Origin of the sequence: Comamonas piscis, assembly GCF_014109725.1 — a bacterium.
Classification (GTDB): Bacteria; Pseudomonadota; Gammaproteobacteria; order Burkholderiales; family Burkholderiaceae_C; genus Comamonas; species Comamonas piscis.
In genome coordinates, this window is sequence record NZ_CP058554.1 from 847,527 (window position 1) to 905,197 (window position 57,671).

The window sequence follows — 57,671 nt, forward strand, 5'->3', positions numbered from 1 at the left end:
GTTTCTCCGGCGTCTGGTCGGGCATGAAGACGATCCAGGAGATTGTGGAATCGTCTGCTAGCGTCTCGGTGGACCCGGACCGGGTGAACATCATCACCCCCGATGATTTTGTGATGCCGCCCGGCGGCCTGCACATCCGCTGGCCCGATGCGCCGCTGGAGCAGGAAGCGCGGCTGATGGACTACAAGTGGTATGCGGCGCTGGCCTATATCCGCGCCAACAAGCTCAACTACAACGTCATCTCTACCCCCAACGACCGCTTTGGCATCATCGCCAGCGGCAAGGCTTTCAACGACACGCGCCAGGCGCTGATCGACCTGGGTCTGGATGACGACACCTGCCGCCAGCTGGGCATCCGGCTGCACAAGGTCAACGTGGTATGGCCGCTGGAGGCCTCCATCACGCGCGACTTTGCGATGGGCCTGCAGGAGATCCTGGTGGTCGAGGAAAAGCGCCAGATGATCGAGTACCAGCTCAAGGAAGAGCTGTACAACTGGCGCTCGGATGTACGCCCCCATGTGCTGGGCAAGTTTGACGAGACCGATGGCGACCACTCGGGTGGCGAATGGTCCGTGCCCAACCCCAGCGAGCATTGGCTGCTGCGTCCCAAGGCCGATCTGACCCCGGCGCTGATTGCCCAGGCGCTGGCCAAGCGCCTCAAAAAGCTGGGCGTGCCCGACGACATCGTGCGCCGCATGGATGCGCGCCTGCAGGTGATTGCTGCGCGTGAGCAGGGGCTGAAGGACAGCGCGCAAGAGTCGGTCGACCGCCTGCCCTGGTTTTGCAGCGGCTGCCCGCACAACACCAGCACCCGCGTGCCTGAAGGCAGCCGCGCGGTGGCCGGCATTGGCTGCCACTACATGGTCAACTGGATGCCGGACCGCAACACCAGCACCTTCACGCAAATGGGCGGCGAAGGGGTGACCTGGGTCGGGCAGGCTCCGTTCACCACCGACCAGCATATATTCTCCAATCTGGGCGACGGTACCTACTTCCACAGTGGTCTGCTGGCCATCCGCCAAAGCATTGCCTCGGGCGTGAACATCACCTACAAGGTGCTCTACAACGATGCGGTGGCGATGACCGGCGGCCAGCGCGTGGGCGAGCGCCCCGAAGGCCATTCGGTGCTGCAGATCATGACCAGCCTGATCTCCGAAGGGGTCAAGAAGCTGGTCATCGTGACCGACGAACCCGAGAAGTACCAAGGCGTGCAGCTGGGCGCTGGTGTGACCGTGCACCACCGCGATGAGCTGGACCGCATCCAGCGCGAGTTCCGCGAGCTCAAGGGCACCACGGCCATCATCTACGACCAGACCTGCGCTACCGAAAAGCGCCGCCGCCGCAAACGCGGCACCCTGGCCACCCCCGCCAAGACCGTCATCATCAACGAGGCGGTGTGTGAGGGCTGTGGCGATTGCTCGGTGCAGTCCAACTGCCTGTCGGTCGAACCGGTAGAGACCGATTTTGGCCGCAAGCGCAAGATCAACCAAAGCACCTGCAACAAGGATTTCTCCTGCGTCAAAGGCTTCTGCCCGAGCTTTGTCACCATTGAAGGCGGCCAGCTTAGAAAGGCTAAGAAAGAGAAAAAAGGCGACATGGCCAAGCTGCCGGCCTTGCCTGATCCGGTGCTGCCGGTGGCCACCCAGGCCTGGGGCATTGTGGTGGCAGGCGTCGGCGGTACCGGCGTGATCACCATCGGCTCCTTGCTGGGCATGGCTGCGCACTTGGAAGGCAAGGGCGTGGTCACGCAGGATGCGGCGGGTCTGGCGCAAAAGGGCGGCTCGACCTGGAGCCATATCCAGATCGCCAATTCGCCCAGCGCCATCTACACCACCAAGGTGGACACGGCCAAGGCCGACCTGATCATCGGTTGCGACCCGATTGTGGCGGCCAACAAGACCACTTTGTCTGCCATGCAGCAGGGCCGCACCTTTGTGGCGCTCAACACCCATGGCGCGCCGACGGCGGCCTTTGTGCACAACCCGAACTGGCAGTTCCCCGAGGCCGGTTGCGAATCGGCGATTCTGGCCGCAGTGGGCCAAGAGGGCGTGGGCATGTTCGATGCCGAGCACATTGCCACCCAGGCGCTGGGCGACAGCATCTACACCAACCCGCTGATCCTGGGCTTTGCCTGGCAAAAGGGCCGGGTGCCGCTGTCCCATGCCGCGCTGATGCGGGCGATGGAGCTGAATGGCGTGCAGGTGGACAACAACAAGGCCGCCTTTGAATGGGGCCGCCAGTGCGCCGCCAACCTGCCCCAGGTACAGGCCATGTTTGCGGCCCAGCAAGTGATCCAACTGGTGAAAAAGCCATCGTTGCCCGAGCTGCTGGCCAAGCGCGTGGCCTTCCTGACCGACTACCAGGACAGCGCCTATGCGGCTGACTACCAGGCCTTTGTGGACAAGGTGCATGCGGCCGAGGCCAAGTTGGGCAGCAGCACCCGCCTGTCGCAAGCGGTGGCGCGCTACCTGTTCAAACTGATGGCCTACAAGGACGAGTACGAGGTGGCGCGTCTGCACACCACGGCCGAGTTCAGCGAGAAGATTGCCGGCATGTTCGAGGGCGACTACAAGATCGTGCACCACCTGGCGCCGCCCACCACGGCCAAACGCAACGACAAGGGCGAGTTGGTCAAGAAGGCTTATGGCGGCTGGATGCGCAAGGCCTTTGGCGTGATGACGGGGCTCAAGGGCCTGCGCGGCGGTGCATTCGATATCTTTGGCCGCACCGAAGAGCGCCGCACCGAGCGCGCGCTGATCGTTGAATACCGCGCTTGCATCGATGAGCTGCTACAGGGCCTGAGCACCGAGCGCCTGGCGCTGGCCGTCGAGATCGCAAGCATTCCCGAGGACATCCGGGGTTACGGCCATGTCAAGGAGCGCCACCTGGCTGCAGCCCGCAGCAAGTGGCAGCAGCTGATGGCACGCTGGCGTGCCCCTGCGAATACGACTGTGGGCGCTGCGCCAGTGGTAGCGCAGCCAGAACCGGCGCGGGTCTAAAGTCCCCGGCATCGGCCTGCAAAGACGATCGATAAAGCCGCCTGGTCACCATGCCAGGCGGCTTTTTTTGTCAGCCAGCGCGGCCTGGTTGCATGACAAATTTGTCACATCTGAAGCGTCAAAGCCCGCTGTCGGCGCATTTTGGTACGCAAATACCACCTAAACGTCTGCTGGGGCCATAGTGGCTTCTACCAATGGTCTGGCATGAAAGCTGCTTAATTCCATGAAAACAACCGGAAAAACCAGAGGCATCCAAGGTATTGCATGGGTGTTCGCAGAGGGGCACGCATACAATGCTTCTCTTTGGGCCTTGGTTTTGGTAAACCCGGCAAGGCCTGCATCCACGTTGGGAGCTTCATTTGTTTATCTCTTCTGCTTTTGCCCAGACCGCACCGGCTGCTGCTGCCTCCGGCGGCATGACCTCCACCCTGACCAGCATGCTGCCTTTGGTGCTGATGTTTGTGGTGCTGTATTTCCTCATGATCCGCCCTCAGATGAAGCGCCAAAAGGAAGCCCGTGCGATGATCGACGCGCTGGCCAAGGGCGACGAAGTGGCGACCAATGGTGGCCTGGTGGGTCGCGTGGTCGGTCTGGATGAGCAGTTCCTGCAAGTGGAACTGGCCCAAGGCGTGGTCGTGCAAATGCAGCGTGGTGCTGTGGTGCAAGTCCTGCCCAAGGGCACCCTGAAGTAATCCATCGTAGACATTGCAATTGGCGCAGCATGGCTGCGCCTTCTATTTTGCGTAAGGTAAGAGCGCGATCATGAACCGTTATCCGGTCTGGAAGTACGCGATCATTGTGATCGCGCTTCTGGTAGGGGTTGTATACACCCTGCCCAACTTTTATGGTGAGGCGCCTGCTGTCCAGGTTGCCTCGGTCAAGGCAACTGTCACCGTGGATGCTGCATTGCAGCAGCGCGTAGAGACTGCGCTGGCCGATGCCGATGTCCAACCGCTGAGCATCGCGCTCGAAAACGGCTCGATTCGTGCCCGTTTTGACAAGGAAGACGAACAGCTCAAGGCCAAAGGCGTGATTGAGCGTGTGCTGATTCCTGACAGCAGCGATCCCTCCTATGTGGTGGCGCTGAACCTGATCTCCCGCTCGCCCGCCTGGCTCACCGCCCTGCATGCCAAGCCCATGTACCTGGGTCTGGACTTGCGCGGTGGCGTGCACTTCACCCTGCAGGTGGACATGCAGGCCGCGCTGACCAAGCGCACCGAAGCGCTGACCAGCGATGTGCGCCTGGCGTTGCGCGACAAGAAGATTCGCCATGGCGGTGTGAACCGCGAAGGCCAGTCGCTGGAAGTGCGCCTGCAAGACGAGGCCACCGCCACGACGGTGCGCAACCTGATTGTCGACACCATGCCGGACCTGCAGGCCAATGTGGTCAGCACCGGCGGCGCCTATGTGGTGCGTGCCAACATCAAGCCTGAATCGCTGCGCAGCGTCCAGGAGCAAGCGCTCAAGCAGAACATCACCACCTTGCACAACCGTATCAATGAGCTGGGCGTAGCCGAGCCCGTGATCCAGCAGCAAGGTGCCGACCGCATTGTGGTGCAGCTGCCCGGTGTGCAGGATCCTGCGCAGGCCAAGGACATCCTGGGCCGCACGGCGACTCTGGAAGTGCGCATGGTCGATGAAAGCTCGGACGCGCGCGCTGCCGAGATCGGCTCCGGCCCAGTCCCTTTTGGCTCTGAAAAGTACAGCGACCCGCATGGCCAGTCCATCGTCGTGAAAAAGCAGGTCATCCTGACTGGTGAGAACCTGAACGATGCCCAGCCCGGCTTTGACAGCCAGACCCATGAAGCCACCGTGAACCTGACCTTGGATGGCAAGGGCGCGAACATCTTCAAGGACGTGACGCGCGAGAACATCGGCAAGCGCATGGCCATCCTGCTGTTTGAAAAGGGCAAGGGCCAGGTCGTGACAGCTCCGGTGATCCGCTCCGAAATCGGTGGCGGCCGGGTGCAGATCTCCGGCAGCATGAGCACCAAGGAAGCCAGCGATACCTCGCTGCTGCTGCGTGCCGGCTCGCTGGCCGCACCCATGGAAATCATCGAGGAATACACCATCGGCCCAAGCATGGGTAAAGAGAACGTCGAGGCCGGTATCAAGAGTATCGTCGGCGGCTTTATCGCGATTGCCGTGTTCATGTGCATCTACTACATGATCTTTGGCGTGGTCTCGACCATTGCGCTGGGCGTGAACGTCTTGCTGCTGCTGGCCATTCTGTCGATGCTGCAGGCCACGCTCACCTTGCCGGGCATTGCCGCCATGGCGCTGGCCATCGGGGTGGCGATTGACTCCAACGTGCTGATCAATGAACGGGTGCGTGAGGAATTGCGCGCCGGTGCGTCGCCGCAGGCGGCTATCCATGCCGGTTATGAACATGCCTGGCACACCATTCTGGACTCCAACGTCACCACCTTGATCGTCGGCCTGGCCTTGCTGGCCTTTGGCTCCGGCCCGGTGCGCGGCTTTGCCGTGGTGCATTGCATCGGTATTCTGACGAGCATGTTCTCGGCCGTGTTCTTCTCGCGTGGCTTGGTCAACCTCTGGTATGGCCGCCGCAAGAAGCTCAAGAGCGTGTCGATCGGTCAGGTCTGGAAGCCCGAGGGCGAAGACGTTCGCTCCGTGGCATCTGCTAAACGTTAAGGAGGAAGACCATGGAATTCTTCCGTATCAAAAAAGACATCCCTTTCATGAAATACGCGTTGGTGCTCAACGCGATTTCGGTCCTCACTTTCGTGCTGGCGGTGTTCTTCCTGACCACGCGTGGCTTGCACCTGTCGGTGGAATTCACTGGCGGTACCGTCATGCAGGTGGCGTATGAGCAGCCAGCGGACGTGGGCAAGATCCGTGAGCAGGTGGCATCGCTGGGCTACCAGGACATCCTCGTGCAGAACGTCGGCAGTGCCGACCGCGTGATGATCCGTCTGCCCATTGAAAAAGGCGTGACGACCGCCCAGCAAGGGGAGAAGGTGCTGGGCGCGCTCAAGGCCGCCGACCCAGGCGTGACCCTGCTGCGCAGCGAGTTCGTTGGGCCCTCGGTGGGCGAGGAACTGGTGCATGGCGGGCTGATGGCGCTGGGCGCCGTGGTGCTGGGCATCGTGCTCTACCTTGCCATCCGCTTTGAGTGGAAGTTCGGTGTGGCAGCGGCGGTCGCGAACTTGCACGATGTGGTGATCATTCTGGGCTTCTTCGCCTTCTTCCAGTGGGAGTTCTCGCTGGCGGTTCTGGCCGGGGTGCTGGCGGTGCTTGGCTACTCGGTCAATGAATCGGTGGTGATCTTTGACCGGATCCGCGAGGCTTTCCGCAAGTTCCGCAAGCTCGACACGCCTGAAGTGATCGACCATGCCATCACCTCGACAATGAGCCGTACCATCATCACCCACGCCTCTACCGAAGCGATGGTGCTGTCGATGTTTCTTTTTGGCGGTGCCAGCTTGCATTACTTTGCGTTGGCGCTGACCATTGGTATTCTTTTTGGTATCTACTCCTCGGTGTTCGTGGCTGCGGCCATTGCCATGTGGTTGGGTGTCAAGCGGGAAGACCTGGTCAAAGTGAGCCAGAAGGACCTGGACCCCAATGACCCCAACGCCGGGGCTTCGGTGTAAGTCAGACCAATAAAGGGACGGGATTTCTGTGGCTGTTGCACCCTCGCACCATCGCACCTGGCAAAAAAAGCTCGCCCGTGAAGCGCGGCTGAGATTTGTCGGGGGCCTGTGTGTGGGGTTGCCTGGAGTGGCCGCACGCTTGCGCGCCGAGCTGCTCCAGATCATGGCGCGGCCCAGTACCGATCCCGCCCGCTCGCACGTAGCCCTGTCGGCCGCGATTGCCGAGTTTGACAGCCGGCAGCAAGCCTGGCTGGACAGTGCCAACAAACTGCTGCGCCAAAGCCTGCTGGCTGGCGAGCCAGCTCCCGAGCCGGTCGCAGCACCTCCCACCATCACCAGCTTTGAGCTGGTCAGCAACGAGGCCATCGAAGGCCGCATCATTGCATCACGCCTGGCAGCCCTGCTGCTGGAGCTGGTGGCGATGGAGCTGGACAGCGTGCGCCGCGTGACCCAGTTTCTGGAAGACCAGGAGCTCGGCCCGGCCGATGCGCTGCGCCCCGAGACCTGGTGCCTGCGCCTGATCGAGGCCTGGGAAGCCGCCGGCCTGAGTCGCAAGACCCTGGACCTGCTCTGGACGCCAATGCTCGAAGCCTTGGCGCCCATGGGCATCAGCGGCTACACGGCGGTGCGGCGCTTTTATGACGAACAAGGCGCAGCCACCGAAGACGAGCTGCGCAGCTACCGGATCAAGCGCAGCGAAAGCGAGCGCCATGCGCCGGCCGCCGCCGCTGCCGTGGCTGCCCTCCAGCAGATGGGCGGCATGGCTGCAGCGCAAGGCGCAGCAGGCGCAGCCTCGGGTGCCGCCAGCATGCCTTCCGGCCTGATGCCTGCAGGGGGTGTTGGCGCCCCCGGTTTGGTGGCCATGGGCGCAGCCCGCCAGAAGAACCAGGGTGTGCTGGCGCAGCTGCGGGGCTTTTTGCAGAACGTGGCGGGTGGCCGCTCCAATGGCGGGCCCACCTCGGTGCGCGCATCCTTGGGTGAAGCGGGTGGCTATGTGATCTCACCGGCGCTGCAGCATGCGCTGGTGTCGCCGCCCACGGCCATCCAATCGGCCTGGTTCCACACCGCGCCGGCCGATGACGATTTTGACCCCCGCCAGGTGGTGGCGCCGGTGGCACTGGCCGTGCGCCAGCAGTCCTCGGCGCTCAAGAGCGTGGCCTCGTCCGACGAGGAAAAAGCGATCATCGAGATCATCGCCTTGATGTTCCAGAGCATTCTGAACGAAGACCGCATCCCGGCCGGCATCCGTATCTGGTTTGCGCGCCTGCAGGTGCCGGTGCTGCGCGTGGCGCTGGCCGAGCCGGCCTTCTTCAACGACACCGAACACCCGGCGCGCCAGCTGATTGACCGTATGGGCGCCTGTGTGCTGGGTTTTGAGTCGGCGGCCTTGAATGGCACGACCCTGGAGTCCGAGGTCAAGCGCGTGGTGCAGGTGATCGAGCAGTACCCGGACACCGGCAGCCGTGTGTTCCAGCTCGTGCTCAAGGAGTTCCAGAAATTCCTCGAAAAGCACCTGACGGGCCAGACCCCCACCGCGCGCGAGCTGGTGAGCCTGGCCCAGCAGATCGAGCAAAAGGAAACGCTGGCCATCCAGTACACCATCCAGCTGCGCGACATGCTGCTGGAAATGCCGGTGGACAGCGATGTGCGCGAGTTTCTGTTCAAGCAATGGTCCGATGTGCTGGCCATGTCGGCGATCCGCTTCGGGGCCGAGCACGAGAACACGCAGAAATTCAAGAAGGCCGCGCTGGACCTGGTCTGGTCGGCCTCAGCCAAGCCCAGCAAGGAAGAGCGCGCCCGGGTGATCCGCCAGTTGCCACTGCTGCAAACTGTGCTGCGCCAGGGGCTCACCTTGTCCAACATGGTCGGTGAGCGGCAGGACGAGATGATCAAGAGCCTGATGGACATCGTGGCCGAGGCCTTTTTGGCCAAGACCAATGAAATCCCGCAGGAGCACATCATCGCGCTGGCCGAGCGCCTGGCCCATCTGGAGGATGCCCTCGACGACGTGGTGACCGAGGAGTACCCGCTCAGCGCCGAAAGCATCGAGCTGATGCTGGGCATCGACACCAGCCATATCCAGGTGATCGCCGACGATGGCGCGCTGGTGCAGCCGGAGGTGATGGAGTGGGCGAAGAACCTGTCCTTGGGCAACTGGTTCATGCTGGACCACAACGCCAGCCCGCTGCAGGTGCAGTATGTCTGGCACAGCCAGCACAAGCAGCTGCATTTGTTTGCGGCGCTGAGTGGTTCCTGCTTCCTGTTCCAGATGCGGCGCATGGGCCATTACCTGCAAGCCGGCCTGCTGCTGCCGCGCGATGCCGAAGGCATCACCGCCCGCGCAGCGCGCGATGCACTGGCCAAGATTGAGGCCAACCCCGAGCGGCTTCTGCAGTAGTCGTTGTTAGCTGGCTGCCAAGCGCTGAAACAAGCCGCCGGGCAGGCGCGCTACCTGGCCTTTTAACTCCAGCTCCAGCAGCTGAATCTGCAGGCTGGCGATATCGATGCCAGTGCGGTTGCACAGCGTATCCAGATCGACGGGATCAAAGCCCAGCGCCTGCAGCAGGCCTGGCTCTTCGGGTGCCGCAGAACTAGGCGCTGTTTCCGTTGCCGGCATTGCTGGCGCTGCGGTTGTTGCAGCCACCAGCGCTGGCAGCTCTTCCAAAATATCCTCCACCGATTCGACCAGCTTGGCGCCTTGGCGGATCAGCGCATGGCAGCCCTTGCTCTGTGGTGCATGGATCGAGCCAGGAATGGCAAATACTTCCCGCCCCTGTTCGCTGGCCATGCGTGCGGTCACCAAGGAGCCGGATGCCGTGGCGGCCTCGACCACCAAGGTGCCGCTGGCCAGGCCGGAAATCAGTCGGTTGCGTTTGGGGAAGTTCTGCGCCAACGGGGGTGTGCCCAGGTGGTATTCGCTGACGATCCAGCCCTGCTCGGCAATGGCGGTGGTCAGCGCGTGGTTGGCCCGGGGGTAGACCCGGTCAATCCCGGTGCCGATCACGGCAATCGTGGGGGGCTGCGCGGCCGCAGTGCCGGCCTCCAACGCCCCAGCATGGGCAGCGGCATCAATGCCCAACGCCAGGCCGGATACAACGGTCACGCCCTGGCGCACCAGCGCCTGGGCAAAAGCCCGGGCATTTTGCGCGCCCTGGGGTGTGGGGTTGCGGCTGCCGACCATCGCCAGCGCTTTGCGCGGCCAGGCCAGCCCTTGCGCGCCAAACCAGCGCGCGTTGCCGGTGATGTACAGCAGCACCGGCGGGTCAGCGGTTTCGAGCAAGGCGGCTGGGTAGTCGGCATCGCCCAGGGTGAGCACATGCCGTTTGAGCGGCGCGGGCGCGGTGCTCAGCCAGGTCCAGGTGGCTGTTTGCAGGCCCTGCAGGGTCTCGCTGGGGTGCAGCAGCGCATGGGCTTGCGCTGTGGTGATGCAACTTTCTAGCTGGGTGGCAGATTGCGCCAGCACGTCGCCGGGCAAACCAAAGCGCGCCAGCAACCGCCGGATGGCCGTGTTGCCCAGGCCGGGCGTGGCGGTCAGGCGCAGCCAGTCATGCAGCTCTTGTTCGGTCATGGGCAAGAGCTGCTTCTCCGGTCACTGGGTTATTGGCGGTAGTCCGGAGAGATGAGGGCATCACCTACCTTCACGCCTTCCTTGGCCTCCAGGATCAGCGCATAGGACACCTTGTTGAAGGTGCGGAACACCATGGCCAGGCCATTGGCTTCGTTGGGCAGCTTGATGACGGTCTGGTCGCTGTCGGTCTTGTCCTTGATGCGCGCGCCGCGTGTCATCAGGCGGAAGACATGGCCAAGCTCAACGCCGTCGGCCTGGCCCCGGTTGATGGCGATCACATTGTTGCGCGATGCATAGACCACGCTGTTGCTGCCGTAGATGGACACCACGCTGCCTTGCAGGTGCTCATCCGGTGCATGCGGCACATAGCTGGTGACGTTGATGCGCGGCATGGGCAGCAGCTTGTCGCCAGCGCGTATTTCTTCCTTGACGGAGGTGATGTCGAGCGAAGCAGGCACCGGATCGGTATGCGCATTGCCCTTGGCATCGAGGGTGGTCTCCTGGCGCTCGCTGGCGACCAGTTGCACCTTGCCCAGGTACTGGGCTTCGTAGCCCAGGATCGCATTCGTCTCTGGGTCGACCATCGGCAAAGCATTGCGGAACACGCGGTAGTACTGGCGCTCCTGGCCCATCTCCAGCGATTGGTCGGTAGAGCGGCCATAGACGCGGTCGCCCAGCGACAGCAGCGCGCGCTCCTGCGCAGCACCCACCAGGCGCGGGGCCTTGTCGCTCTCGCCTTCGGCCAGCACTTCGGGCTCGACCAGGAAGGCCTCAATCAAACGCTGGTTGACGGCGGGCAGGGCGGTGCCGGACAGGCTTTCGCTGCGAACGCGCGGCGAGATGCGGATGACTTCGTCCTCACCGGAGCGCGAGGTGACCAGGCGCGCCATGCCATTGCGGCGCTCCAGGTACAGGGTCTGCCCGGGGTAGATCAGGTGGGGGTTGGCGATGGTCTGCAGGTTCATGCCCCAGAGCGCGGGCCAGCGCCAGGGCTGCTGCAGATAGATACGGGAGATGTCCCAGAGCGTGTCGCCGCGCTTGACGACATAGGTATCGGGTGCGTTGGCGGCCAGGTCGGCCTCGGGGATGCCCTGCGCGGCCACTTGCTGGGCGGTGCTGCGCTGCTGCGCGGTGACCGGCAACTGCGCGGCCGGGGTAGCGGCCCAGGCACTCATGCCGGCGCAGGCCATGCAGGCGGCTGCAATGGCGCTGCTGCGCAGATGGTGGAACAGGGGCGTGGTGGATGCTCGCATGGCCGGGTGACTCCCTCTCAGTCGCTCGCAGGCCACAGTGGGCCTACTGTCAGTGTTTGTAATTGCCTCTGATTCTCGGGCCAAGCCCTTGATCGATCAATGATTATTGCAAGCCATCTGGGCATTGATGGGCAAAAGTGGCGAAAATAACGACATTCACCCGCGAAAACTATGTCTATCCTCCCGATTCTCTGCTACCCCGATCCCCGTCTGCACAAGGTCGCCAAGCCCGTGGCTGTGGTCGATGACCGCATCCGTACCTTGGTCCAGGACATGCTGGCCACCATGTACGACGCCAGCGGTATCGGCCTGGCAGCCACGCAGATCGATGTGCATGAGCGCGTGGTGGTCATCGACGTTTCTGAAGAGCGTAATGAACCGATGACCATCATCAACCCGGAAATCCTCTGGGCCAGCGATGAAAAGCAGGTCGGCGACGAAGGCTGCCTGTCCGTGCCCGGCATTTATGACGGGGTCGAGCGTTCGGTGGCGGTCAAGATCAAGGCCCTCGACGAGAACGGCAACAGCCGCGAGATCGATGCCGAAGGCCTGCTGGCCATCTGCATTCAGCATGAGATGGACCACCTGCTGGGCAAGGTATTTGTCGAGTACCTGTCGCCGCTCAAGCGCAACCGCATCAAGTCCAAGCTGGTCAAGCAGCAAAAGCGCGAACTGGCCGACGCCAAGGAATAACATGCACACCACGCGATCTTCACGGGGCTGGCTGCCGGGCCGCGCGTGGAGCGCGCTGGTGCTTCTCATGCTGAGCGCGGCCTTGGCGGGCTGCGCCTATCCCACCCAGTTCAAACCCGGCACCCCGCAGCAGGAGGTGCTGAGCAAGCTGGGCCCTGCCAACACCGTCAAGCAACTCGACGGCGGAGGTGAGCGCTGGCTTTACTCCACCCAGCCGATGGGGCGCGAGGCCTACCAGCTGCGCTTTGGCGCTGATGGCCAGTTGCAGACGACCACCCAGGTACTGACGGCCGAGAACTTTGGCGCCATCCCGCTGGGCCAGTTCAGCACCCAGCAGCTGATGCAGGATTTTGGCCCGCCGATGGAAATCACTTCGGTCTGGAGCTTCAAGGGACAGGTCTGGACCTACCGATTCTGGGACAATGGCATCAAGCGATTCGCGCATGTACACGTCGATCCGCAGGGTGTAGTGCAAAAGCTGATGTTCATCGACGAGCCTTTGCCCGAGCCCCGCCAGCGCGATTGACTGCCGGCCTGCGTTGCCTGATGGCAGCGGGCCTCTTACTCCCAAAAAAAGACATGAAAGTAGTTTTCGCCGGCACGCCGGAATTTGCCCGTGTGGCCCTGGAGCAGTTGCTGGCCGCCGGTCACGAGGTGCCGCTGGTGCTCACCCAGCCGGACCGGCCCGCCGGCCGTGGCATGAAGCTGCAGGCCTCCCCCGTCAAGCAGTGCGCGCTGGCGCACGGCATTGCCGTCAGCCAGCCGCGCAGCCTGCGCCTGGATGGCAAGTACCCCGAAGAAGCCGCCGCTGCGCGCGATGCTTTGCTGGCGGCCCAGCCCGATGTGATGGTTGTCGCCGCGTATGGGTTGATCCTTCCGCAATGGGTGCTGGATTTGCCCGCCAAGGGCTGCCTCAACATCCATGCCAGCCTGCTGCCGCGCTGGCGTGGGGCCGCACCTATCCACCGTTCGATCGAGGCGGGCGATGCACAAACGGGCGTCACCATCATGCAGATGGATGCCGGCCTCGATACCGGTGACATGTGCCTGGTCGAAGCATTGGCCATTGCAGCCGACGACACTACCGCCAGTCTGCACGACAAGCTGGCCGACCTGGGCGGCCGCATGCTGGTGCAGGCGCTGGCCATGAGTGCCGATGGCCGCTTGCAGCGCGCGCCGCAGCCGGCAGAGGGTATCACCTATGCGCACAAAATCGAAAAGGCCGAAAGCGCCATCGACTGGGCGCTCAGTGCCGAGCAGATTGACCGCCGCGTCCGTGCCTTCAACCCCTTCCCCGCGGCTTCTACCATGGTGGGCGATGAGGTGGTCAAGGTCTGGACGGCACAGCCTGAGCGGCAATCTCCCGCCGATGCTGCCCCCGGCCAGATTCTGGCGGCCGATGGCCAAGGCATTGTGGTGGCCTGCGGCGAGGGTGCCTTGCGCATCACCGAGCTGCAGCGGCCCGGCGGCAAGCGCTTGCCAGCGGCAGATTTTCTGCGCGGCCATGCGCTGCAACCCGGCCAGATTTTGGGTGACGACAGGCAGTCCGTGGCGGCTCCATGAGCCTGCACCACCGGCGCCGCGCCATTGACCATCCCAGTTTCCGTGCCGGCGTGGTCGACATGTCGGGCACGGCCGTGGGCATTGCGGCCTGGGCCCTGGTCACAGGGGTGGCCATGGTCAAGGCGGGCATCTCCGCGCCGATGGCCATCTTCATGTCGCTGGTGGTCTATGCCGGCAGCGCGCAATTGGCGGTGCTGCCGCTGATGGCCATGGGCTCGCCGATGTGGGTGGTCTGGTTCACGGCGGCCTGCGTCAATCTGCGCTTTGTCATTCTGTCTAGCATGTGGCGCAGCTATTTTGCGCACCTGCCGCTGTGGCACCGGCTGTGCATTGGTTACTTCAGCGGCGATGTGATCTTTGTCGCCTTCATGCGCCGCTACACCGCGCCGGTGGCCAAGCCCCAGCAGGTGTACTACTTCTGGGGCGCCTCGTCGCTCAACTTCATCACCTGGCAGGGCTTCTCGATTGCCGGCATCTTGCTGGCCAACGTGGTGCCCCTGGAATGGGGCCTGGGCTTTGCCGGCGTGCTGGCGCTCTTGGGCGTGCTGTATTCGATGCTGATCGACCGCGCTACCAAGGTCGCCGCGCTGGTGGCCGCCACCGCAGCCATTGCGGCCTACGGCATTCCGCTCAAGCTCAATATCCTGGTGGCCATTGCCTGCGCCGTCACCATTGGCCTTCTGGTCGAGGCGGTGGATCAGCGCGGCCGCAAGCCCAAGATTGTGGTCGTGGCCAAGAACAAACCCCTGCCTTCGCCTGGGCCCGAGCAGCCCGACGATGGCACCACGGCCGTGCCCGTGCGTGAGGAGCATGTGCGATGAGCCCGGATGATTGGGATCTGCTCTACCAGCTGACAGCCATCGTGGGCCTGACCATCATCACCGTGGTCACCCGTGCGTTTTTCATGATTCCGAAGAACGAGCTGCCCCTGCCCGACTGGCTCAAGCGCGGGCTCAAATATGCGCCACTGGCTGCGCTGATGGCCGTGATTGCGCCCGAGCTGCTGATGGTCAAGGGCGAGCTGACGGACACCTTGCTCGATGCCCGTATCCCGGCGGTGATCTGCGCCACCATCTATTACTTCAAAAAGCGCGGCATTCTGGGCACGATTGTGGTCGGCATGGCGGTCTATCTGCCCTTGCATATCGGCCTGGGCTGGTAACCACGCACAGAGACGCGGGCGCGACTGGCAGCTAGGGATGCTCTGCAAAACCCTCGCCAAGCGGGATGGACGCGGATCGGGATGAGCCGCAAGGCGTCTTTTGCAGTCAATAGCCGTAGCTATTGACAAGGAAGACAACGCAGCGGATCGCCCGAGACCGCGTTCAGACCACGGCAGGGAGTTTTGCAGAGGGTCCCTAGGGAGCTGCCGGGCAGGCCTCTACAATGGCGGCCATGCTCGGCCGCTTGTACGGCCTGTGCCCCAGTTTCTAGACTCTTTGGTAGCCATTCCCATGAACATCCTTCGTTTCTCCGACCTGTGTGCCCAAGGCAAGGTGCAAGGCCAACGCGTTTTCATCCGCTCTGATTTGAATGTGCCGCTCAACGACGCGGGCGAGATCACTGAAGACACGCGCGTGCGCGCCTCCGTCCCTGCGATCGAGATGGCCCTGAAGGCGGGCGCCGCCGTGATGGTGACCAGCCACCTGGGCCGCCCGACTGAAGGCGCGTTCCAGCCCGAGGACTCGCTGGCCCCGGTGGCACAGCGCCTGGCCGAGTTGCTGGGCCGCGAGGTCCCACTGGTGGCGGACTGGGTCGATGGCGTCGATGTCGCGCCCGGCCAGGTCGTGATGTTGGAGAACTGCCGCAGCAATGTCGGCGAAAAGAAGAACCTGCCTGCGCTGGCGCAAAAGCTGGCGCAGCTCTGCGACATCTATGTGAACGACGCCTTTGGCACCGCCCACCGCGCCGAAGGCACGACCTACGGCATCGCCGAGTACGCCAAGATTGCCTGTGCCGGCCCGCTGCTGTCGGCTGAGATCGATGCCATCACCAAGGCGCTGGCCGCACCGGCGCGCCCGCTGGTGGCTATTGTGGCGGGCTCCAAGGTCTCCACCAAGCTGACCATCCTGCAGGCCCTCTCCAGCAAGGTGGACCAGCTGATCGTCGGCGGAGGCATTGCCAACACCTTCATGCTGGCCGCGGGCCTGAACATCGGCAAGTCTTTGGCCGAGGCCGACCTGGTGGGCGATGCCAAGGCGGTGATCGATGCCATGGCTGCACGCGGCGCCCATGTGCCGATTCCCACCGACGTGGTGGTTGCCAAGACCTTTGCGGCCGATGCCCTGGCCACCATCAAGCCTGCGACCGAGGTGGCTGATGACGACCTGATCCTGGACATTGGCCCCGAGACCGCAGCGCGTCTGGCCGAGCAACTCAAAAAGGCCGGCACCATTGTCTGGAACGGCCCCGTGGGCGTGTTCGAGTTCGATGCCTTTGCAAACGGCACCAAAACCCTGGCGGAGGCCATTGCCCAGTCGCCGGCCTTCAGCATTGCTGGTGGTGGCGATACCCTGGCGGCCATTGCCAAGTACGGCATTGAAGACAAGATTGGTTATATCTCTACCGGCGGCGGTGCCTTTTTGGAAGTATTGGAAGGCAAGACCTTGCCAGCTTTCGAGATTCTGCAAAAGCGCGCCGCAGGCTGAGGTTTTATGGCCGGCAAGCGGCCGTTCCAAAGTGTGAGCAAAAACAACAAAATGCAGGACTGTGCTCGCACTTTGGATCGTTTCTCTTGTCTTGGCCCCACCACATCTACAACAATGGATGCAAGCCTGGGCGGGTGTTGGCCCGTCGGCTATCTAATTCCGAGGAGGGAAACATGGCTTTGACAAAGACCATCGGAGCTGCGGCGCTGGCAAGCGCCGTACTCGCGTTGACGGGTTGCGCGGTAGAGGCGCCCGTCCCATACGGCGCCAACTATGCGCAACCAACCCAGATGAAGGTGCGCGCTGCGGGCCACTGGGACCTGATGGCCAGCGAAGTGGTGGCCGATACCTTGGCTACGCTGCAGCGCAATGGTCTGAACGCCAAGACGCCTTTGTATGTGGCGCTGCCACCGAACGCCAGCGCGTTTGACAGCGTGTTCCATGACCTGGTCGTCACCAAGCTGGTGCAGCAAGGCGCATCGGTCTACACCACCCCCGGCCAGCAGCTCGAAGTGAGCTACGACGCCAAGGTGGTGCACCACAACCTGCAGCAAGCAGGCAACTGGGCCTACGAAGGTGACAACGGCCAAGTCGTCGCAAGCGTGGGTCCCACCATCGGCAGCGACTACCAGGCCGCCACCATTGCGGGCGCCCCGGCTTACTCCGAAGTGCTGCTGACCACCACGGTGCAGCGCCAGGGCCAGTACGTTGCGCGCAAGTCCAATGTCTACTATGTTGACAACGCCACCGTCGGCCAGTTCGCCAAGAACGAAGCCTACCGCGCCGTCAACATGAAGGTGGTGAACAAATGATGCTGCGTCTGACCTCTCTCGCAGCCCTGGCCTCGGTGGCTGCGCTGGCGGGTTGCGCCAGCTGGATGGAGCCTGCGCAGCCGGTAAGCACCGTTCGCACTGAGCCCACTTACCAGTCAGCCGACGCCAGCATCTTTCTGGCCAACAGCCAGGATGCCATCAACAAGCTGACCGCCTCGGTGGCGCCACAGTCCTCGGGCACCGGCCCGGTGCTGGTCGCAACCGTCGTCAACGTGAACAACATGGGCGCCTCGTCGCCCCTGGGTCGCACCTTGTCCGAGATCTACGCCAACCAGATGGCTGCCCGTGGCTTCCACGTCAAGGAAGTCAAGCTGCGCACCGACCTGTATGTGCGCGAAGGCACCGGCGAGCTGCTGCTGTCCCGCGAGATGCGCGACATTGCACGCAGCCAGAACGCCTCCATGGTGCTGGTCGGCACCTTCTCGCCTGCGGCCAACTTCACCTACGTCAGCCTCAAGCTGGTGCGTACCGAAGACAGCCGCATCCTGTCGGGCTATGACTACGCACTGCCCAACGACCGCGATGTGACCCGTTTGCTGAACGCGCCTCGCTAAGAACGTGTTTACGATCTCTACGCAGCCGCGTTGGAGTGCAATCGGGATGAGTTCAAAGCGATGGTCCGCAGCTTGCACCGGGGTGCAAGCAAGGGCCAGCGCGCAGAGATCGCCCGATTTCACTCCAACCCTTCGGGACAGTGGTTTTGCGGGCGGTCTACGTCGTTGCAAATCCTCGCAATAGCATGGCTATTGCTGCGGTGTTGCGCCTCGCATCCCATCCCGCAAAACCACTGTCGCGGCGCGAGGAGATCGTAGACACGTTCTAAACAAAAGCAGGGCGCAAGCCCTCCGTTCAAGAGATCTGCACTGGCTGCGACAAGCGCCAGTGCATTTTTTATGCCCGGGCCCGGCTGGGCCAGAGCACCGAGGCGATGGCCAGCACCATCAAGGCGACGGCTGTCCAGTCCTGCCAGTGCAGGATCTCTCCCAGCCACCAGGCGCCGCTGAAGACGCCCAGCACGGGGATCAACATCACGCTCAAGGTAGAAGCCAGCGGCGGCAGGGTGCGCACCAGAAAGAACCAGGCCACCTGGGCAAAGCCGATCACCAGCACCGCGTTGAACAGGATGGTGCCCCAGGCCACGGGGTCAGGCACATGCCAGCGCGGGCGCTCCAGCAGCGTGGCCAGCAGGCACAGGCAGAGCGTGGTCATCACCGTCATCCAGAAGGCCAGAGTCAAGGTAGCGGCCGGGATGCGGGTGCGGCGCAGCAACTGGGTCCCCAAAGCCCAGCTGGCAGCGGCCAGCAGCATCAGCGCCACGCCGGTGGGCTTGCCGCCCAGCTTGTCCATCTCGTTCCACAGCAGCAGCAAGACGCCACCTGCGGCAGCGGCTACGCCCAGCCAGGCGCGCGCTGGCAGCCGGTCGCTGAAGAACAAGGCGCCCAGCGCTGCTGAAAAAATAGGCATGGTGTAGCCGAGGATGGCCGCACGGCCGCTGGGCAACAGCGGAATCGCCACGATGATCAGCGTGTGCCACATCACCATGTTGAAAAAGCCCAGCACCAGCAGCGGGCCCCAGTAGCGGCGCTCCAGCCGGAAGGGCACCTTCAGCACCACCAGGCCCAGCGCCAGCAAGGGCAGGCCGATCAGCATCGACAGCGCGCGAAAGCTCAGTGGCGGGAAATGCTGTACCCCTGTCTTCATCACCGGCCAGTTCAGCCCCCAGACCAGGGTCAGCAGGCACAGGATCAGCAGTTGTTGTCGCGTCAGTCTAGGCATGGGCTGCGATTGTGCCTGCAATCCCCGTGCTACGCAGTCAGCCCTGCGCAGCCTCGGAGTCTTGCCAGCTTTTACAATAGCGCCCATGCCTTTTATCGACCAGCTGCGCGCCGCAGCCACCCAAAACAACTCCATGCTGTGCGTGGGCCTGGATCCGGAACCCAGCCGTTTTCCCGCCACGATGCGCGGCGATGCCAGCAAGATCTATGATTTTTGCGCGGCCATCGTCGATGCCACCCATGATCTGGTCAACAGCTTCAAGCCGCAGATTGCCTATTTTGCGGCGCACCGCGCCGAGGACCAGCTGGAAAAGCTGATGGCCCATATGCGCCGGGTGGCACCCCAGGTGCCGGTGATTCTGGATGCCAAGCGCGGCGACATCGGCTCCACCGCCGAGCAGTACGCCAAAGAGGCCTTTGAGCGCTATGGCGCCGATGCGGTGACCTTGTCGCCGTTCATGGGCTTTGACTCCATCACGCCCTATCTGCAGTACGAAGGCAAAGGCGCCTTCCTGCTGTGCCGCACCTCCAACCCCGGTGGCGACGACCTGCAGGCCCAGACCCTGGCCAATGTGCCCGGCCAGCCGCAGATGTTCGAACATGTGGCGCGCCTGGCCCAAGGCCCCTGGAACACCAACGGCCAGCTGGGCCTGGTCGTCGGCGCCACCCGCCCGCAAGAGATTGAGCGCGTGCGCGCCGTCGCCCCCCACCTGCCGCTGTTGATTCCCGGCGTGGGTGCGCAGGGCGGCGATGCCATCGCCACCGTCAAGGCAGCCCGCATCGGCGGCGGCCCGATCATCATCAACTCCTCGCGTGCCATTCTGTATGCGAGCAGCGGCGACGACTTTGCCAGCGCTGCACGCGCTGCTGCGATCAAGACCCGCGACATGCTCAACGCGGTGGACTGAGAAGCCCTGCGCCAAGGACAACAGGGTCCGTGCTGCACGCTGGCACGGACCCTGCTTCTTTTTCCGGGATAGCGCGGGGGCCTCTTGCGCCAAGACACAATGCGGCCAGCCGCTTTTCCTCTGACGACGCTTCCACCGCCACAAGGATTCCCGATGCCTCCTATGCTTTTCTCTCACCCCCGCCGGGCGGCCACCCTGGGTCTTTTGACACTGGCGGCCAGCATGACAGCAGGTGCGCAAGCGGCTGCAGACTACCCCAGCAAGCCCATCACCCTGGTGATTGCCTACCCGCCCGGCGGCAGCACCGATGCAGTGGGCCGCATGGTGGGCACCGAGCTGGCGCAGCGGCTCAAGCAGCCAGTGGTGATCGAAAACCTGGGTGGTGCCGGTGGCGCCATTGGCGCGCAAAAGGTGGCCCGGGCCCCCGCCGATGGCTATACCCTGCTGCTGGCGGCCAACAACGAGATGGCGATTGCGCCGCTGATCAACAAGGCGATCAAGTACCGGGTGTTTGAGGATTTCACGCCGATTGGCCTGGTCGCTACGCAGCCCATGGTGCTGGTGGCCTCGCAGAGCAGCGGTATCAAGAACACGCAGGACTTCCTCAGCCTGCTGCGCCAGAACCCCGGCAAGTACAGCTATGGCAGCTCGGGCGTGGGCACGGCCCTGCACATTGCCGGTGAGATGGTGCAGCAGGCCGGCAATGTGACGATGACCCATGTGCCCTATAAGGGCGTCGCGCCACTGACCAATGACCTGCTGGGCGGCAGCCTGGAGTTGGGGGTGTTTGTGCTGTCCTCGGGCCTGCCACATATCCGCGCCGGCAAGGTGGTGGCGCTGGGTACGACCGAGGCCAAGCGCTCCAGCGTGACGCCCGACATCCCCGCGTTGGCCGAGACCTCGGCGTTTGCCAAGGTCGATATCAACAGCTGGTTTGCGCTGATGGGCCCCGCCAAGCTGCCCCCGCAGGTGCTCACGGCCTTGCGTGCGGCCATCGATGACACCCTGCAATCCCCCAGCTTTCGCGCCAAGCTCGAAGCCAGTGGCAATGTGATGGCCGCGCCCGGCCAGGACATGGGCGCATTCTTGAAGGCCCAGGTGGCCAAGTACCAGCAGATCGTCGAGACCGCGAAGATCGAAGACCGCTGAGCGCGGTCTCCTTCGGCTTGGTTTAGCGACGCGCCGCCTGCAGCCAGCGGCCGCCCCAGACCACCACCACCAGCGCCAGCACCACAAACACCGCGCCGGCCCATTGCCAGGCCGTCACCGTCTCGCCGAGCACCAGCATCCCGGTGCTGAGGCCGATGACCGGCACGCAGAGGCTGAAGGGCGCCACCCGGTTGGCGGAGTAGCGCTGGATCAGCTTGGTCCACAGCCCATAGCCGACGATGGTGGCCACCCAGCCCAGGTAGGCGATGGAAGCCCAGGCCAGCCAGGGGATCTGCTGCCAGGTCTCGGCATGCAGCCACTTGCCCACGCTGCCCTCGTCCAACCAGGCGCTCAACCCGATAAAGGGCAGGATGGGCATCAGGCTGCTCCAGGCAATAAAGCCCACCGGGTTGTAGCGCGCGTTTTCCTTTTGCGCCAGGCGCACCACCACGTTGGAGCAGGCCCAGGAGGTGGCTGCGCACAGCACCAGCAGCAGGCCCGCCAACGTTGTGCCGCCCGCGCCTTGGCTGCGCAGCTCGTTGACCAGCAGGCAGGCCAGCCCGAGCGCGGCAATGCCCATGCCTGCGACCAGCGGGCGGCCGGGCCGCTCGCGCAGCAGCACCCAGGTCCAGACGGCGGTGAGAAACACCTGGGTCTGCAGCACCACGCTGGCCAGCGATGCCGTCATGCCCACCTTCAGCGCGGTGAACAAGAAGCCAAACTGGCCCACGCCCTGCAGCAGGCCAAACAGCACCACCCAGCGCCAATGCACGCGCGGCGGCTTGATAAACAGCACCAGCGGAAACGCCGCGCAGAGGTAGCGCAGGGCGCCCAGCTCAAACGGGGTCAGGCTTTGCAGGCCCCATTTCATGATCACAAAGTTGATGCCCCATACCACCACCACGACCAGCGCCAACGCGAGGTCAGTGGGACGAAAGGGAAGCGGAGTGCTGGAAGCAGACATGGCTGGAGACGCCGCTGTGCGCAGCACCTGTTGTTATGAGAGGTTTGCCAGCAGTGTAGGAGCAAGCCCATGGGCTTGCTGGCACTGCGCTATTCAGCGCAAGGCACGCGTGGGCGACAGTGCCTGGGGCTGCACGCCCTGGCTGGCCAGTGCCGGGTCCAGCGGCTCATGCAAGGCCAGGTTGCGCGCCAGCAGGCCGTAGCCGTAGGCGCTCTGGATGCCATAGCCGCCCTGCGCAGCCACCCACAAAAACTGCGGCGCCTGCGCATCCCAGCCGATCACCATCTCGCCATCGGCCACAAAGGAGCGCAGGCCCGCCCAGCTATGGCTGGGACGGCGGATGTCGAAGTGGCTGGCCTGCATGATGCGGTCAATGCCCTCGGCAATGTCCATCATCTCGGGCTGTACATCATGCGGGTGGGTGGCATCGGCATTGGCGGGCGAGCCCAGCAGTTGGCCAGCATCGGGCTTGAAGTACCACTGCTCGCCAATATCGATAACGGCCGGCCAGTGCTGGCCGTCCATGCCGGCAGGCATTGCAAAGGTGAAGGCGCTGCGGCGCTTGGGCGTAAGGCCAATGCTGGCGGCTCCGGCCATCTGACCCAGTTCGTCGGCCCAGGCACCGGCGGCATTCACGACATGGCGTGCCAGCAGCTGGCGGCCATCGGCCAGGCTGATCTGCCAGTGGCTGGCGCTGGCATCCCACTGCAGGCTTTGCACCAGCGCATGGGTCCACAGCTGGCCGCCGCGTCGGCGCATGCCCCGCAAAAAGCCCTGATGCAGCGCATGCACATCGATATCGCGGGCGCCATCGTCGGTGAATCCAGCCTCCAGTACGTCGGTGTTCAGCGCCGGCAAAAAGGCTTTCAGTTCGGCTTTGTCCAGCCAGCGGGCGCCGGGCGAATGCTGGCGCGCCTCATCGTAAGCAGCTTGCAGCGCGGGCAACTGCTCGGGCGTGGCCACATACAGCACGCCCCGGGGGCTGACCAGCGCATGCTCGGCAAAGTCGGCCGGCGGCTGCTCGTAAAACTGGCGGCTCGCCCGGGTGAGCGCTTGCACCTGGGGCGGGCCATAGTGCTCTTCAAACAGCGCGGCCGAGCGGCCGGTGGTGTGGTAGCCGGGCTGGGATTCCTGCTCCAGCACGAGCACCTGGGCGCTATCGGCCAGGTGCCAGGCGGTGGCGCTGCCGGCCATGCCGGCGCCGATGACGACAAAATCCCAGACCGCCGGGCTGGCGCTGGCAGACAGGGGGACCGAGGGGGTGGCCGAAGGGGAACTGTTGGGGGTTTCCATGGTCAGCATGGTAAGGTCAGCAACACTTCGCAAAGGGCAAACATGAGACAGAAACAGGCACGCAAGGGTTTTCATTCATGGGCGCTGGGCGCCAGCTGGCTGCTGGCCGCCTGTGCTGCCAGCACCGCGCAGGCACAAACTGCAGCGCCTGCACTGCCCAAGCCCACGGTAGTGGGCAGCGGCTACCTCAACCCCTGGGCCATTGCGCCCTTGCCGGACAAACGCTTTTTGCTGACCGAGCGCGGCGGCAAGCTCTGGCTGCTCGATGCCGAGGGCCGCAAGCAGTCGGAGCTGCAAGGCGTGCCCAAGGTGGTGGATGCCGGGCAGGGCGGCTTGCTGGATGTCGTGGCCGACAGCCAGTTCGCCAGCAACCGCCGCATCTTCTTTTGCTTCAGCGAAGCCGGCCCCCAGGCCGGCACCAACAGCACGGCACTGGCCTCGGCGCGCATCTCCGCCAATGACCGCCAGCTGGAAGACGTCAAAGTGCTGTTCAGCCAGCGCCCCAAGGCCAAGAGCAATGCCCACTTTGGCTGCCGCATCGCCGAGACGCCGGATGGCAACCTGTTCCTCAGCCTGGGCGATCGCTTCTCCCAGCGCGACGATGCGCAGAGCCTGAACAATCACCACGGCAAGTTGGTGCGCATCGCCAAGGATGGCAGCGTGCCCAAGGACAACCCCTATGTGGGCCGCCAGGATGCGCTGCCCGAGATCTATAGCTACGGCCACCGTAACAGCCAGGGCCTGGCCGTGGCAGCGGATGGCAGCCTGTGGCAGCACGAGCACGGCCCGCAGGGCGGTGACGAGATCAACCGGCCCCAGCCCGGCAAGAACTATGGCTGGCCGGTGATCACCTACGGCGAGGAATACGGCGGCGGCAAGATCGGAGAAGGTACGCAAAAGTCCGGCATGGAGCAGCCCTTGCACTACTGGGTGCCCAGCATTGCGCCCTCGGGCATGGCCTTTGTCACGAGCGACCGCTATGGATCGGCGTGGAAAGGCAGCCTGCTGGTGGGTGGCCTCAAGTCGCGCAGCGTCGCCCAGCTGACGGTCAAGGACGGCAAGGTGACGGGTGAGAAGCGCCTCTATGAATCGCTGGGTGAGCGCATCCGCGATGTGCGCCAGGGCGCCGATGGCTTGGTCTACCTGCTGACTGATGGGCCCGATGGCAAGCTGATTCGGCTGGTGCCCTGAGGATCGCTGGCGACGGGGCTTACAGCTTGCGCTTGAAGCCTAGATGGCTGGGCGCAAAGCCCAGTTTTTCGTAGAAGCGCTGGGCATCGGCCCGGCTTTTGTCGGTGGTCAGTTGCACCGCCGTGCAGCCCTGGGCACGGCATTGCGCCACTGCCCATTCCAGCATTTGCTGGCCCGCACCGACACCACGCAGTTCCGCCGCAATGCGCACCGATTCGATCTGGCCCTGCCAGGCCCCCGTGTGCGCCAGGCCAGGCACAAAGGACAGCTGCAGCGTGCCCACCACCTGCCCATGCAACTCCGCCACCACCAGGCGCTGGTTGGCATCGGCGCAGATGGCATCAAAGGCGGCGATGTAGCGCGGATCGGGCGGGTCGGCCAGCACCTCGCGTGCGCGGCCCAGCGCATCATCGGCCAGCAGCGCAATGATGGCGGGCAGATCGGCCAGGGTGGCGGTGCGGAAGACCAGGTGAGAGATAGGCACGGTGTCAGCTGTCTGGGTGCTTGAATCGCCGCAACCGCCTCAGCGCGGCAGATACGGTGCCAAATAGCGCCCCGTATGGCTGGCCGGGTTGGCAGCCACCTGCTCAGGCGTGCCCTGTGCTACCAGTTGCCCGCCGCCAGCGCCGCCTTCCGGCCCCATGTCGATGACCCAGTCAGCGGTCTTGATGACGTCCAGGTTGTGCTCGATGACGACAATCGTGTTGCCGGCATCGCGCAGCTGGTGCAGCACCTTGAGCAGCAGGTCGATATCGGCAAAGTGCAGGCCGGTAGTGGGCTCATCGAGGATGTAGAGCGTGCGGCCGGTGTCGCGCTTGGACAGCTCTTGCGCCAGCTTGACGCGCTGGGCCTCGCCGCCCGACAAGGTGGTCGCGCTCTGGCCCAGGCGGATATAGCTCAGGCCCACATCCAGCAGGGTTTGCAGCTTGCGCGCAATGGTGGGCACATCGCGGAAGAAGTCGTGCGCGTCTTCCACCGTCATCTCCAGGATCTGCGCAATATTGCGGCCTTTCCACTGCACCTGCAGGGTTTCGCGGTTGTAGCGCTGGCCGTGGCAGATGTCGCAGGGCACGTAAACGTCGGGCAGAAAATGCATCTCCACCTTGACCATGCCATCGCCCTGGCAGGCCTCGCAGCGTCCGCCGGCAACATTGAAGCTGAAGCGCCCCGGGCCATAGCCGCGCTCCTTGGCGGTGTTGGTCTCGGCCATCAGCTCGCGGATGGGGGTGAACAGGCCGGTGTAGGTCGCCGGGTTGCTGCGCGGCGTGCGGCCAATCGGGCTCTGGTCCACATTGATGACCTTGTCGAAATAGTCCAGGCCTTCGATCTCCTGGTAGGGCGCGACATCGCCCTGGGCGCGGTTGATCTTGTGGGCCGCTGCGGCGTACAAGGTGTCGTTGACCAGGGTGGATTTGCCCGAGCCCGAGACGCCGGTCACGCAGGTGAACAAACCAACCGGGAAATCTACCGTCACATCGCGCAGGTTGTGGCCGCTGGCGCCCACCAGGCGCAGGCTTTGCACCGCATGCGGGTCCACGCGGGTCAGCGGCGCGGGTTCCAGCACACTGTGGCTCTTGGTGCTGCTGGTGCTGGTGGCTTTGCCGCTGGGCTTTTTCTCCAGCGCGATGCGCACGGCCGGGAACTGCGAGCTGCTTTTATCGGCAGCGGGTTTGCCCACAGGCGCACCCATGGTGCTGGCCAGCACCGGCAGCCAGGGTGTGCGGCGCGTGGGCACGGCAATCGATTTCTGGCCGCTCAGGTACTGGCCGGTGAGCGACTGCGGGTTGGCACAGATGTCGGCATAGCGGCCCTGGGCCATGATCTGGCCGCCGTGTACGCCGGCGCCCGGGCCCATGTCGATGATCTGGTCGGCCGCGCGCATCATGTCCTCGTCATGCTCGACGACGATCACGCTGTTGCCGATATCGCGCAGGTGCTGCAAGGTGGCAATCAAGCGGTCGTTGTCGCGCTGGTGCAGGCCGATCGAGGGCTCGTCGAGCACATACATCACGCCCGTCAAGCCCGAGCCAATCTGCGAGGCCAGGCGAATGCGCTGCGCCTCGCCGCCCGACAGGGTCTCTGCGCTGCGTGCCAGGCTCAGGTAGGTGAGGCCCACATCGTTGAGGAACTGCAGCCGGGTGCTGATTTCATGGATCACCCGCGCGGCAATGTCGGCCTTGGCACCACTCAGCTGCACGCTGCTGAACCAGGCATAGGCCTCGCTCAGGGTGACCTGGCTGATGTCCTGGATCGCACGGGCCTGGTCGCCATCGCCCACGCGCACATAGCGTGCCTCGCGGCGCAGGCGCGCGCCATGGCAATCGGGGCAGGGCTGCACGCTTTGGTAGCGGGCCAGTTCGTCGCGCACGATGCTGGAGTCGGTCTCGCGGTAGCGCCGCGTCATGTTCGGCAGAATGCCTTCGAAGGGGTGCTTCTTGGTGACCATCTTGCCGGCGTTCTCGCCGCTGGCCAGCTCGTACTTGAAGGCGATTTCTTCGTCGCCCGATCCGTACAGTACGACCTGGCGCACGGCCTCGGGCAGGCTCTCAAAGGGCTGCTCGATATCAAACTTGTAGTGGCGGCCCAGGCTTTCGAGCATCGCAAAATAGTAGCCATTGCGCCGGTCCCAGCCCTTGATGGCGCCGCTGGCCAGGCTGAGCGTAGGGAAGGCCACCACCCGCTCGACGTCGAACACCTCATGCAGGCCCAGCCCGTCGCAGGACGGGCAGGCGCCCTGGGGCGAGTTGAAGGAGAACAGGCGCGGCTCCAGCTCGGCCAGCGCATAGCTGCAGACCGGGCAAGAGAACTTGCTGCTGAACAAATGCTCCACGCCCGTATCCATCTCCAGCGCGAGCACCCGGCCATTGCCTTCGTTGCCGCCCACGCGCAAGGCCGCTTCCACGCTTTCAGCCAGGCGCTGCTGCAGCCCGGCGCGCACCTTGACCCGGTCGATGACCACATCGACATCGTGTTTCTCGTTCTTGGCCAGTGCGGGCAGGGTTTCGTGCTCGTACATCTGGCCATCGACCCGAAAGCGCACATAGCCCATGGCCTGCATCTGCGCAAACAACTCGACGAACTCGCCCTTCTTGCCGCGCGCCACCGGCGCCAGGATCATCAGCTTGGTGTCTTCGGGCAGGGCCAGCACGGCATCCACCATCTGGCTGACCGTTTGCGCCGCCAGCGGCAGGTTGTGGTCGGGGCAAAACGGCGTGCCTGCGCGGGCATACAACAGGCGCAGGTAGTCATGGATTTCGGTGACCGTGCCCACGGTCGAGCGCGGGTTGTGGCTTGTCGCCTTCTGCTCGATCGAGATGGCGGGCGACAGGCCCTCGATCAGGTCGACATCAGGTTTGTCCAGCCGGCCCAGAAACTGGCGCGCATAGGCCGAGAGGCTCTCGACATAGCGGCGCTGGCCTTCGGCATACAAGGTGTCAAAAGCCAGGCTGGATTTGCCCGAGCCCGACAAGCCGGTGATCACCACCAGCTGGTGGCGCGGGATGTCCAGGTCAATGTTTTTGAGGTTGTGGGTGCGCGCGCCGCGAATCGCTATGCGGCTGTGCGCCAGCCGCGCGCCCAGGTAGCGGCTGTCGTCCTGGCGTGCCTCGGACACGCCGAGTTCATGGTGCAGATCGATGGCAGCGGAGGGGGCAGAGGGTGTGCGTGGGGGCATGTGCGGCGGCGAGGTCCAAAACCCCTCATGATAGCCAGCCTGTCTGTCAGCTGTGCAATACCCCGGCTATCGCTGCACTGGGTTGGCGGATAAACACCAGAATGGCGGGGCATTTTGGCAGCTGCCTATCTGCATAATTGTCGAAAAATTGAGAGTGGGTCTGAAGTATTAGCTATTGTTTTTGAGAGCAAGTCCCCGCTGTGGAGATTCCGTCTGCCAGCAGGGCTTGCGGCAGCGCCCTACACTTGCCGCTGGCCGTTGTGGCCGCCCGTCCCTTGTTTGCCTGCGTATCGCCCTTGTCTCTCTCCTCCGTTTCTTCCTCCTCCACGGCCATGTCGCCGGCAGAGCGCCGCTCCAGCTTCAGCCTGGCGCTGATTTTTGCCCTGCGCATGCTGGGCCTGTTTTTGGTGCTGCCGGTGTTTGCGCTGGAGGCCCACAAGTACCCCGGCGGCGATGACCCGGCGCTGGTGGGGCTGGCCATGGGCGTCTATGGCCTCACCCAGGCGCTGTGCCAGCTGCCGCTGGGCATGGCCTCGGACCGCTTTGGTCGCAAAAAAGTGATTGTGCTGGGCCTGCTGGTGTTTGCCGCCGGCAGCTTGGTGGCGGGGCTAGCCGGTAACCTGCATACCCTGCTGCTGGGCCGGGCGCTGCAAGGCGCCGGTGCCGTGTCGGCGGCCGTGACCGCGTTGCTGGCCGACCAGACCCGCGACGAGGTGCGCACCAAGGCCATGGCCCTGGTAGGCGCCAGCATCGGCCTGATGTTTGCGCTGGCGCTGGTGCTGAGCCCGCTGCTCGTGGTGCATATCGGCCTGAGCGGCCTGTTTTTGATGACCTGTGGCCTGGCGCTGGGCGGTATTGTGGTGGTGCTGTGGGTGGTGCCCCCTGAGCCGCTGGAGCACCGGGGCGGCGCGCGCGGCGGCTTGCGTGACGTGTTTCGCCATGCGGATCTGGTGCGGCTCAATGCTGGCGTGTTTGTACTGCATACCGTGCAGATGTCGATGTGGGTCGCCGTGCCGGCCATGCTGGTCGCTGCCGGCCTGCCCAAGGCAGCGCACTGGCAGGTCTACCTGCCGGCGGTGCTGCTGTCCTTTGTGCTGATGGGCGGGCTGTTTGCGCTGGAGCGGCGCGGTTATCTGCGCGGCGCCTTGCTGGGCTCAATCGCGCTGGTGGCGCTGGTGCAGATCGCTCTGGGCCTGGTCGCCACCTCGGGCCATGCGCCCACGCTGTGGCTGATGGGCGTGCTGCTGTTTGTGTTCTTCTGCGGCTTCAATGCGCTGGAGGCGACGCAGCCCAGCCTGGTCTCGCGCATGGCACCCGCGTCGCTGCGCGGTGCGGCCCTGGGCAGCTACAACACCTTGCAGTCGCTAGGCCTGTTTGCCGGCGGAGCGCTGGGCGGGGCCTTGATCCGCTGGGGCAGCGTGACGGATTTGTTCATCGCCACCAGCGCGCTGGCGCTGCTGTGGCTGGTGCTGACCTGGCCGCTGCAACCGCTGGGCCGCAGCGTTGCTGGGGCTGGCGCTGCACAAAAGTAAGCGCTGGCTGGGCAAGGGGTGGCGCTGTCACCCCTTGCTGCCAATGCTGCGCGCACCTGCCGAGAAATTCCCGGCCGCTTTGGGGTAGGATACGCCCCTGAATCTCAGTGATGGGCGCTTTGACGTGCTGCAATGCCTGCAGCACTGCCAATACATAGTAGGCGCCCATTTTTTAATAGGAAATACTGCAACCATGGCATCCGTCAACAAAGTCATCATCGTCGGCAACCTCGGCCGCGACCCGGAAATGCGCACCTTCCCGTCGGGCGACCAGGTGGCCAACGTCACCATCGCCACCACTGACCGCTGGCGCGACAAGAACAGCGGTGAGAACAAGGAAGCCACCGAATGGCACCGCGTGGTGTTCAATGGCCGCCTGGCTGAAATCGTCGGCCAGTACCTACGCAAGGGCAGCCAGGTCTATGTAGAAGGCAGCCTGCGCACCCGCAAGTGGACCGACCAGGCCACCGGCCAAGAGCGCTACGCCACCGAAATCCGTGCCGATTCCATGCAAATGCTGGGCAGCCGCCAAGGCCAGGGCGGCCCTGGTGGCCAAGGCGGTGGTGATGACTACGGCTATGGCGACAGCGGCTACGGCGACCAAGGTGGCGGTGGCGGTGCTCCCGCAGGCAACTTCCAGCGCCGCGCCCCGGCACCGGCCATGGCCCCAGCCGCCGCACCCCGCCAGGCGCCACCTCCCCGTCCTGCACCGGCTCCAATGCCCGCGCCGGCCCCACGCGCTGCGTCGGGCTTTGACGATATGGACGACGATATTCCGTTCTAGAGCCTACCTTTCCTGATTTGTCAATAAAAGGTCCGTGGCGCGTACGCTGTGGACCTTTTTTAATTGCCGTTGATAGGCTGCAAAATTTTTGATTTTCGCAGCAGCGACCGGCTGGTGCGTGCCCAGCGCGGTAAATTGATTGAGGATTGACGCACGAATATTGAGCTCAACCACCTGGCGCTCAAACGTCCTGGCCATCACCTTCTTGCCCAGGCGTTTGAAGCAATTCATCTTGGTTTCTACCAGAGACCTTCGGTGATAGCCGCTCCATCTTTTCCAGATAGCCCTCCCCAGCCTCCCATACGCCTTGACCGCTTCATTGCGGTGAGCAAATGCCAGCCCTTTGGGCAGCTTCGCTCCTTTGCGTGGCGGGATGATTGGAATGGCTCCCCGCAGGTAGCACGCCTTTTGTGCATCCTGGGTGTCGTACGCTCCATCACTGGTAAGGCTGGCTATCTCTTCATTGCTTGGGATTTGAGCTGGCAGGTCAATGTGTATAGGAAACCGCAGTTAGCTATGCAGATGGCAGCTGCATTGCACGAAAAGGTGCAGTAAACGCAGCTTTTCTATACACGTGGGCGGCGATATGTATAAGAATTAGCGTTTTCTATACATGTTCTGTTAGCCTCATGGAATCCCTTGCCGCGCTGCGGGCCGAGCGCTTTGACACGGCCCCCATTCTCAAGAAGTTGGCCAGCGCCAGCCGCAAGCTGGCGGAGCTGAAGGGCATTGCTTCGGCCATACCCAATCAAGGCATTCTCATCAACACCTTGGGTTTGCAGGAGGCAAAGGACAGCTCAGAAATTGAGAACATTGTCACCACGCACGATGAGCTCTTCAAAGACGATGTGTCCCCGGAGAACCAACTGTCTGCCGCCAGCAAAGAGGTGCTGAGTTACCGGCAGGCGTTGTACACGGGCTTTCGGCTGGTGAAAGAGACTGGCTTGCTGACAGCCAACCACCTGATTGAGATGCAACGTGAGCTGGAGCGCAACCATGCAGGCTTTCGCAAGTTGCCCGGCACGGCCTTGAAGGATGGCGCAGGGCGCACGGTGTATACACCGCCGCAGGAGCCGGATGCCATCGTGGCGCTGATGCGTGATTTGGAGCAGGCCATCAACGACCCCGGTGCAGTGCCCGTAGACGCGCTCATCAAGATGGCGCTGATTCACCATCAGTTTGAGAGCATTCACCCCTTCTATGATGGCAATGGCCGAACGGGGCGCATTTTGAATGTGCTGTATTTGGTTAAAGAGGGGCTGCTGGACATTCCGGTGCTGTACTTGAGCCACCATATTGTGCAAACCAAGGCTGAGTATTACCGCCTGCTGCAGGCCGTGCGTGACGACGATGCGTGGGAGGACTGGGTGCTGTACATGCTAGAGGCGGTGGAGCAGACAGCCCAGCAGACAGTGAAGAAGGTGATTGCTATTCGGGATGCCTTGTTTGACTACAAGCACCGCATTCGGGAGCAGCACAAGTTCTACAGCCAAGACCTCATCAACAGCTTGTTTATGCATCCCTACACCAAGATTGAGTTCATGCAGAACGACCTGCAGGTATCACGGTTGACGGCGACCAAGTATCTGGATGCTCTGACGAAGACAGGCTTTTTGCTAAAGCAGAAGGTGGGGCGCAGCAACTACTACATTAACCATGCGTTGACCGGAATTTTGACGACGCCCTAATGGATAAGCAAAAGAGCTTGAGGGGAAAGAATGGGCCAATACCAATGAGAATTTCGCGAGTTTAGAGCAACGGCTTCAGTCGATGGGACTCAAGCAAAGCATGAGCCGCAAAGGCAACTGCTTCGACAACGCGGCGATTGAAAGCTTCTTCGGCACACTGAAAGCGGAGTACTTCCATCTCGGCAAACCCAACAGCATTTATGCGCTCGTAGCTGGCGTGCATGATTACTTCCACTACTACAACCATGAGCGCCTCAAACTCGGGTTGCAAGGGCTCAGCCCGGTGGGATACCGGCTGAGAAACACCGCCTGATCGGTGGCATCGTGACCGTCCAATTTCTGGGGGCCAGTTCAAACCCGGGGCGATTCAGATTCTGCCATGTGCCGTCAGCGCGGATGCGCTGTCTAGGGTGCTGGGCTGTATCGGGCCCAGTGCCGGCGCAGATCGAACTTGAGCAGCACGGCGCCGCCGCCGATCAGCAGCACGTCTTTGACGATAAAGCCATCCAGGGTCGTCAGCTGGGGCAACAGGCTCAAGGTGGTGATGCCCGTCACGATGACGATGATGTCGCCAACGATGCCGAAGACTGGTTTTTTAAAGCCCACCATCAGCGCCAGAAATGCGATGGTTTCCACAACGCCGAGGAAATAACTGCCGCCATGGACGCCGAAGAGCGTGTAGAGAACGTTCAACCAGGTGGCGGATATGAGGGGTTGGAGCTCGTTGACCTCGAACTCAAACCACTTGAAGGTGCCGAACAGCGCAAATATAAAGATGACGGACAGCCGCAGCAGGGCGATGTCAGCATCGGAATGGACAAAGCGGTGGAGGGCGTTTTTCATGAAGTCTCCTGGTTGGGGTGTGGGGTGGGGTGTGAAGAGGCGGTGTCCGCGCTGAGCCAGCGGATGATGGTGGTGACGGCGTCGGCATACGCCGCATGGGGCGGAACACGGTTGAGCAAGAGGGCACCCTTGAGGGCCGAGCTGACCACCATGGCCATCGCTGCAGGAGGCTGAGCAAGATGGAGTTGCTTGCTGTGCTGGCCCGTGGCCAGGATGTCTTGCAGCAGGTGCTGTTCTGTCTGTGCCAGTCGGTAGACCGCTATTTGCAGCTCTGGCAGCAGCAGATGGCTGTCCGTCAGCATGGCGTAGGCGCCGCACATCTGCCCCTGCGCTGCGCAATCGGCAAACGCGTCGAGATAGCCCTTCAGCCTTGGCACTCCGGCAGGCAACTGCCGCAGCGCTGCAGCGAGCTCCTGGAACTGCTGGGTTTTGTAGTCGCAGTACGCCAAGCCCAAGTCCGTTTTGCTCGGGAAATGGTGGTGGATGCTGGCTTTGCGGATGCCGATACCGGCCTCTAGATCCGCATAGCTGAATCCTTGGAAGCCACGCTGCTGCACCAAGGTGTTGGTGAGCTGGATGATTTTTTCCTGGGTGGACATGGTTTCAGTTATTTCAATGAATTTGTAGGTACTGATGCATAAATCAAATTTACCTACTAGAAGGTAGGTTGTCAAAATTTATATGAATCTAGGCGTAAACAGCGCCGGCTGTCCCGGCTGTACGGGCTGCATATGGCGCTGTGACTGCAAGCGTCGCTGTTCGATCCGCCCGTCGCAGTGGTTTTGGTGGTCGGCTGGTATCCAGTAGGCGGAGAATGCAGTAGCTGCCGGCAGGCCATCGCGACCAGGTCGGCAGGTTCCGCCTTTGTTCAACTTCCCTGAAAGCGGCCATGACTGACACCAGCGCTATCGCCTCCCTCATCGCCCCCACTGGCCGCCTGCGCGCGGCCATCAATGTGGGCAATCCCGTGCTGGCGCACAAACGGGCCGATGGCTCGGGCGCAGGCGTTTCCGTCGATCTGGCAACGCGCATGGCGGCCCAGCTGGGGTTGCCGCTGGATTTGCAGCTGTTTGAGGCCGCTGCCCATTCGGTCGATGCGGTCACCCAGGGCCTGGCCGATGTCGGCTTTTTTGCGGTGGATCCGGTGCGCGGCGCGGGCATTGGTTTCTCCGCCCCCTATGTGCTGATCGAGGGTGCCTACATGGTGCGCAGCGATTCGGCGCTGACCGACAACGCGCAGGTGGATATCGCCGGGCACGAGGTGGTGGTGGGCCAGGGCAGTGCCTATGACCTCTACCTGAGCCGGGCGCTGAAAAACGCTCGCATCCTGCGGGCACCGACATCGCCAGCGGTGGTGGATGTGTTTTTGCAGCCCAGCGGCGACGTGGCGGCGGGCGTCAAGGTGCAGCTGCAGGCAGCAGTGGCCAGCCAGCCTGGGCTGCGCATGCTGCCCGGGCATTTCATGCTGATCCAGCAGGCCATGGGCCTGCCCAAGACCCGGTGCGATGCCGCCATCCAGTGGCTGGCCGACTTTGTGGAGGAGGCCAAGGCCAGCGGCTTTGTGGCCCAGGCGCTGGCGCAGCACCAAGTGCAAGGCGCGGTGGTGGCGCCGGCGGCACGGCAGTGATGGTGGTTGGCCCAGCCCCCAGGGCCGGCTAGCGCAAAAATCCAACACTGCGGCAGCAGGTACACGCAGCCCTGCGCCATGGCGCTACCCGCTGGCGCAGCGCCACTGCACAATAGGCGCCATGTTCATCGCCATCCCCCTGGAAAACAAGCCCTCCTGGCAATCGCCGCCCTGGATGACGGTGCTGTTGATTGCAATCAACTGCCTGGTTTTCTGGGTCTGGCAGGGCGGTGAGGAGCGGGGCGCCGAGCGCGCAGCCAAAACCTATGCGCATACGGCGCTGCCGGCGATCGAGGTGCCGGCTTTTGTGCAGTACCTCGACGCACAAAGCCGCAATCCCGACAGCCGCATCCAGCCCCAGATGGTGCGCATGGTGCAGGGCCTGCAAAAGAAACAGGACTTCGGCCAGATTTATATGCTGATGCAGCAGGATGGGCGTTTTCGCCGCCAGCTGCTGGCCGGTGAGGTGATCACAGCGGCGGACCCCGACTATGCCGAATGGCAGGCCGCTCGCGCCCGCTTTGCGCCGCTGGAGCCCAAGCCCTTCACCACGCGCTGGGCAATGAGCTATGAGGCCGGTGCCGGGCTGCAGCCGCTACAGGCACTGACCTCCACCTTTTTGCATGGCAGCACCGGCCATCTGCTGGGCAATATGGTGTTTTTGTTTCTGTTTGGTTTTACGTTGGAGATGGCGCTGGGCGCCGGGCTCTACCTCTGCTTCTACCTGGTCGCCGGTGTCAGTGCCTCGCTGTTTGCGGGCCTGTTCTATGCCGGCTCCGGCAGCTATGGGCTGGGCGCATCGGGTGCCATTGCCGGGCTGATGGCCATGTATGTGGTGCTCTACCGCATGCGGCGCATCCGCTTTTTCTACATGTTCGCGTTCTACTTCAACTACGCCACCTGGCCTGCGCTGGTGGTGCTGCCGGTGTGGATGGGTTTTGAGCTGGGCCAGCATTTTCTGGGGCAGCAGGGCGTCGCCTATATGGCGCACTTTGGCGGCTTGCTGGCCGGCGGCCTGTTGATGGCCTTGTACCTGCAACTGCGGCGCAAGGAGTCGGTGGTCGAAGTGGCAGCCCGTGACAAGCAGCAAGCCCAGGCGCAGAGCGATGCGCTGGCCGCTGCGGTGCAGCGGGCGCAAAAGCACACCGATGCGCTGGCCTTTGAGCTAGCCGCGCCCGCCTGGCGCCAGGCCGCCAAGCTGGCCCCGACCGATGCCGCCATCTTGCGCGCCTGGTTTGAAAGCGCCCGCCATGCGCCGGCGAGCGAGGATTTTCACCGAGCGGCCCGCGCGATCTTCAAGCTGCCAGCCAACACGGACGCGCTGCGCCGACTCCAGCACCACAGCTGGCAAACCTATGTGGACCGCGCCCGGCCCGCCCCGCGCATCAGCGACAACAGCCTGCATGCGCTGGCGCGCAGCTTTGTGCGGCTGGGTGAATGGGACGATGCGCAAAAGGTCTGTCAGCAGCTGGAGAGCGCTGCCGACCACCCGCACTGGCCGGCGACCCTGGCGCTGGTGGCCAATGGCCTGGCCAAAGCCGGCCGACTGGACGACGCCCGGCGCTGGCTGCCAGCACTGCAACGCGCCGCACCGCAAGAACCGGTGACGCGCTGGCTCAGCCAGGCAAGGACCTAAAAGAACTACACAAGGCCGTACCGGCAGTCGGCCTTAGTCATTGGCTTTCGGCAGCACCCCTATGCGTCAGCTCCGTGTAAAGTTTTGGTGAAGCCATGCCTTATGATCGCTGCCAAGCTGCGCCGGCGGGGGTGCAGACAGAAAGGCTGGCCATGGGCCCATTGCGTTCTCCACAGCAAGACGACGAGGTTGACAGCGCCCAATGGGTGATTGAGCCTTTCTGGCGCAAGCTCAACAGCTTTTTCCTGTTTCCGCTGCAGCGCAAGCCCTTGCTGTATGCGCTGGTGCTGTCGCTCTGCGCCTATATGCTGATGTGGGGTCTGCTGATCGGCTTTGCCGTTGCGGTGGGCCTGCTGCTGGCGATCAGCCGGCACGCGTTCAAGATTGCGGCCTATGCCTCGCATGGCGTGCTCGACAGCAATGACTACGACGACTACCCCTGCGATGCCGACCTCAAGGTGCTGCCCTGGAAGTTCTTCGGCGTGCTGCTGGTGCATGGCTTTTTGATTGGCATGCTCGCCCGGGTCAGCCCAGGGCTGGCAGCGCTGGGCGATCTGCTCTCGTCCTTTCTGATCCCCGCCACCTTGATGGTGCTGATCACCAGCGGCAGCCTGCGCGCTGCTATCAACCCCTTCATGCTGCTCAGCACCATGGGGGCCATTGGTCTGCCTTATGGCCTGCTGTGCCTGTTTTTGTTCCTGCTGATGCAGGGCGTGCCGATGGCCTTTGCGCTGTTGGTGACGGTGATGCCCCAGGCGCTGCTGGCACCCTTGCTGGCCTTTGTGGTGATCTACTTCAATGGCGTGATCGCCGCGATGATCGGCTATGTGATGTACCAAAACCATGCGGACCTGGGCATTACCCCGGACAAAGGGCCGCAGGCCGAAACCGGCGCGCCGGTCTTGGACCCGCAAGCCGCACTGGCGCAGCGCCGCGATGCCCAGGTGGCCCAGCTGGTGCAGGACGGCAATATGCAGGCCGCGCTGGCCGAATCCCGCGAATGGCAGCGCAGCGAGCCCGAGAGCCTGGCTGACCAGCGCCGCTACCACCGGGTGCTCAAGCTCAGCGACAAGCCCGACGAGCTGGCGCGCCATGCGCAGAGCTACATCGCGCTCTTGCTGCAAAAGCAGCGCAGCAGCGATGCACTGGAGGTCTGGGGCAGTTGCTACAAGCGTGACAAGGGCTTCCGCCTGGTCAACGCCAGTCACACCTTGGCGCTGGCGCAGACGGCCTGGAAGCGCATGCAGCTGCCGCATACCTTGGCCTTGCTGCATGGTTTTGAGAAAACCTATGCCGGCAGTGATTTGGTGCCCCAGGCGCTGGAGCTGACGGTGCGCGTGCTCAAGCAAGGCGCGAACAAGCCGGACCAGGCCGTGCGGGTGTTTATGCGCATGAAGATCCGCTACCCCGCGCATGCCTCGACCCAGGAGGCCGCCTGGATCTTGCGCGATGAGCTGCCAGGCGAGGCGCAGTCGCCTGCCGCACCCGCCTAAGGGCCTGCTTGTTTTTTAAGCGGCCGTTGAAGGCGCCACGCTGGCGATGATGCCGCCGCCCAGGCAGACATCGCCGTCATACAGCACGGCCGATTGGCCTGGCGTCACCGCCCATTGCGCCTCGGGAAAGTCGAGATGGAAATGCGCGGGCGTCGCATCGGCGCCGATGATGGCGGGCGAATCGGGCTGGCGGTAGCGGGTTTTGGAGCCATAGGTGCCGGCAGCGGGCGGGTGGCCAGCGACCCAGCTGGTGTTGTCGGCATCCAGCGCCTGCGACAGCAGCCAGGGGTGGTCATGGCCTTGCACCACGCGCAGGATGTTCTTGTCCAGCTCCTTGCGGGCCACAAACCACGGCGCATGCTCGCCCGCGCCACGGGCGGCGCCTTTTTCCTTGACGCCACCAATGCCCAGGCCCGAGCGCTGGCCCAGGGTGTAGAAGGACAGGCCCACATGCTTGCCCAGCTTGCGGTTGCGGTCGTCCAGCATCAGGCCCGGTTCCTTGCTGATGTAGCGGTTGAGAAAGTCGCGGAAGGGCCGCTCGCCGATAAAGCAGATGCCGGTCGAGTCCTTTTTCTTGGCATTGGGCAGGCCGATTTCCTCGGCAATGCGGCGCACCTCAGTCTTCTTCAGCTCACCGACCGGGAACAGCGCCTTGGACAGCTGCGCCTGGTTCAGGCGGTGCAGAAAATAGCTCTGGTCCTTGGCCGGGTCCAGGCCCTTGAGTAGCTCGAACAGCTGGGTGTCGGGGTTCTGGCGCACGCGGGCATAGTGGCCGGTAGCAATCTTTTCGGCACCCAGGCGCATGGCATGGTCCAAAAAGGCCTTGAACTTGATCTCGGCATTGCACAGCACATCGGGGTTGGGCGTGCGGCCGGCCTGGTATTCGCGCAGAAACTCTGCAAACACCCGGTCCTTGTAGTCGGCAGCAAAGTTGACGTGTTCGATCTCGATGCCCACCACGTCGGCCACGGCTGCGGCATCGACAAAGTCGATGTTGGACGAGCAGTACTCGCTGTCGTCGTCATCTTCCCAGTTCTTCATGAAGATGCCGACGACCTCGTGCCCCTGCTTTTTGAGCAAATACGCGGTGACGGCCGAATCCACGCCGCCACTCAGCCCCACTACGATGCGCTGTTTAACCATGGGCGTAATTATCCGCCTGGCCGAGGCTGCCTGCTGCGCTAGGGCTATGCGGCGAACTGCCGGCATAGCCTCCTGCTGCCGGTCTTTGAGCAGGATCTTATTGCGGCGTCAGCGCGATGCGCTCGCGGGTGGCCTTCTCCACCGCGCTGCGCGAGTAGGCCAGTGGAAAGTACTGGCCCGCTGCCCAGGTATTGGCCAGGTCGCGGTAATGCGGGCTGGCCGGGTTGCCCGATTGGCCGGGCGTGTTGACCACGCGCGAGGCATCCCAGTTGCCGACATCCACCACCATGCGGAAGGACGCACCCGAGGTCAGCTGGTAGGTGTCGACGTTGTAGCTGGTGGCCATCGGCGTGGCCCAGGAGCCGCCGATGCCGCCCACGCCGACATTGAGCTTTTGCTGGGTGGCTGCGTCCACCACGCCGGCGAGCGGGTGCACAAAGATCGCCTGGTGCAGGCTGCCCCAGGTCCAGCTCTTGGCATCGGCCCCCAGCTTGGTCTGCAGCCATTGCATCGCCGGGGCGATGGAGGAGAGCAGCACCTGGTCGCGCTCGGTATCGCTCATCCAGCCTTGGGGCTGCTCCAGCACCGCGATCATGCGGGTGGCGCTGGTTTCCTTCGCAAACCGGCGCTCGTTGGCGGCCAGCACCTGGTCGGTCAGCGCTTTCTTCAGGGTGGCATTGCTCCACACTTCATAGAGCGCTGCGGCCGCGCTGTCCTTGGCCATGGTGCCGTCCCAGGCTTGCAGCAGTGCCAGGCCCCGGGCGGTCTGTGCATCGTTGCTCTGCAGGGGTGCCAGCAGCTTCAGCAGGCGCTGGGCGGGCACGGCGACGATGTCGGTTTGCCAGGCCTCGGAATCGGCCACGCTGAGTTTTTTGCCATCCTTGGCGGCTTTCTCAAACAGGCCATGCAGGCGCTGCGCGCGGGCCGAGTCGGACCATTCGTAGCCAATGCCTTTTTGGTAGAGCGGGTGGCCCGGCGGCACATTGTTCTCGTTGGCGGTCACCACATAGCCGCGTTGGGGGTTGAACTCCCAGGGCAACTCGTCGCCATGGCGGTAGCCCGTCCATTCATAGCGGCCATCGCCGGGTACGGGCGTCAGCCCGTCCCAGTTGAGGCGGATGGGGGTGAGCCCGCCGGGAATCCAGCCGATATTGCCGCTGCTGTCGGCATAGACCTGGTTCTCGCCCGGTGCGCCCCAGCGGTTCATCGCCGCGCGGAACTGGTCAAAGTCCTGCGCACGCATGTAGTCCATTGATCCGAAATAGGGCGCCATGCCCAGGTCCAGCCAGGCAGCGCGCAGCGCATAGGCCTTGTTGCCTTCGGCCGCCAGCACCGGCCCGTGGCGGGTGTACCAGTTCTCAACGATGACGGGTTGGGCGGCCCCCTTGACGGCAATACTTTCGGTCACCCGGGTCATCGGCTCCCAGCGGCCCTGGTACTTGTACTCCTTGCTGTTTTGCGGGTTGGTTTCGTACACATACAGGTCTTCCTGGTCCATGTAGAAGCGCGTTAGGCCAAAGGCGATGCGGCCGTTGTGGCCGATGGAGATGCCGGGCAAAAACGGCTCGCCTGCGCCGATCACATCCATGCCGGGGGCGGAGATGTGCGAGATATAGCGCAGGCTGGGCGCGCCATGGGCGCGGTGCGGGTCATTGGCCAGAATCGGCCGGCCGGTGGTGGTCATGCCCGGCGCAATCGTCCAGTTGTTGCTGCCGTAGCTGGCCAAGGTGTTGGCATCGGGCTGGTTCAAGGTGGATTCGGACAGCGCCAGCAGCTGCTCGGGGGCCATGTCCTGCACGGACACCTTGACGTTCTCCTTAGTGAAGCGCGGGCTGGCGGTGGCCAGCGCATAGGCACGTTTCAGCTCCTTGCCGGGCAGGCCGCAGACATCCAGCCCCTCGGGGATCTGCGGCTTCACATCGGGCACCAGCTCGCGGCGCAGCCAGTCCACGCGGGCGCCGTTTTGCTTGCCATCGCAAAAGGCCTGGGCGCGGTCCACCTCGCCCGTAAAGTTCAGGGTCAGGCCATGGTGGCGGATGCGCACCGTGTCTTCTGCTGCCCACGGGCTGGGCTGGTAGCCCAGCAGTTTGAACTCTTCGGGCAGCAGGCGGGGGTCGGCCTGGGTCTGGGCGACAAAGGCATTCACCCCGGCGACAAAAGCCTCGGCCACGCGCTTGGAGTCCGAGCCATAGGCCAGCCATTCGCGGTACATATCGCCCCTGAACAGCACGGCGCGCGCCGCCTTGTCGCTCTCCACCCAGGCCGGGCCAAAGTTCTGGGCCATTTGGCCCAGGCCGCGCTTGCGCCACAGGTCCATCTGCCAGAGCCGGTCGCGTGCGGCCATATAGCCCTGCACCACAAAGGCGTCATAGGTGGTGCCGGCGTAGATATGCGGCACGCCCCACTGGTCGATCAGCACCTCGGCGGGTTTCTGCAACCCGGCAATCTTGGCGCTGCTCTGGCTGCTGGGCGGCGTGCCCAGCGAGCTGCAGCCTGCTGCGATGAGTGCCGCGGCCAGCGGCAAGGCCAGGCGGCTGGCAAAACGGAAGGGGGCGCGGTGGTGCATGGTGTGTCTCCTCGTTATGGTGAGGAGACCATGCCATGCCTGCCAGCGCTGCGCAATCGCGTTGGCGCCAAGGGTTGTGGCGGCTGGATGGCGCATACGCAGCAGAGGCTACGCAGCGCCCAAAAAAGAAGCCCATGGGGTGGGCCATGGGCTTGTGGTCTATTCCAGCGGCTTCATGCCTTCTGGCTTTACCAGCACCGAGACATCGGTGTAGATCAGGTTCAGCGCAAAGCGCTGGCCGGCCAGGTAGTCGTCCAGTGACTGCAGCACCAGGGGGCTGCGCATCTGGTGGGCCTCGGCGCGCATTTCCTCGGCCGTCATCCAGACGGTGCGGCGTATGCCTTCATCGAGCGGCTGGTTCTCATAAAACGCACCCACGGTGCCGGTAAAGGCAAAGCGCATATAGGTGGTGTCGGCGCCGCTTCTGGTCCGCACAAAGCGGTTCATGTAGATGCCCAGCAGGGCCGAGGGCTTGAAGTCGAAGGCCGTCTCTTCCAGCACCTCGCGCACACAGGCCTGGATGGGCGATTCGCCAGGGTCGAGGTGGCCGGCCGGATTGTTCAGGCGGATGCCGTCCGAGGTGTCTTCCTCTACCAGCAAAAATCGGCCATCGCGCTCAATGACGGCGGCCACGGTGACGTTGGGTTTCCAGCGGTGGGGCATGCGGCATTATGTGCCAACTCTCTTAAATCATAAAAAGAGCTTCAAGGGCTTGTCATGCTGTTGCAATCACCACTACAGGCAAAGCTCTGCAGTACGATAGTGGCATGCATGCAACCGCCCCCACCCCCGCCATTCCCGCACAGTCCGTCTATGCCGAGCGCCGCGCCCAGGTCGCACGCCAGTTGGGCGAGGGCGGGATCGCCATCATCCCCACGGCGCCCGAGCACCCGCGCAACCGTGACAGTGACTTTCTGTACCGCCACGACAGCTATTTTTACTACCTGACCGGTTTTACCGAGCCCAATGCCAGCCTGGTGATTACCGCCGATGGCAAGACCACCTTGTTTTGCGCACCCAAGGATTTGGCGCGCGAGATCTGGGACGGCTACCGCCTGGGCCCTGAGGCAGCGGTGCCGGCCTTGGGGGTGAGCGAGGCCTATTCGGTGGCCGAGCAGGCCGCCCGCATGCCCAAGATGCTGGAGAACCGCAGCGTCGTCTGGTACCCGTTTGCGATCCATCCGGGGTTGGAGGGCACGGTGGCCCAATGGCTCAACGGCGTGCGCGCCCGCACCCGCTATGGCGCCCTGGTGCCCGAGCAGCAGCGTGACCTGTGTACTGTGCTCGACGAGATGCGCTTGTTCAAGGATGCGCATGAGGTGCCGATCCTGCGCCGGGCCGGTGACATCAGTGCCCGCGCCCATATCCTGGCGATGCAGCGATCGGCCCGCATGCTGCGCGCCGGCCAGGATGTACGCGAATACCACCTGGATGCCGAGCTGCTGCAGGCCTTCCGCGAATACGGTTCGCAATGCCCGGCGTACGGCTCTATCGTCGCCGCTGGCGCCAATGCCTGCGTGCTGCACTACCGGGCCGATGCCGCACCGATCCGCAGTGGCGAGCTGGTGCTGATCGATGCAGGTTGCGAGTTGGATGGCTATGCCAGCGACATCACCCGCACCTTCCCGGCCAACGGCAAGTTCACGGGCCCGCAGCGCGATCTGTACGACCTGGTGCTCGCCAGCCAGGATGCAGCCATTGCACTGACCCGGCCTGGCAAGCGCTTCAACGACATCCATGACGCCACGGTCGCCGTGCTGGCCCAGGGCATGCTCGACCTGGGCTTGCTCGACAAAAACAAGGTGGGCGGCGTGCAGGATGTCATCGACAACCGCAGCTACTTCCAGTTCTACATGCACCGCACCGGCCACTGGATGGGCATGGATGTGCATGACTGCGGCAGCTATATCGAGCCCAGCGAACTGGGCCAGACCAGCGAGCGGCGCGATCCGCTCTCGGGCGAGCTGATCCTCAACCGCCCCAGCCGCATCCTGCGCCCCGGCATGCTGACCACCATCGAGCCGGGCATTTATGTGCGCCCGGCCGACGGTGTGCCCGAGGCCTTCCACCACATCGGCATCCGCATCGAAGACGATGCGCTGATCACCGACGATGGCTGCGAGCTGCTCACCCGTGGTGTGCCGGTGAAGGCCGATGAGATCGAGGCGCTGATGCGCGATGGTGCGCCCCGGCCTGCCGATCTGGGCTGATCCGCCTCCTTCGCCATCCAACACCTGCATGGCCTGGCGCCTTGCAGGTGTTTTTTATGGGCCGCGCAATTGTGCAAACGCACATCGAATGAAGCTGCGCTGTAACTCGCTGGCCCTGGTTCTCATGTCAGAATGGAACTCGATTACATCGGGTCGGTATCTGGTGACAGGGCCGTCCCTATTTTTTGAGACAAAGACACAGGGACCTGTCCATGATTTCGCCCAAAATCCGCCGCGCCACCAAGATTGTTGCCACCCTGGGGCCAGCCTCCAGCGAGCCGGCTTTGCTCGAAGAGATGATCCGCGCGGGGGTCAATGTGGTGCGGCTGAACTTCAGCCACGGCAAGCCGCAGGACCATGTGGACCGTGCCCGCATGGTGCGCGAGGCGGCGCAGCGTGCTGGCCGCGAGGTGGCGATCATGGCCGATCTGCAAGGTCCCAAGATCCGGGTTGGCAAGTTTGCCGAAGGCAAGGTCATGCTGGAGCCGGGCGCCAAGTTTGTGCTCGATGCCTCCCGCCAAGAGCCCGGAGACTTGCTGGGCGTGGGCCTGGACTACAAGGAACTGCCGCGCGATGTGAAGCCCGGCGATGTGCTGCTGCTCAACGACGGCTTGATCGTGCTCACCGTCGATGCCGTGCGCGGCGACGCGGTACACACCACCGTCAAGCTGGGCGGTGAGCTGTCCAACAACAAGGGCATCAACAAAAAGGGCGGCGGCCTGACCGCCCCGGCGCTGACCGCCAAGGACATGGAAGACATCAAGACCGCGATGAGCTTCCAGGCCGACTATGTGGCCGTCAGCTTTCCCAAGACCGCCACCGACATGGAAATGGCGCGCCAGCTGTGCATGGTGGCCGCGGCCGAGTACCGCCACCGCCCGGGCCTGATCGCCAAGATCGAGCGCGCCGAGGCGATTCCGCACCTGGAAGACATCCTGCGTGTGTCCGACGGCATCATGGTCGCGCGTGGCGACCTGGCCGTCGAAGTGGGCCATGCGGCCGTGCCGGCCTTGCAAAAGAAGATGATCCGCATGGCGCGTGAGATGGACAAGGTCGTCATCACCGCCACGCAGATGATGGAGAGCATGATCACCAACCCCGTGCCCACCCGCGCCGAGGTGAGCGACGTGGCCAATGCCGTGCTGGATGGCACCGATGCCGTGATGCTGAGCGCCGAGACCGCTGCTGGCAAGTTCCCGCTGGAGACCGTGCTGGAGATGGTGGACATCTGCGCCCAGGCCGAGGCCTCGGCCGATTGGGACAATGACACCGACTTTGTCGGCAAGACCTTTCAGCGTATCGATCAGAGCATTGCGTTGGGTGCCTTGTTCACCGCCACCCACCTGGGCGCCAAGGCCCTGGTTGCGATGACGGACAGCGGCTCGACTGCGCTGTGGATGAGCCGCCACCGCACCCAGATCCCCATCTACGCACTGACCCCCAAGGTGGCCACCCAGCGCAAGATGGCGCTGTACCGCAATGTGCGCCCCCTGCTGATGGACACCAGCGCCGACCGCGACACCGCGCTGGCCCAGGCCGAGGTGCACCTGAAGGCCCGCGATATTGTGCAAAGCGGCGATATCTATGCGATCACCTGTGGTGAGCCGATGGGCTCGCCCGGCGGCACCAATATGATGAAGATCAGCCGCGTGATTTAAATCTGCGCGGGCCTGGATCGGCACAGGGGCGCTGGCAAGCGCTCCTTTTTTACGCCTGTTTTTTACGCACCCATTTTTTCGCTCCTTTTCGCGCTTGTTATTTGGGTCTTTTTTGCGCTTGTTATTTGGGTCTTTTTTGCGGCGCAACAGCAGCGCAACTGGCCTCTGTAGTTCCGTCCAATTTTGTGCGGATTTGTGACTGCGGCCATACTATGGCGCTTCAGCGAGCCTGCCCGCACGTCCGTGCGGATCAAGGGACTGCGCTGAATCCATTCGAAGCCAGGCTGCTTTGCCCCCGGAGACAGGGGTAAACCGGGGGTTCACCCGCCTGGGCCTTCGATCACCTAGCCAGGCTGCTGCGATAAGAAATCACAACACGCACGCACAAAGCAGCCCAGCCAAACCCTTGTTGTTGAGCAGCACAGCGCCGCTGTGCCTGCATGTTTTTTTGGAAGAGGGAATCTATGTCGCAACGACTAGTACGCCGTTCGGTGTTGGGCTTGGCCTTGGGCCTGGGTTTGGGCGCAGTGACCGGTGTCGCAACACCGGCATTTGCACAGACTGCGGCCGCCAAGGCCAGCAAGCTGGACGCACGCGCGGTAGCGGTGGGTTACAGCGAATTGGTCTATGCCAACTACAGCGACAGCCTGGGCTCGGCACGCGACATGCAAAAGGCCATCGCCGCTCTGCTGGCTGCGCCCTCCAAAGAGACGCTGGAGGCGGCTCGCAAAAGCTGGCTCGACGCGCGTGAGTTCTATGGCCAGACGGAAGCCTTCCGCTTCTACGGCGGCCCGATCGACGACGAAAACGGCCCCGAAGGCCAGATCAACGCCTGGCCGATGGACGAGTCCTATGTGGACTATGTCGAGGGCAAGGCCAATGCCGGCTTCATCAACGACCCCAAGTTCAAGATCACCAAGGCCAACCTGGCCAAGCAAAACGAGCGCGGCGGCGAGGAAAACATCGCCACCGGCTGGCATGCGATCGAGTTTCTGCTCTGGGGCCAGGACCTGTCCGAAACCGGCCCGGGCGACCGCTCGTTTGAAGACTATGTGGACGGCAAGCGCGCCAACGCCGACCGCCGCCGCCTCTACCTGAAGGTGGTGACCGAGCTGCTGATCGACGACCTGGCCAGCGTCACCAAGGCCTGGGCACCGGGCCAGAAGAACTTCCGCGCCCAGTTCGACAAGGGCGGTGTGGAATCGGTGCGCAAGATCATCGTGGGCCTGGGCTCGCTGTCGCGCGGCGAACTGGCTGGCGAGCGCATGGAAGTGCCGCTGAACTCGCAGGACCAGGAAGACGAGCATTCCTGCTTCTCGGACAACACCCACCGCGACATGGTGGCCAATGCCATGGGCATCCAGAACGTCTGGCTGGGCCAGTACAAGCGCCGCGATGGTTCGAGCCTGAAGGTGGCCTCGCTGGCCGACCTGGTGGGCGCCAAGAACGCCGAGCTGTCGGGCAAGACCAGCGCGCAGATCGCCAGCACCGTGAAGGCGACCGAAGGCATCCAGGCACCGTTTGACCGCGAAATCATTGGCGGCGCCGATGCTCCTGGCCGCAAGCGCATCCAGGCAGCGGTAGACAGCGCCACCGAGCAGTCCAAGCTGCTGGTGCAGGCGGCCAATGCCATCGGCATCACCAAGCTGACCCTCGTTCAGCCCTGACCCCGGACCCTTGCTGCACTATGTCTTTGAAGATGAATGACAAGATGCCCGGTGGCCGCACCCAGCGGCTGGCATGGGCAGCAGCGGGTTTGTGCGCGGCCGCAGCCTTGGCGGTGGCCCTGCGCCCGCAGGCCAGCGTGGCGCAGACGGCGCCCGCTGAGGCCGCTACAGCGGCGCCTGCGCAAGACCCCAGCGAGATGACCGGCGGCGACACCACGGTGTTTGCCACCGGCAAGAACGCGTTCTCGTTTCCTTTTGCCTCCCTGGCCGATGCAGAGCGCACGCGCTTTGTCATCGGCAACTCTTTTTTCAAACGCAACTGGGTAGAGGCACCGGCCTCGACCCGGCTGCGCGATGGCCTGGGCCCGCACTTTATTGCCCGCAGCTGCGCGGGCTGCCACATCATGGATGGGCGCGGTGAGCCGCCAGAATTCAAGCGCACCTTGGGGCCGGACCCCGAGCCGACGGTAGCGCTGCTGATCCGCCTGTCCGTGCCGGGCAAGGCCGACCCGCATGTGGGCGTGGTGCCCGAGCCGACCTATGGCGACCAGTTCAACAATGCGGCGGTGCAGGGCGTCAAGCCCGAGGGCATCGTGCGCATCCACGGCACGCCCATCAAGGGCCGCTTTGCCGATGGCACGGCCTACGAGCTGATCCAGCCCCGCTACGAATTGACCGACCTGGGCTACGGCCCGATGGCCAAGGATGTGATGCTGGGCCCGCGCATTGCGCCCCAGGTGGTGGGCGTGGGCCTGATCGAGGCGATTGCCGACGCCGACATCTTCGCCAATGTGCAGGAGCAGGCGGCGCTGGCCGGCCCCATCAAGGGCCAGGTCAACCGCGTCTGGGATGCCTACGGCCAGCGCGAGGCCATTGGCCGCTTTGGCTGGAAGGCCAACTCGCCCAGCGTGGCGCACCAGACGGCCAACGCCTTCTCCGGCGATATGGGCATCACCTCGCGCATTTTCCCGAACGAGAACTGCAGCCCGGCGCAAAAGGACTGCCTGGCCGCCCCGCATGGCGGCGGTCTGGACAAATCCACCGCCGGCCGCACGGCGGCACAGGCCCGCGCCGATGCGCCCGAGATCGATGACAAGACGCTCAACGATGTGATCTTCTACCAGGCGACCTTGGCGCCGGCTGCCCGCCGCAACATCAATGACTCGGCCGTCAAGCTGGGCCAGCGGCTGTTTGCGCAGGCGCAGTGCGCTGTTTGCCACAAGCCCAGCTATGTGACCGGCCCGGGCCCCTTCCCACCGCTGACCGCCAGCAATATTGCTGGCCAAAAGATCTGGCCCTACACCGATCTGCTGCTGCATGACATGGGCCCGGCGTTGGCCGATGGGCGGCCGGACTTTCTGGCCAGCGGCCAGCAGTGGCGCACCCCGCCGCTGTGGGGCATTGGCCTGATCCAGGATGTAAACGGCCACCAGCGCCTGCTGCACGATGGCCGTGCGCGGGGCGTGCTCGAAGCGATTCTGTGGCATGGCGGCGAGGCCGAGCAGGCCAAGCAGCAGGTGCTGAATATGGATGCCGCCGAGCGCGAGGCCTTGGTCAAATTTGTGGAGTCGCTATGACGCAAGTCGGTTTGAAACCTTGGCCCGCCAAGGCCGCGCAATCCTGGGGCAGGGCTTGCGCCCTGGTGGCCCTGGCCGCCATCGGCAGCGCTGCCCCGTTGGCGCAGGCGGCGGACACCCCCATGCCGTACTACACGGCCGCCCAGGCGCTGCAAAGCCTGTATGGCCAGCATCTGCCCGCCCGTGCGGCGGCGTTTGTGCAGGCCGCTGCTGCGCAAGACCAGGTACTGGCCGGCTTCTGCGCCGGGCCTGCCGCTGCTGCCAAAACTGCGGCGACGGAGCTGCGCGGACAGTGGCAGCGCAGCCATACCGCTTGGCTGCAGCTGTCCACGCCCAGCGTGGGGCCCTTGGTGGAGCGCCGCTCGCTGCGGCAGATTGATTTCACGCCAATCCGCACGGCACTGATTACCCGCGCCGTCAAAAAAGGCCCGCAGACCGCCGCCGATATGGAGCTGGTGGGCACGCCCGCCAAGGGCTTTGGTGCGCTGGACTGGCTGCTGAGCCAGGGCTTGCAACCGGCAACCCCTGAATGCGCGTTTGCGCTGCAGGTGGCCAAGGCGATCAGCGCCGAAGCGCAAAGCTTGCAGACCGCGCTGGATCCCTTGCGCAGCAAGACCTGGAGCGTCGAAGGCTCGGAGACCGAGCCCGAGGATGTCGCCAGCCCCGGTGCCAAGGAAACCGGCGCAGCCATTGAGGAGTGGATCAACCAGTGGCTGGGTGGCCTGGAGCGCCTGCGCTGGGCGCAGATGGAAAAGCCGGTCAAGGTGGTGGAGGGCAGCAACAAGGCGCCCGCCTTTGCACGCATTGCCATGGCACACAACTGGCGCGAGTGGCAAACCCAGTGGCAGGCATTGCATGCCCAGGCTTTGCTGACCCCCGCCCAGCGCCAGCAGCCGCCCGTGCCCGGCAAGGACCTGATCTCGATCGAGGCTTTGCTGCTCAGCAAGGGCCATATCGCCCTGGCACAGCGCTGGCGCGAGGCCATTGGCGTGGTGGATGCCGCCATGCCGGCCCCCGGCAAGGCGCCAGCCAAAGAAGGCGCGCAGGCCAATACCGAGATTCTGGCGCTCGCCACCAAGCTTAAGGGCATCACCGCGCTGTACCAGGCCGAGATTGCGCCAGCGCTCGATATTCCGCTGGGCTTTAGCGACAGCGATGGCGACTGAGGACAAACTGTGACTGTGTTATCCACACCCATCCCCCGGCGCGCGCTGCTGCGTGGGCTGGGCGCCTCGGCGATGGGGGCGCTGGGCTTGGCCGAGCTGTCCTTTGCCAAAGATGCGGGCAGCATGGCTGGCGTGACCCGGCTGGCAGCCGTATGGCGCGATGGCCCCAGCGCGATGGCGCAAGACTGGGCCGGTGTGCTGGAGGTGCTGCCCCAGGCCAGCGGCGGCCATGCCTGGCGCATTGCAGCGCGCACCCCGCTGCCCACACGCGGCCATGGCGTGCAAACCCTGCCGGATGGCCAATTGGTGTTTGCCGCCCGTCGCCCGGGCGATTGGCTGCTGCGCTGGCAGCCCCAGACAGACGCGCTGCAATGGGCCTGGATGCAGGAGGACCGCTGCTTTAACGGCCATGTGTCGCTGGCGGCGCCTACAACCGCGCAAGCCCAAGCGGGCGCAGGCCGCAGCGGCATCCTCTTCACCACCGAAACCGATCTGGAAGACAGCCAGGGCTGCATTGGCCTGCGCGATGCCGTCAGCCTGGAGAAGCGGGCCGAATGGCGCAGCCATGGCATGGACCCGCATGAGCTGCTGGTGCTGCCTGCTGCGTTGGGCCCGCTGCCGGCGGGCACCTTGGTGGTGGCCAACGGTGGCATCCCCACGCAAAGCGAGACGGGCCGCAGCAAGAAATGGCTGGATGCCATGGACCCGTCTCTCGTCGCGCTGCACCCCGCCGACGGCCGTCTGCTGGGCCAGTGGAAGCTGCCCGACCCGCGCCTGTCGATCCGCCACCTGGCCTGGGATGCCACGCGCCAGCGCCTGGGTATTGCACTGCAGGCCGAGCATGATGACGAACGGCGCCACAGCGCGCCCATCTTTGCGGTATGGGATGGCCAGCGCCTGCAACTGGCGCAAGACCAGCCGCCGCTGGCCGGTTATGGCGGCAGCGTGGAATGCGCGCCCCTCGCGCAGGGCGGTTTTGTGGTCAGCTGCCCCAAGTCGGATTGCATGGCCTGGTTTGATGCCCAGGCGCGCTACCTGGGCAGCAGCCCCCAGGGCGATGTTTGCCCGGTGGCCCGCGATGGCGCACGACTATGGGCCGGCGGCGGCCATGCCGTAGCCGAGCGAACCAGCCGCAGCAGTGACCAAGCAGTGACCGCGCTGGATACGGTGACCGGGCTGATGTTCGACAACCACTGGCGCCTGGTCGGTTAAGGACCCTCTGCAAAACTCCCTGCCGTGGTCTGAACGCGGACTCGGGCGATCCGCTGCGTTGTCTTCCTTGTCAATAGCTACGGCTATTGACTGCAAAAGACGCCTTGCGGCTCATCCCGATCCGCGTCCATCCCGCTTGGCGAGGGTTTTGCAGAGCATCCTTAAGCGTTCTGGCTGTTAGTCCGCCGCCTGCCTGCGGCGGCGTGCCATGCCCATGTCAATAGCCAGGCCCGCCGTCCAGCACAGCCAGCCCGTCCACAAGGTGTGGCTCATGTAATGGGCGCCGCGCATTTGCTGGCCCAGGCCCAGCAGCAGGCCTAGGGCGATGGCGGCGGCCAGCCACCAGCGGGCGGCACGGGGTGTGTCGCGGGCCAGCGCAAAATAGCCGCCGACAAAGGAAAAGCCCGCTGCCGCATGGCCGGCCGGAAAGCAGTGGCCGGCGCCGCCGTCGTGCAGGCCCCAGCGCCAGTGCGACACATACTCGGCCACGCCGCCAAAGATCGATAGGTCCCAGGGGCAGCTGGTAGCGCTGCTGCGCTTGAGGATGGCCACCACCGCGAGAGAGGCCAGAATGCTGACCAGCAACTGCACCCGGCGGGCGGTGGGCAACTGGCGCAGCAGGCCAAACGGCAGCCAGACGCCCAGACTCAGCGCCAGCACTACCACCCAACCCAGGTTGCGCATACCCTGGTGCATATAGGTGACCAGAAAATGGTCATCGCGCAGCGCAAAGCCCTGCGCCGTACCCCAGAGGTGGGCCAGTGCCAGGTCACGGCCCCCGGCATCCCAGAGCGCAATCAGCAAAGAACTGAGCACGGTGGCCAGCAGCCAGCGGGGGTTGTACCAAGGGGCTCGGGTGTCGGTGAACGAGGCGGGGGGGCAAGAGGGCATCTGGCGATGCTGGGGCTGTAGCCTTAAGGGCTTCTTAATGTCCCAGGCGCATGGCGCGGGGCATAGGCGCGCAGGCACAAGTCATGCACAATGCCAGCCATGCGCATACTCATGGTGGAAGACGATGCCGGCATTGCAGAGGGCCTGAAGGCCAATCTGCAGCAGCGCGGCCATGCGGTGGACTGGTGCTCTACCTTGGCCGAGGCCTGGCGCGCGCTCACCGCCGAGGGCTTTGATGTCGTGCTGCTCGACCTGGGCCTGCCCGATGGCGATGGCTCGCGCCTATTGCAGCAGCTGCGCAATGCCCCCGCGCCCACGGGCCTGCGCAAGACCCTGCCAGATCCCGCCACCCCCGTCATCATCCTCACCGCCCGCGATGGCGTGCATGACCGCATTGAAGGCCTGGACCTGGGCGCCGATGACTACCTCTCAAAACCCTTTGATGCCGAAGAACTGCAGGCCCGCTTGCGCGCCCTGGTGCGCCGCGCCGCAGGCCGCGCCAATCCGCTGATCCACTACCGCGATCTGGTGCTGGACCCGGCCCAGCACCAGCTGCGGCTGCGCGACGAGGCCGTTGAACTTTCGCCCCGGGCCTACACCATCTTGCTGATCCTGTTGCAGGCCCAGGGCAGGGTGCTGTCGCGCCAGCAGCTCGAAGAAAAGCTCTACAGCTTTGATGCCTCGGTCGAGAGCAATGCGGTGGAGGTGCACATCCACCACCTGCGCAAAAAACTCGGTGCCGACTACATCTTGACCATGCGCGGCGTGGGCTACTTCATGCCCCAGGACCAGGCACCGTGAACCTGGCGGCCAAGCCCCCGCGCCTGCCCCAGCTGCGCACCCGGCTGCTGGTCTGGATTCTGGCGGCGCTGGTCATCGTCTGGGCCAGCTTTGTCTACTGGGCCTACCAAACCGGTATTGAAGAAGCCGATGAGCTGACCGATGGTCACCTGGCCGGCGTCGCCGCGCTGGTGCTCAATATTCCTTACAGCGCGCAAATCCCGGCGGGCCTGCCGACCGAGCGGGTGGCGCTGCCGGGTCTGCATGCGCATGACTACCAGCAGTCGATGAGCCTGCAGGTCTGGAGCGCCGAGGGCGATCTGGTGCTCAATGTCGGCACTGCGCCGCGCCTGCATTTTGCCGATGGGCGCAGTGGTTTTTTTGATGCGCAGTTGGGCCCCAAGCACGAGGTCTGGCGCACCTTCACCCAGTGGAACACCGAGCACACGCGCAAGGTGGCCGTGCTGGTCAACCTGCAAGAGCGCGATGACCTGGCCGATGACATCGCAGGGCAGATGATTCTGCCGGGGCTGTGGTTGCTGCCGGTCGTCACCCTGGTGCTGGGTTTCACGATACGCGCCGGCCTCAAGCCCTTGACCCAGCTGTCGCGCGATGTGGAGCAGCTCGAACCCGAGCAGGGCCAGCGCCTTTCCACCGGCCACAACTGGCAGGAGTTCCGGGCGGTCACCTTGGCGTTCAACAGTTTGCTGGACCGCAATGACGAGGCGATGGAGCGCGAACGCAAGCTGGCCAACCAGATCGCGCATGAGCTGCGCACGCCGCTGACTTCCATCAGCCTGCATGCACAATCCCTGCAAGGCGGGCTGGACCCCGCCCAGCAGGCGCTGGCGGTGCAGCGCCTGCATGCCGATGCGCTGCGCGCCGGCCATGTGCTCAACCAGATTCTGGCCTTGGCCCGCAGCAGCCGGGTGGGCTTGACCCAGCAGGCCGCGCCGGTGGACCTGGCGCAGCTGGCGCGCACAGTGGGCGCCGAGTATGCGCAAGCCGCCTGGCAGCGCGGCGGCAGTGTGGCGGTGGAGATGCCCGAGCAACTGTGGGTGAGCGGCCATGCCGTGCTGCTGGAGGTGGCCCTGCGCAACCTGGTCGAAAACGCACTGCGCCACACCCCCGAGGGCACGCAGATAGAGATGCAGGGCGGCAGCGAGGGCGGCCGGTGCTGGCTGCAGGTCTGCGACGATGGCGGCCGCCTGAAGGAGCAAGCCGCGCCCGAGCCGGTGGACAGCCTGCAGCTGGGCCACCAGATCGTGGACCGCATCATGGCCTTGCACGGTGGCCGTTTTGACTGCCCCGCCGCTTTGGCGCCCTATACCACTTGCTACCGCCTCGGTATGCCTCTCGCCCAGATGGCCTGAGCTTGCTAAAATAGGCAGTTACCAAGCGGTTACCATGCCGCCAATATGAATCCAGGGTGTTGCGGCGGCTGCTGCAGCACTCTTTCTTTGCATTAGAACGGACCCGACCACCATGCCTTTGATCTCGATGCGCGAAATGCTCGACCATGCCGCCGAAAATGGCTACGGCATCCCTGCCTTTAACGTCAACAACCTGGAACAAGTCCAGGCGGTGATGTCGGCGGCGGACGAAGTGGGCGCGCCCGTGATTCTGCAAGCCAGCGCCGGCGCCCGCAAGTATGCGGGTGAGCCCTTCATCAAGCACCTGATCCAGGCCGCAGCCGAGATGTACCCCCACATCCCGCTGGTGATGCACCAGGACCACGGCACCACCCCCGAGATCTGCCAGGGCGCGCTGAACCTGGGCTTTGGCTCGGTGATGATGGACGGCTCGCTGATGAGCGACGGCAAGACCCCGTCGTCCTTCGACTACAACGTCGATGTGACCCAGAAGGTGGTGGCCATGGCCCACCAGATCGGTGCCACGGTCGAAGGCGAGCTGGGCTGCCTGGGCAACCTGGAAACCGGTGAAGCCGGCGAAGAAGACGGCATCGGTGCCGTGGGCAAGCTGGACCACAGCCAGATGCTGACCGACCCGGAAGAAGCCGCGGTGTTCGTCAAGGCCACCCAGCTGGATGCACTGGCCATCGCCATCGGCACCAGCCACGGCGCCTACAAGTTCAGCCGCAAGCCCACGGGCGACATCCTGGCGATCTCCCGCGTCAAGGAAATCCATGCACGCATCCCCAACACCCACCTGGTGATGCATGGCTCCTCGTCGGTACCCCAGGATCTGCTGGCCATCATCAACCAGTACGGCGGCAAGATGAAGGAAACCTACGGCGTGCCGGTCGAGGAAATCCAGGAAGCCATCAAGTTCGGCGTGCGCAAGATCAATATCGACACCGATATCCGCTTGGCGATGACCGGCGCGGTGCGCAAGTTCCTGGCCGAGAACCCCGACAAGTTTGACGCCCGCGAATGGCTCAAGCCTGCGCGTGAAGCTGCCAAGATCATCTGCAAGGCCCGTTACGTCGAGTTCGGCTGCGAAGGCCAGGGCGGCAAGATCAAAGGCTACAGCCTGGAGCAGATGGCCAAGAAGTACAGCGCTGGCGATCTGGCCCAGCTGGTCAAGTAAATCTACCTGCCTCGCCAGTGCCTTAGTCGCTGGCCTCCAAAGCCTGCAAAGCTTGCGCATTGCAGGCTTTTGCTTTGGGCCTACGCCATCTGGCGATACCCGCACACGCGCACTGCGGCCCGTGTTTTTGCACAATGCCATCCATAGCAAACATAGGAGCGCACAGCATGCAAACAAGCCATTCCTGGGATCTGGATCTGGTGGTGATTGGTGGCGGATCGGGGGGCGTGCGGGCGGCTCGCATGGCGGCAGCGCGGGGCGCCAAGGTGGCGGTGGTGGAATCCAAGGCCATGGGGGGCACCTGCGTCAATGTGGGTTGCATCCCTAAAAAGCTCTACAGCTATGCCGCAGGCTATGCCGAGGCCTTTGAAGAGGCACGCGGCTATGGCTGGCAAATGCCCGAGACGATTACGCTGGACTGGCAGGCGCTAAAGGCGGCGCGTGCGCAGGAGATCTCCCGGCTCAATGGCATCTACGAAGGCCTGATGCGCAATGCCAATGTGGAGCGCATTGCAGGCAAGGGCCGGCTGACGGATGCCCACACCGTGGTGGTGTCTGCTGATGGCGCCGATGTGCGCACCTTGACCGCATCCCATATCCTGATCGCCACCGGCGGGACGCCAGTACACCCCGAACTGCCAGGCAGCGAGCATGTGATCGTCTCCGACGAGATGTTTGACATGGCCCAGCTGCCGCGCCGCCTGGTGGTCGTGGGCGGTGGCTATATCGGCTGCGAGATGGCCAGCATCTTCCACGGCCTGGGCGTGCAGGTGAGCCTGCTGCACCGGGGCGACCAGATCCTGCGCGGTTTTGACGACGAGGTGCGCAGTTTTGTCGCCGAAGAAATACGCAAGAGCGGCGTGGACCTGCGCCTGAAGGCGGAGGTAAAAGCGATCACCTGCGATGCCGCCAGCGGCGAGCGCACATTGACCTTGGCCGATGGAACGGAGCTGAAAGCCGACCAGGTGCTGTATGCCACCGGCCGCAAAGCCAATGTGGTCGGCCTGGGCCTGGAGGCGCTGGGCATTTCGCTGGACAAGAGCGGCGCCATCGTCGTCGATGCGCAACTGGCGACGTCGCAGCCCAGCGTGCATGCCTTGGGCGATGTGGTGGGGCGCATGGAGCTGACCCCGGTGGCGCTGGCCGAGGCCATGGCCTGGGTGGACCATATCTGGGGACCGACCCCAGGCAAGACTGCACGGGTGATGGACTATGACAACATCCCGACGGCGGTGTTCACCCATCCGCAGATCGGTACCGTAGGCCTGACCGAGGCCCAGGCCCGCGAGCGCCATGGGGCGGTGCGCATCTACCGCAGCGATTTCAAGCCGCTGCGCCACACCCTGTCGGGCCGCAGCGAGCGCTGCCTGGTCAAGCTGGTCGTCGATGACGCCAGCGACAAGGTGGTCGGCCTGCATGTCGTCGGCGCTGATGCGGCCGAGATCACCCAGGGCTTTGCGGTGGCCATCAAGGCAGGCGCCACCAAGGCGGTGTTTGACCAGACGATTGGCATCCACCCGACGATGGCCGAAGAGCTGGTGACCTTGCGCGAAGTAAGCCGCAAGTAAGCTTCAGATCGCGCCAGTTGCTGCTATGCAACATCTTATAAATTCTCTCTATAAAGGGCGCGCGGCTCGGGCATGATACGCGCTCTTTACAGAGGAGATACATATGAAGGAGTGGGTGTATCCGCGTGAGCGGACCCTGGGCGCCATCACCCTGGTGTTGGGTCTTTTGGCATGGTTGCTGATTTTGTTGCTGAGCCTCGGCACGGTGCTGATCTACCTGCTCATCGGTTTCATTTTTTATCTCTTTGCGCAGTCGGCACTCATTGCCTGGCTGCGTGGCACGGCTGTGCGCCTGTCGGACGAGCAGTTCCCCGATCTGTACCTGCAGTACCTGCAGTGCTGCAAAAAGCTGGAGCTGGTGGACCCGCCCGAAGCCTATCTGCTGCAAGGCGACGGCATGATGAATGCCTTTGCGACCCGCTTCCTGGGCCGCAACTTTGTCATCGTGCTGAGCGACACGGTGGACGCGATGCGCTCCTTGCCCGATGGCGTCAACTTCTACTTTGGCCATGAGCTGGGCCATATCAAGCAAGGCCATTTGACCGGCCACTTCTGGCGCATGCCGGTGCTGTGGCTGCCGCTGCTGGGCGCCGCCTATGCACGGGCCCAGGAATACACCTGCGACCTGCATGGCCGCGCCTGCTGCGAAGGTTCGGAGTCCGCTGGCCGCGCGCTGTCGGTGCTGGCCGCTGGCGCGCAGAAGTGGAAGACCATCAACCTGGTGCAGTATGCGCGCCAGACGATGAGCAACCGCGGCTTCTTCCCCGATTTGCATGAGCTGCTGAGCGGCTACCCCTGGCTGACCAAGCGCGTGGCGCGCATGATCAGCCCCGGCCTCAAGATGCCGGGCCGCAATCCCTTCTCCTATCTGTTTGCGCTGTTGGTGCCCTATGGCGGCCGGGCCGGTGGTGGGGCCGTGGGCCTGCTGATGGTGGTGGCGATCATCGGCATCG

General features: G+C 63.9%; 46 protein-coding genes and 2 pseudogenes (2 of these 48 cut by a window edge). 34 read left to right on the forward strand and 14 right to left on the reverse strand.

All coding sequences use genetic code 11. The features are described from left to right. From HS961_RS03890 to HS961_RS03910, 5 genes are all read left to right on the forward strand, one after another. Positions 1-2,999: the 3' portion of an indolepyruvate ferredoxin oxidoreductase family protein gene (locus HS961_RS03890; RefSeq protein ID WP_182326469.1), read on the forward strand. The gene continues 604 nt to the left of window position 1, outside the view; 2,999 of the gene's 3,603 nt are visible here — the last part of the coding sequence; the start codon falls outside the window, past its left edge; the stop codon is at positions 2,997-2,999. A gap of 359 nt (positions 3,000-3,358) precedes the next feature. Beyond that, positions 3,359-3,691 (forward strand): preprotein translocase subunit YajC, encoded by a 333-nt coding sequence (gene yajC / locus HS961_RS03895; protein WP_182326470.1) that lies wholly within the window; start codon positions 3,359-3,361, stop codon positions 3,689-3,691. 70 nt (positions 3,692-3,761) lie between these two features. Continuing rightward, complete coding sequence (secD, locus tag HS961_RS03900; protein WP_182326471.1) at positions 3,762-5,654, forward strand: protein translocase subunit SecD; 1,893 nt, start codon at positions 3,762-3,764, stop codon at positions 5,652-5,654. An 11-nt stretch (positions 5,655-5,665) separates the two neighbouring features. Beyond that, positions 5,666-6,616: a protein translocase subunit SecF gene (gene secF / locus HS961_RS03905; RefSeq protein WP_182326472.1), complete on the forward strand. Its 951-nt coding sequence runs from the start codon at positions 5,666-5,668 to the stop codon at positions 6,614-6,616. 28 nt (positions 6,617-6,644) lie between these two features. Next, positions 6,645-9,014 (forward strand): DUF1631 family protein, encoded by a 2,370-nt coding sequence (locus tag HS961_RS03910; protein ID WP_182326473.1) that lies wholly within the window; start codon positions 6,645-6,647, stop codon positions 9,012-9,014. A 6-nt stretch (positions 9,015-9,020) separates the two neighbouring features. Here HS961_RS03910 and dprA read toward each other — a convergent pair whose 3' ends face one another. Beyond that, positions 9,021-10,184, reverse strand: coding sequence for a DNA-processing protein DprA (dprA, locus tag HS961_RS03915; protein ID WP_182326474.1), 1,164 nt, complete (start codon positions 10,182-10,184; stop codon positions 9,021-9,023). 29 nt (positions 10,185-10,213) lie between these two features. Continuing rightward, on the reverse strand, positions 10,214-11,437 hold the full coding sequence (locus HS961_RS03920; protein ID WP_182326475.1) for a LysM peptidoglycan-binding domain-containing protein: 1,224 nt from the start codon (positions 11,435-11,437) through the stop codon (positions 10,214-10,216). Between the two features lie 171 nt (positions 11,438-11,608). Between HS961_RS03920 and def the strand changes: the two genes are divergently transcribed. From def to HS961_RS03960, 8 genes are all read left to right on the forward strand, one after another. Continuing rightward, positions 11,609-12,130 (forward strand): peptide deformylase, encoded by a 522-nt coding sequence (def, locus tag HS961_RS03925; protein WP_182326476.1) that lies wholly within the window; start codon positions 11,609-11,611, stop codon positions 12,128-12,130. Between the two features lies 1 nt (position 12,131). After that, on the forward strand, positions 12,132-12,656 hold the full coding sequence (locus HS961_RS03930) for a hypothetical protein (protein WP_182326477.1): 525 nt from the start codon (positions 12,132-12,134) through the stop codon (positions 12,654-12,656). 53 nt (positions 12,657-12,709) lie between these two features. Further along, positions 12,710-13,693, forward strand: coding sequence for a methionyl-tRNA formyltransferase (fmt, locus tag HS961_RS03935; RefSeq protein ID WP_182326478.1), 984 nt, complete (start codon positions 12,710-12,712; stop codon positions 13,691-13,693). Further along, positions 13,690-14,514, forward strand: coding sequence for an AzlC family ABC transporter permease (locus HS961_RS03940; protein ID WP_133856333.1), 825 nt, complete (start codon positions 13,690-13,692; stop codon positions 14,512-14,514). Before fmt ends, HS961_RS03940 begins: the two co-directional genes overlap by 4 nt. After that, positions 14,511-14,855 (forward strand): AzlD domain-containing protein, encoded by a 345-nt coding sequence (locus HS961_RS03945; RefSeq protein ID WP_182326479.1) that lies wholly within the window; start codon positions 14,511-14,513, stop codon positions 14,853-14,855. The genes HS961_RS03940 and HS961_RS03945 overlap by 4 nt, the downstream gene beginning before the upstream one ends. A 292-nt stretch (positions 14,856-15,147) precedes the next feature. Then, positions 15,148-16,341 (forward strand): phosphoglycerate kinase, encoded by a 1,194-nt coding sequence (locus tag HS961_RS03950; protein ID WP_182326480.1) that lies wholly within the window; start codon positions 15,148-15,150, stop codon positions 16,339-16,341. A 173-nt stretch (positions 16,342-16,514) separates the two neighbouring features. Then, positions 16,515-17,153 (forward strand): hypothetical protein, encoded by a 639-nt coding sequence (locus tag HS961_RS03955; RefSeq protein WP_182326481.1) that lies wholly within the window; start codon positions 16,515-16,517, stop codon positions 17,151-17,153. Continuing rightward, positions 17,150-17,728: a FlgO family outer membrane protein gene (locus HS961_RS03960; RefSeq protein ID WP_182326482.1), complete on the forward strand. Its 579-nt coding sequence runs from the start codon at positions 17,150-17,152 to the stop codon at positions 17,726-17,728. Before HS961_RS03955 ends, HS961_RS03960 begins: the two co-directional genes overlap by 4 nt. Before the next feature lie 337 nt (positions 17,729-18,065). Here the strand turns inward: HS961_RS03960 and HS961_RS03965 are convergent, their stop codons facing one another. Further along, on the reverse strand, positions 18,066-18,950 hold the full coding sequence (locus HS961_RS03965) for a DMT family transporter (protein WP_182326483.1): 885 nt from the start codon (positions 18,948-18,950) through the stop codon (positions 18,066-18,068). Between the two features lie 85 nt (positions 18,951-19,035). On the opposite strand from HS961_RS03965, the gene pyrF reads away from it, so the two are divergent. After that, positions 19,036-19,857, forward strand: coding sequence for an orotidine-5'-phosphate decarboxylase (pyrF, locus tag HS961_RS03970; RefSeq protein WP_182326484.1), 822 nt, complete (start codon positions 19,036-19,038; stop codon positions 19,855-19,857). 153 nt (positions 19,858-20,010) lie between these two features. Next, positions 20,011-21,006 carry a Bug family tripartite tricarboxylate transporter substrate binding protein gene (locus tag HS961_RS03975; RefSeq protein ID WP_412101627.1) on the forward strand — a complete coding sequence of 332 codons (996 nt, stop codon included), beginning with the start codon at positions 20,011-20,013 and terminating at the stop codon, positions 21,004-21,006. Between the two features lie 22 nt (positions 21,007-21,028). On the opposite strand, the gene HS961_RS03980 is transcribed toward HS961_RS03975, so the two are convergent. Both HS961_RS03980 and HS961_RS03985 read right to left on the reverse strand, forming a co-directional pair. Continuing rightward, entirely contained in the window at positions 21,029-21,970 is a 942-nt protein-coding gene (locus tag HS961_RS03980; RefSeq protein ID WP_182326485.1) for an EamA family transporter, read from the reverse strand. A 93-nt stretch (positions 21,971-22,063) separates the two neighbouring features. After that, complete coding sequence (locus HS961_RS03985) at positions 22,064-23,263, reverse strand: NAD(P)/FAD-dependent oxidoreductase (protein ID WP_182326486.1); 1,200 nt, start codon at positions 23,261-23,263, stop codon at positions 22,064-22,066. A 42-nt stretch (positions 23,264-23,305) separates the two neighbouring features. Here HS961_RS03985 and HS961_RS03990 point away from each other — a divergent pair, with 42 nt between their 5' ends. Then, positions 23,306-24,454, forward strand: a complete 1,149-nt coding sequence (locus HS961_RS03990; protein WP_182326487.1) for a PQQ-dependent sugar dehydrogenase — start codon at positions 23,306-23,308, stop codon at positions 24,452-24,454. A 19-nt stretch (positions 24,455-24,473) separates the two neighbouring features. On the opposite strand, the gene HS961_RS03995 is transcribed toward HS961_RS03990, so the two are convergent. Next, positions 24,474-24,938 carry a GNAT family N-acetyltransferase gene (locus tag HS961_RS03995; protein ID WP_182326488.1) on the reverse strand — a complete coding sequence of 155 codons (465 nt, stop codon included), beginning with the start codon at positions 24,936-24,938 and terminating at the stop codon, positions 24,474-24,476. A 39-nt stretch (positions 24,939-24,977) separates the two neighbouring features. Beyond that, positions 24,978-28,127, reverse strand: coding sequence for an excinuclease ABC subunit UvrA (gene uvrA, locus HS961_RS04000; protein WP_182326489.1), 3,150 nt, complete (start codon positions 28,125-28,127; stop codon positions 24,978-24,980). A gap of 332 nt (positions 28,128-28,459) precedes the next feature. Here uvrA and HS961_RS04005 point away from each other — a divergent pair, with 332 nt between their 5' ends. Then, entirely contained in the window at positions 28,460-29,659 is a 1,200-nt protein-coding gene (locus HS961_RS04005; RefSeq protein ID WP_182328109.1) for an MFS transporter, read from the forward strand. Positions 29,660-29,852: 193 nt separating this feature from the next. Continuing rightward, on the forward strand, positions 29,853-30,443 hold the full coding sequence (gene ssb / locus HS961_RS04010; RefSeq protein WP_182326490.1) for a single-stranded DNA-binding protein: 591 nt from the start codon (positions 29,853-29,855) through the stop codon (positions 30,441-30,443). Between the two features lie 96 nt (positions 30,444-30,539). Here the strand turns inward: ssb and HS961_RS04015 are convergent. After that, positions 30,540-30,932: pseudogene (locus tag HS961_RS04015) on the reverse strand (transposase); the annotation flags it as partial. A gap of 200 nt (positions 30,933-31,132) precedes the next feature. Between HS961_RS04015 and HS961_RS04020 the strand changes: the two are divergent. Together HS961_RS04020 and HS961_RS04025 are read left to right on the forward strand one after the other, a co-directional pair. Then, positions 31,133-32,131 (forward strand): Fic family protein, encoded by a 999-nt coding sequence (locus HS961_RS04020; protein WP_238347776.1) that lies wholly within the window; start codon positions 31,133-31,135, stop codon positions 32,129-32,131. 73 nt (positions 32,132-32,204) lie between these two features. Continuing rightward, a pseudogene (locus HS961_RS04025) lies at positions 32,205-32,444 on the forward strand (transposase); the annotation flags it as partial. Between the two features lie 92 nt (positions 32,445-32,536). Here HS961_RS04025 and HS961_RS04030 read toward each other — a convergent pair. Both HS961_RS04030 and HS961_RS04035 read right to left on the reverse strand, forming a co-directional pair. Further along, positions 32,537-32,974 (reverse strand): DUF417 family protein, encoded by a 438-nt coding sequence (locus tag HS961_RS04030; RefSeq protein ID WP_182326493.1) that lies wholly within the window; start codon positions 32,972-32,974, stop codon positions 32,537-32,539. Then, a complete protein-coding gene (locus HS961_RS04035) occupies positions 32,971-33,648 on the reverse strand; it encodes a TetR/AcrR family transcriptional regulator (RefSeq protein WP_238347778.1) in 678 nt (225 codons plus the stop codon). Before HS961_RS04035 ends, HS961_RS04030 begins: the two co-directional genes overlap by 4 nt. A 215-nt stretch (positions 33,649-33,863) precedes the next feature. Here HS961_RS04035 and HS961_RS04040 point away from each other — a divergent pair, with 215 nt between their 5' ends. From HS961_RS04040 to HS961_RS04050, 3 genes are all read left to right on the forward strand, one after another. After that, the gene (locus tag HS961_RS04040) at positions 33,864-34,601 is read left to right on the forward strand and encodes a transporter substrate-binding domain-containing protein (protein WP_182326494.1); all 738 of its coding nucleotides are present in this window, start codon (positions 33,864-33,866) and stop codon (positions 34,599-34,601) included. Between the two features lie 121 nt (positions 34,602-34,722). After that, a complete protein-coding gene (locus HS961_RS04045) occupies positions 34,723-36,237 on the forward strand; it encodes a rhomboid family protein (protein WP_182326495.1) in 1,515 nt (504 codons plus the stop codon). A 152-nt stretch (positions 36,238-36,389) separates the two neighbouring features. After that, positions 36,390-37,730, forward strand: coding sequence for a hypothetical protein (locus HS961_RS04050; RefSeq protein ID WP_182326496.1), 1,341 nt, complete (start codon positions 36,390-36,392; stop codon positions 37,728-37,730). 15 nt (positions 37,731-37,745) lie between these two features. On the opposite strand, the gene mnmA is transcribed toward HS961_RS04050, so the two are convergent. The 3 genes from mnmA to HS961_RS04065 all read right to left on the reverse strand — a co-directional run bounded on the left by mnmA (position 37,746) and on the right by HS961_RS04065 (position 42,102). Then, the gene (mnmA, locus tag HS961_RS04055) at positions 37,746-38,873 is read right to left on the reverse strand and encodes a tRNA 2-thiouridine(34) synthase MnmA (protein WP_182326497.1); all 1,128 of its coding nucleotides are present in this window, start codon (positions 38,871-38,873) and stop codon (positions 37,746-37,748) included. 97 nt (positions 38,874-38,970) lie between these two features. Further along, positions 38,971-41,439 carry a penicillin acylase family protein gene (locus HS961_RS04060; protein ID WP_182326498.1) on the reverse strand — a complete coding sequence of 823 codons (2,469 nt, stop codon included), beginning with the start codon at positions 41,437-41,439 and terminating at the stop codon, positions 38,971-38,973. Between the two features lie 159 nt (positions 41,440-41,598). Beyond that, positions 41,599-42,102, reverse strand: coding sequence for an NUDIX hydrolase (locus HS961_RS04065; RefSeq protein WP_182326499.1), 504 nt, complete (start codon positions 42,100-42,102; stop codon positions 41,599-41,601). A 104-nt stretch (positions 42,103-42,206) separates the two neighbouring features. Here HS961_RS04065 and HS961_RS04070 point away from each other — a divergent pair, with 104 nt between their 5' ends. The 6 genes from HS961_RS04070 to HS961_RS04095 all read left to right on the forward strand — a co-directional run bounded on the left by HS961_RS04070 (position 42,207) and on the right by HS961_RS04095 (position 50,929). After that, positions 42,207-43,649: an aminopeptidase P N-terminal domain-containing protein gene (locus HS961_RS04070; RefSeq protein WP_182326500.1), complete on the forward strand. Its 1,443-nt coding sequence runs from the start codon at positions 42,207-42,209 to the stop codon at positions 43,647-43,649. 212 nt (positions 43,650-43,861) lie between these two features. Further along, the gene (pyk, locus tag HS961_RS04075) at positions 43,862-45,307 is read left to right on the forward strand and encodes a pyruvate kinase (protein ID WP_182326501.1); all 1,446 of its coding nucleotides are present in this window, start codon (positions 43,862-43,864) and stop codon (positions 45,305-45,307) included. A gap of 464 nt (positions 45,308-45,771) precedes the next feature. Then, complete coding sequence (locus HS961_RS04080; protein WP_182326502.1) at positions 45,772-46,974, forward strand: imelysin family protein; 1,203 nt, start codon at positions 45,772-45,774, stop codon at positions 46,972-46,974. A 20-nt stretch (positions 46,975-46,994) separates the two neighbouring features. Beyond that, positions 46,995-48,551: a di-heme oxidoredictase family protein gene (locus HS961_RS04085; protein ID WP_238347779.1), complete on the forward strand. Its 1,557-nt coding sequence runs from the start codon at positions 46,995-46,997 to the stop codon at positions 48,549-48,551. Then, complete coding sequence (locus tag HS961_RS04090; protein WP_182326503.1) at positions 48,548-49,717, forward strand: imelysin family protein; 1,170 nt, start codon at positions 48,548-48,550, stop codon at positions 49,715-49,717. Before HS961_RS04085 ends, HS961_RS04090 begins: the two co-directional genes overlap by 4 nt. A 9-nt stretch (positions 49,718-49,726) precedes the next feature. Then, the gene (locus HS961_RS04095; RefSeq protein WP_182326504.1) at positions 49,727-50,929 is read left to right on the forward strand and encodes a DUF1513 domain-containing protein; all 1,203 of its coding nucleotides are present in this window, start codon (positions 49,727-49,729) and stop codon (positions 50,927-50,929) included. A 177-nt stretch (positions 50,930-51,106) separates the two neighbouring features. Here the strand turns inward: HS961_RS04095 and HS961_RS04100 are convergent, their stop codons facing one another. Further along, a complete protein-coding gene (locus HS961_RS04100) occupies positions 51,107-51,820 on the reverse strand; it encodes a phosphatase PAP2 family protein (protein WP_182326505.1) in 714 nt (237 codons plus the stop codon). A 99-nt stretch (positions 51,821-51,919) separates the two neighbouring features. Here HS961_RS04100 and HS961_RS04105 point away from each other — a divergent pair, with 99 nt between their 5' ends. From HS961_RS04105 to HS961_RS04125, 5 genes are all read left to right on the forward strand, one after another. Further along, entirely contained in the window at positions 51,920-52,621 is a 702-nt protein-coding gene (locus HS961_RS04105; protein ID WP_182326506.1) for a response regulator transcription factor, read from the forward strand. A gap of 2 nt (positions 52,622-52,623) precedes the next feature. Next, a complete protein-coding gene (locus tag HS961_RS04110) occupies positions 52,624-53,973 on the forward strand; it encodes a histidine kinase dimerization/phospho-acceptor domain-containing protein (RefSeq protein WP_182328112.1) in 1,350 nt (449 codons plus the stop codon). Positions 53,974-54,085: 112 nt separating this feature from the next. Further along, positions 54,086-55,150, forward strand: coding sequence for a class II fructose-bisphosphate aldolase (gene fba / locus HS961_RS04115; RefSeq protein WP_182326507.1), 1,065 nt, complete (start codon positions 54,086-54,088; stop codon positions 55,148-55,150). A 167-nt stretch (positions 55,151-55,317) separates the two neighbouring features. After that, positions 55,318-56,718 carry a glutathione-disulfide reductase gene (gene gorA / locus HS961_RS04120; RefSeq protein ID WP_182326508.1) on the forward strand — a complete coding sequence of 467 codons (1,401 nt, stop codon included), beginning with the start codon at positions 55,318-55,320 and terminating at the stop codon, positions 56,716-56,718. A 103-nt stretch (positions 56,719-56,821) separates the two neighbouring features. Next, positions 56,822-57,671: the 5' portion of a M48 family metallopeptidase gene (locus HS961_RS04125; RefSeq protein ID WP_182326509.1), read on the forward strand. 383 nt of this gene lie beyond the right edge of the window; 850 of the gene's 1,233 nt are visible here — the first part of the coding sequence; the start codon lies at positions 56,822-56,824; its stop codon lies beyond the right edge, outside the window.

What these genes read in the sequence shown, in the direction of transcription:
- HS961_RS03990 (WP_182326487.1), top strand. Translation starts at nt 23,306, where the DNA reads ATGAGACAGAAACAGGCACGCAAGGGTTTTCATTCATGGGCGCTGGGC.
- HS961_RS04045 (WP_182326495.1), top strand. Translation starts at nt 34,723, where the DNA reads ATGTTCATCGCCATCCCCCTGGAAAACAAGCCCTCCTGGCAATCGCCG.
- HS961_RS04005 (WP_182328109.1), top strand. Translation starts at nt 28,460, where the DNA reads ATGTCGCCGGCAGAGCGCCGCTCCAGCTTCAGCCTGGCGCTGATTTTT.
- pyk (WP_182326501.1), top strand. Translation starts at nt 43,862, where the DNA reads ATGATTTCGCCCAAAATCCGCCGCGCCACCAAGATTGTTGCCACCCTG.
- HS961_RS04065 (WP_182326499.1), bottom strand. Translation starts at nt 42,102, where the DNA reads ATGCCCCACCGCTGGAAACCCAACGTCACCGTGGCCGCCGTCATTGAG.
- mnmA (WP_182326497.1), bottom strand. Translation starts at nt 38,873, where the DNA reads ATGGTTAAACAGCGCATCGTAGTGGGGCTGAGTGGCGGCGTGGATTCG.
- HS961_RS04030 (WP_182326493.1), bottom strand. Translation starts at nt 32,974, where the DNA reads ATGAAAAACGCCCTCCACCGCTTTGTCCATTCCGATGCTGACATCGCC.
- HS961_RS03960 (WP_182326482.1), top strand. Translation starts at nt 17,150, where the DNA reads ATGATGCTGCGTCTGACCTCTCTCGCAGCCCTGGCCTCGGTGGCTGCG.
- dprA (WP_182326474.1), bottom strand. Translation starts at nt 10,184, where the DNA reads ATGACCGAACAAGAGCTGCATGACTGGCTGCGCCTGACCGCCACGCCC.
- HS961_RS04085 (WP_238347779.1), top strand. Translation starts at nt 46,995, where the DNA reads ATGTCTTTGAAGATGAATGACAAGATGCCCGGTGGCCGCACCCAGCGG.
- fmt (WP_182326478.1), top strand. Translation starts at nt 12,710, where the DNA reads ATGAAAGTAGTTTTCGCCGGCACGCCGGAATTTGCCCGTGTGGCCCTG.
- HS961_RS04060 (WP_182326498.1), bottom strand. Translation starts at nt 41,439, where the DNA reads ATGCACCACCGCGCCCCCTTCCGTTTTGCCAGCCGCCTGGCCTTGCCG.
- HS961_RS04040 (WP_182326494.1), top strand. Translation starts at nt 33,864, where the DNA reads ATGACTGACACCAGCGCTATCGCCTCCCTCATCGCCCCCACTGGCCGC.
- HS961_RS04050 (WP_182326496.1), top strand. Translation starts at nt 36,390, where the DNA reads ATGGGCCCATTGCGTTCTCCACAGCAAGACGACGAGGTTGACAGCGCC.
- HS961_RS03975 (WP_412101627.1), top strand. Translation starts at nt 20,011, where the DNA reads ATGCCTCCTATGCTTTTCTCTCACCCCCGCCGGGCGGCCACCCTGGGT.
- HS961_RS03965 (WP_182326483.1), bottom strand. Translation starts at nt 18,950, where the DNA reads ATGCCTAGACTGACGCGACAACAACTGCTGATCCTGTGCCTGCTGACC.
- HS961_RS04100 (WP_182326505.1), bottom strand. Translation starts at nt 51,820, where the DNA reads ATGCCCTCTTGCCCCCCCGCCTCGTTCACCGACACCCGAGCCCCTTGG.
- pyrF (WP_182326484.1), top strand. Translation starts at nt 19,036, where the DNA reads ATGCCTTTTATCGACCAGCTGCGCGCCGCAGCCACCCAAAACAACTCC.
- secD (WP_182326471.1), top strand. Translation starts at nt 3,762, where the DNA reads ATGAACCGTTATCCGGTCTGGAAGTACGCGATCATTGTGATCGCGCTT.
- uvrA (WP_182326489.1), bottom strand. Translation starts at nt 28,127, where the DNA reads ATGCCCCCACGCACACCCTCTGCCCCCTCCGCTGCCATCGATCTGCAC.
- HS961_RS03945 (WP_182326479.1), top strand. Translation starts at nt 14,511, where the DNA reads ATGAGCCCGGATGATTGGGATCTGCTCTACCAGCTGACAGCCATCGTG.
- HS961_RS03940 (WP_133856333.1), top strand. Translation starts at nt 13,690, where the DNA reads ATGAGCCTGCACCACCGGCGCCGCGCCATTGACCATCCCAGTTTCCGT.
- ssb (WP_182326490.1), top strand. Translation starts at nt 29,853, where the DNA reads ATGGCATCCGTCAACAAAGTCATCATCGTCGGCAACCTCGGCCGCGAC.
- fba (WP_182326507.1), top strand. Translation starts at nt 54,086, where the DNA reads ATGCCTTTGATCTCGATGCGCGAAATGCTCGACCATGCCGCCGAAAAT.
- HS961_RS04070 (WP_182326500.1), top strand. Translation starts at nt 42,207, where the DNA reads ATGCATGCAACCGCCCCCACCCCCGCCATTCCCGCACAGTCCGTCTAT.
- HS961_RS03955 (WP_182326481.1), top strand. Translation starts at nt 16,515, where the DNA reads ATGGCTTTGACAAAGACCATCGGAGCTGCGGCGCTGGCAAGCGCCGTA.
- gorA (WP_182326508.1), top strand. Translation starts at nt 55,318, where the DNA reads ATGCAAACAAGCCATTCCTGGGATCTGGATCTGGTGGTGATTGGTGGC.
- HS961_RS03950 (WP_182326480.1), top strand. Translation starts at nt 15,148, where the DNA reads ATGAACATCCTTCGTTTCTCCGACCTGTGTGCCCAAGGCAAGGTGCAA.
- HS961_RS03985 (WP_182326486.1), bottom strand. Translation starts at nt 23,263, where the DNA reads ATGGAAACCCCCAACAGTTCCCCTTCGGCCACCCCCTCGGTCCCCCTG.
- secF (WP_182326472.1), top strand. Translation starts at nt 5,666, where the DNA reads ATGGAATTCTTCCGTATCAAAAAAGACATCCCTTTCATGAAATACGCG.
- HS961_RS04080 (WP_182326502.1), top strand. Translation starts at nt 45,772, where the DNA reads ATGTCGCAACGACTAGTACGCCGTTCGGTGTTGGGCTTGGCCTTGGGC.
- HS961_RS04105 (WP_182326506.1), top strand. Translation starts at nt 51,920, where the DNA reads ATGCGCATACTCATGGTGGAAGACGATGCCGGCATTGCAGAGGGCCTG.
- HS961_RS03980 (WP_182326485.1), bottom strand. Translation starts at nt 21,970, where the DNA reads ATGTCTGCTTCCAGCACTCCGCTTCCCTTTCGTCCCACTGACCTCGCG.
- HS961_RS03930 (WP_182326477.1), top strand. Translation starts at nt 12,132, where the DNA reads ATGCACACCACGCGATCTTCACGGGGCTGGCTGCCGGGCCGCGCGTGG.
- HS961_RS03920 (WP_182326475.1), bottom strand. Translation starts at nt 11,437, where the DNA reads ATGCGAGCATCCACCACGCCCCTGTTCCACCATCTGCGCAGCAGCGCC.
- HS961_RS04090 (WP_182326503.1), top strand. Translation starts at nt 48,548, where the DNA reads ATGACGCAAGTCGGTTTGAAACCTTGGCCCGCCAAGGCCGCGCAATCC.
- def (WP_182326476.1), top strand. Translation starts at nt 11,609, where the DNA reads ATGTCTATCCTCCCGATTCTCTGCTACCCCGATCCCCGTCTGCACAAG.